Annotated in this window: 53 protein-coding genes and 1 pseudogene (1 of these 54 running past the window's edge); 20 read left to right on the top strand and 34 right to left on the bottom strand. The window is 41.9% G+C overall.

All coding sequences use genetic code 11. The features are described from left to right. Positions 1 to 196, bottom strand: part of the annotated coding region (locus A37S_RS0117185) for an aldo/keto reductase (protein WP_425414411.1) (this coding region is incomplete at its 3' end). Its footprint begins 619 nt before the window's first position; 196 of its 815 annotated nt are in view. Between the two features lie 375 nt (positions 197 to 571). On the opposite strand from A37S_RS0117185, the gene A37S_RS0117180 reads away from it, so the two are divergent. The 5 genes and pseudogenes from A37S_RS0117180 to A37S_RS0117155 all read left to right on the top strand — a co-directional run bounded on the left by A37S_RS0117180 (position 572) and on the right by A37S_RS0117155 (position 7,792). After that, positions 572 to 2,986 (top strand): ABC transporter permease, encoded by a 2,415-nt coding sequence (locus tag A37S_RS0117180; RefSeq protein ID WP_028298062.1) that lies wholly within the window; start codon positions 572 to 574, stop codon positions 2,984 to 2,986. A gap of 149 nt (positions 2,987 to 3,135) precedes the next feature. After that, the gene (locus tag A37S_RS27540) at positions 3,136 to 3,393 is read left to right on the top strand and encodes a hypothetical protein (RefSeq protein ID WP_028298061.1); all 258 of its coding nucleotides are present in this window, start codon (positions 3,136 to 3,138) and stop codon (positions 3,391 to 3,393) included. Next, a pseudogene (locus tag A37S_RS28225) lies at positions 3,314 to 5,107 on the top strand (adenylate/guanylate cyclase domain-containing protein). Before A37S_RS27540 ends, A37S_RS28225 begins: the two are co-directional and overlap by 80 nt. A gap of 362 nt (positions 5,108 to 5,469) precedes the next feature. Beyond that, positions 5,470 to 7,197 (top strand): adenylate/guanylate cyclase domain-containing protein, encoded by a 1,728-nt coding sequence (locus tag A37S_RS26370; protein WP_051293258.1) that lies wholly within the window; start codon positions 5,470 to 5,472, stop codon positions 7,195 to 7,197. Positions 7,198 to 7,207: 10 nt separating this feature from the next. Next, positions 7,208 to 7,792 (top strand): HD domain-containing protein, encoded by a 585-nt coding sequence (locus A37S_RS0117155; protein WP_028298058.1) that lies wholly within the window; start codon positions 7,208 to 7,210, stop codon positions 7,790 to 7,792. Positions 7,793 to 7,984: 192 nt separating this feature from the next. On the opposite strand, the gene A37S_RS0117150 is transcribed toward A37S_RS0117155, so the two are convergent. Both A37S_RS0117150 and A37S_RS28330 read right to left on the bottom strand, forming a co-directional pair. Next, on the bottom strand, positions 7,985 to 8,836 hold the full coding sequence (locus A37S_RS0117150) for a class I SAM-dependent methyltransferase (protein WP_028298057.1): 852 nt from the start codon (positions 8,834 to 8,836) through the stop codon (positions 7,985 to 7,987). A gap of 425 nt (positions 8,837 to 9,261) precedes the next feature. After that, positions 9,262 to 9,579, bottom strand: a complete 318-nt coding sequence (locus tag A37S_RS28330) for a CPBP family intramembrane glutamic endopeptidase (protein ID WP_211229815.1) — start codon at positions 9,577 to 9,579, stop codon at positions 9,262 to 9,264. A gap of 208 nt (positions 9,580 to 9,787) precedes the next feature. Here A37S_RS28330 and A37S_RS0117135 point away from each other — a divergent pair, with 208 nt between their 5' ends. Together A37S_RS0117135 and A37S_RS0117130 are read left to right on the top strand one after the other, a co-directional pair. After that, positions 9,788 to 10,093: a type II toxin-antitoxin system RelE/ParE family toxin gene (locus A37S_RS0117135; RefSeq protein WP_028298056.1), complete on the top strand. Its 306-nt coding sequence runs from the start codon at positions 9,788 to 9,790 to the stop codon at positions 10,091 to 10,093. Positions 10,094 to 10,151: 58 nt separating this feature from the next. Further along, complete coding sequence (locus tag A37S_RS0117130) at positions 10,152 to 10,442, top strand: HigA family addiction module antitoxin (RefSeq protein WP_051293257.1); 291 nt, start codon at positions 10,152 to 10,154, stop codon at positions 10,440 to 10,442. 62 nt (positions 10,443 to 10,504) lie between these two features. Here the strand turns inward: A37S_RS0117130 and A37S_RS0117125 are convergent, their stop codons facing one another. The 24 genes from A37S_RS0117125 to A37S_RS0117015 form a co-directional block, all read right to left on the bottom strand. Then, entirely contained in the window at positions 10,505 to 11,413 is a 909-nt protein-coding gene (locus A37S_RS0117125) for an arginase family protein (protein ID WP_028298054.1), read from the bottom strand. 159 nt (positions 11,414 to 11,572) lie between these two features. After that, the gene (locus A37S_RS0117120) at positions 11,573 to 11,932 is read right to left on the bottom strand and encodes a DUF2200 domain-containing protein (protein ID WP_028298053.1); all 360 of its coding nucleotides are present in this window, start codon (positions 11,930 to 11,932) and stop codon (positions 11,573 to 11,575) included. A 103-nt stretch (positions 11,933 to 12,035) separates the two neighbouring features. Beyond that, on the bottom strand, positions 12,036 to 12,944 hold the full coding sequence (locus A37S_RS0117115) for a helix-turn-helix domain-containing protein (RefSeq protein WP_028298052.1): 909 nt from the start codon (positions 12,942 to 12,944) through the stop codon (positions 12,036 to 12,038). A gap of 30 nt (positions 12,945 to 12,974) precedes the next feature. Then, positions 12,975 to 13,775, bottom strand: coding sequence for an SDR family NAD(P)-dependent oxidoreductase (locus A37S_RS25090; protein WP_051293256.1), 801 nt, complete (start codon positions 13,773 to 13,775; stop codon positions 12,975 to 12,977). Positions 13,776 to 13,974: 199 nt separating this feature from the next. Continuing rightward, the gene (locus A37S_RS0117105; protein WP_028298051.1) at positions 13,975 to 14,712 is read right to left on the bottom strand and encodes an SDR family oxidoreductase; all 738 of its coding nucleotides are present in this window, start codon (positions 14,710 to 14,712) and stop codon (positions 13,975 to 13,977) included. 78 nt (positions 14,713 to 14,790) lie between these two features. Then, positions 14,791 to 15,357, bottom strand: coding sequence for a Crp/Fnr family transcriptional regulator (locus A37S_RS0117100; protein WP_028298050.1), 567 nt, complete (start codon positions 15,355 to 15,357; stop codon positions 14,791 to 14,793). Positions 15,358 to 15,410: 53 nt separating this feature from the next. Beyond that, complete coding sequence (locus tag A37S_RS0117095) at positions 15,411 to 16,325, bottom strand: helix-turn-helix domain-containing protein (RefSeq protein ID WP_028298049.1); 915 nt, start codon at positions 16,323 to 16,325, stop codon at positions 15,411 to 15,413. A 10-nt stretch (positions 16,326 to 16,335) separates the two neighbouring features. Continuing rightward, positions 16,336 to 16,599, bottom strand: a complete 264-nt coding sequence (locus A37S_RS0117090) for an Atu4866 domain-containing protein (RefSeq protein ID WP_028298048.1) — start codon at positions 16,597 to 16,599, stop codon at positions 16,336 to 16,338. A gap of 50 nt (positions 16,600 to 16,649) precedes the next feature. Further along, a complete protein-coding gene (locus A37S_RS0117085) occupies positions 16,650 to 17,489 on the bottom strand; it encodes an SDR family NAD(P)-dependent oxidoreductase (RefSeq protein ID WP_028298047.1) in 840 nt (279 codons plus the stop codon). Positions 17,490 to 17,874: 385 nt separating this feature from the next. Next, positions 17,875 to 18,702, bottom strand: coding sequence for a M23 family metallopeptidase (locus A37S_RS26365; protein WP_169719521.1), 828 nt, complete (start codon positions 18,700 to 18,702; stop codon positions 17,875 to 17,877). Positions 18,703 to 19,019: 317 nt separating this feature from the next. Then, positions 19,020 to 19,280, bottom strand: a complete 261-nt coding sequence (locus A37S_RS27805) for an alpha/beta hydrolase family protein (RefSeq protein WP_211229814.1) — start codon at positions 19,278 to 19,280, stop codon at positions 19,020 to 19,022. Between the two features lie 16 nt (positions 19,281 to 19,296). Continuing rightward, positions 19,297 to 19,818 (bottom strand): alpha/beta hydrolase, encoded by a 522-nt coding sequence (locus tag A37S_RS25080; RefSeq protein ID WP_211229813.1) that lies wholly within the window; start codon positions 19,816 to 19,818, stop codon positions 19,297 to 19,299. 91 nt (positions 19,819 to 19,909) lie between these two features. Beyond that, the gene (locus A37S_RS25075) at positions 19,910 to 20,683 is read right to left on the bottom strand and encodes a helix-turn-helix domain-containing protein (RefSeq protein WP_157278767.1); all 774 of its coding nucleotides are present in this window, start codon (positions 20,681 to 20,683) and stop codon (positions 19,910 to 19,912) included. Positions 20,684 to 20,935: 252 nt separating this feature from the next. Beyond that, positions 20,936 to 21,130, bottom strand: a complete 195-nt coding sequence (locus A37S_RS27180) for a hypothetical protein (RefSeq protein ID WP_157278765.1) — start codon at positions 21,128 to 21,130, stop codon at positions 20,936 to 20,938. A gap of 120 nt (positions 21,131 to 21,250) precedes the next feature. Beyond that, the gene (locus A37S_RS0117055; RefSeq protein WP_028298046.1) at positions 21,251 to 22,006 is read right to left on the bottom strand and encodes an SDR family oxidoreductase; all 756 of its coding nucleotides are present in this window, start codon (positions 22,004 to 22,006) and stop codon (positions 21,251 to 21,253) included. Between the two features lie 87 nt (positions 22,007 to 22,093). After that, the gene (locus tag A37S_RS0117050) at positions 22,094 to 22,471 is read right to left on the bottom strand and encodes a helix-turn-helix domain-containing protein (protein WP_028298045.1); all 378 of its coding nucleotides are present in this window, start codon (positions 22,469 to 22,471) and stop codon (positions 22,094 to 22,096) included. A 152-nt stretch (positions 22,472 to 22,623) separates the two neighbouring features. Then, entirely contained in the window at positions 22,624 to 23,391 is a 768-nt protein-coding gene (locus tag A37S_RS0117045; protein ID WP_028298044.1) for a LytR/AlgR family response regulator transcription factor, read from the bottom strand. Next, positions 23,388 to 24,419: a sensor histidine kinase gene (locus A37S_RS0117040; protein ID WP_028298043.1), complete on the bottom strand. Its 1,032-nt coding sequence runs from the start codon at positions 24,417 to 24,419 to the stop codon at positions 23,388 to 23,390. Before A37S_RS0117040 ends, A37S_RS0117045 begins: the two co-directional genes overlap by 4 nt. Before the next feature lie 75 nt (positions 24,420 to 24,494). Next, on the bottom strand, positions 24,495 to 25,241 hold the full coding sequence (locus tag A37S_RS0117035) for a hypothetical protein (protein ID WP_028298042.1): 747 nt from the start codon (positions 25,239 to 25,241) through the stop codon (positions 24,495 to 24,497). A gap of 210 nt (positions 25,242 to 25,451) precedes the next feature. Beyond that, positions 25,452 to 27,170, bottom strand: coding sequence for a tetratricopeptide repeat protein (locus A37S_RS0117030; RefSeq protein WP_028298041.1), 1,719 nt, complete (start codon positions 27,168 to 27,170; stop codon positions 25,452 to 25,454). Between the two features lie 315 nt (positions 27,171 to 27,485). After that, positions 27,486 to 27,806: a carboxymuconolactone decarboxylase family protein gene (locus A37S_RS27800; protein ID WP_211229812.1), complete on the bottom strand. Its 321-nt coding sequence runs from the start codon at positions 27,804 to 27,806 to the stop codon at positions 27,486 to 27,488. 41 nt (positions 27,807 to 27,847) lie between these two features. After that, the gene (locus A37S_RS27795; RefSeq protein ID WP_211229811.1) at positions 27,848 to 28,363 is read right to left on the bottom strand and encodes a carboxymuconolactone decarboxylase family protein; all 516 of its coding nucleotides are present in this window, start codon (positions 28,361 to 28,363) and stop codon (positions 27,848 to 27,850) included. 39 nt (positions 28,364 to 28,402) lie between these two features. Beyond that, positions 28,403 to 29,194, bottom strand: coding sequence for an AraC family transcriptional regulator (locus A37S_RS0117020; RefSeq protein WP_028298040.1), 792 nt, complete (start codon positions 29,192 to 29,194; stop codon positions 28,403 to 28,405). A gap of 50 nt (positions 29,195 to 29,244) precedes the next feature. Beyond that, complete coding sequence (locus tag A37S_RS0117015; protein ID WP_028298039.1) at positions 29,245 to 29,571, bottom strand: MerR family transcriptional regulator; 327 nt, start codon at positions 29,569 to 29,571, stop codon at positions 29,245 to 29,247. A gap of 74 nt (positions 29,572 to 29,645) precedes the next feature. Between A37S_RS0117015 and A37S_RS0117010 the strand changes: the two genes are divergently transcribed. After that, complete coding sequence (locus A37S_RS0117010) at positions 29,646 to 30,329, top strand: cysteine hydrolase family protein (protein ID WP_028298038.1); 684 nt, start codon at positions 29,646 to 29,648, stop codon at positions 30,327 to 30,329. A 69-nt stretch (positions 30,330 to 30,398) separates the two neighbouring features. Here the strand turns inward: A37S_RS0117010 and A37S_RS0117005 are convergent, their stop codons facing one another. The 4 genes from A37S_RS0117005 to A37S_RS0116990 form a co-directional block, all read right to left on the bottom strand. Further along, positions 30,399 to 30,764: a VOC family protein gene (locus A37S_RS0117005; protein WP_028298037.1), complete on the bottom strand. Its 366-nt coding sequence runs from the start codon at positions 30,762 to 30,764 to the stop codon at positions 30,399 to 30,401. Positions 30,765 to 30,891: 127 nt separating this feature from the next. Further along, positions 30,892 to 31,134, bottom strand: coding sequence for a hypothetical protein (locus tag A37S_RS0117000; protein WP_028298036.1), 243 nt, complete (start codon positions 31,132 to 31,134; stop codon positions 30,892 to 30,894). Positions 31,135 to 31,383: 249 nt separating this feature from the next. Beyond that, positions 31,384 to 32,859 (bottom strand): S41 family peptidase, encoded by a 1,476-nt coding sequence (locus tag A37S_RS0116995; protein ID WP_028298035.1) that lies wholly within the window; start codon positions 32,857 to 32,859, stop codon positions 31,384 to 31,386. Between the two features lie 48 nt (positions 32,860 to 32,907). Beyond that, positions 32,908 to 33,684: an AraC family transcriptional regulator gene (locus tag A37S_RS0116990; protein ID WP_036602934.1), complete on the bottom strand. Its 777-nt coding sequence runs from the start codon at positions 33,682 to 33,684 to the stop codon at positions 32,908 to 32,910. Between the two features lie 50 nt (positions 33,685 to 33,734). On the opposite strand from A37S_RS0116990, the gene A37S_RS25065 reads away from it, so the two are divergent. Both A37S_RS25065 and A37S_RS0116980 read left to right on the top strand, forming a co-directional pair. Then, positions 33,735 to 34,217, top strand: a complete 483-nt coding sequence (locus tag A37S_RS25065; protein WP_211229810.1) for an FtsX-like permease family protein — start codon at positions 33,735 to 33,737, stop codon at positions 34,215 to 34,217. 363 nt (positions 34,218 to 34,580) lie between these two features. Beyond that, positions 34,581 to 36,956 carry an ABC transporter permease gene (locus A37S_RS0116980; RefSeq protein ID WP_028298032.1) on the top strand — a complete coding sequence of 792 codons (2,376 nt, stop codon included), beginning with the start codon at positions 34,581 to 34,583 and terminating at the stop codon, positions 36,954 to 36,956. Positions 36,957 to 37,081: 125 nt separating this feature from the next. Here the strand turns inward: A37S_RS0116980 and A37S_RS0116975 are convergent, their stop codons facing one another. Further along, positions 37,082 to 37,696: an outer membrane beta-barrel protein gene (locus A37S_RS0116975; protein ID WP_028298031.1), complete on the bottom strand. Its 615-nt coding sequence runs from the start codon at positions 37,694 to 37,696 to the stop codon at positions 37,082 to 37,084. Between the two features lie 241 nt (positions 37,697 to 37,937). Between A37S_RS0116975 and A37S_RS0116970 the strand changes: the two genes are divergently transcribed. From A37S_RS0116970 to A37S_RS0116940, 7 genes are all read left to right on the top strand, one after another. After that, on the top strand, positions 37,938 to 38,840 hold the full coding sequence (locus A37S_RS0116970) for a hypothetical protein (protein WP_028298030.1): 903 nt from the start codon (positions 37,938 to 37,940) through the stop codon (positions 38,838 to 38,840). 304 nt (positions 38,841 to 39,144) lie between these two features. After that, positions 39,145 to 41,517 carry an ABC transporter permease gene (locus A37S_RS0116965; protein WP_028298029.1) on the top strand — a complete coding sequence of 791 codons (2,373 nt, stop codon included), beginning with the start codon at positions 39,145 to 39,147 and terminating at the stop codon, positions 41,515 to 41,517. Positions 41,518 to 41,583: 66 nt separating this feature from the next. Then, positions 41,584 to 42,204 (top strand): hypothetical protein, encoded by a 621-nt coding sequence (locus tag A37S_RS0116960; RefSeq protein WP_028298028.1) that lies wholly within the window; start codon positions 41,584 to 41,586, stop codon positions 42,202 to 42,204. Between the two features lie 312 nt (positions 42,205 to 42,516). Then, entirely contained in the window at positions 42,517 to 44,949 is a 2,433-nt protein-coding gene (locus A37S_RS0116955; protein ID WP_028298027.1) for an ABC transporter permease, read from the top strand. Positions 44,950 to 45,168: 219 nt separating this feature from the next. Next, complete coding sequence (locus tag A37S_RS0116950) at positions 45,169 to 47,622, top strand: ABC transporter permease (protein ID WP_028298026.1); 2,454 nt, start codon at positions 45,169 to 45,171, stop codon at positions 47,620 to 47,622. 238 nt (positions 47,623 to 47,860) lie between these two features. Beyond that, positions 47,861 to 50,221 (top strand): ABC transporter permease, encoded by a 2,361-nt coding sequence (locus A37S_RS0116945; protein WP_028298025.1) that lies wholly within the window; start codon positions 47,861 to 47,863, stop codon positions 50,219 to 50,221. A 202-nt stretch (positions 50,222 to 50,423) separates the two neighbouring features. Then, entirely contained in the window at positions 50,424 to 52,916 is a 2,493-nt protein-coding gene (locus tag A37S_RS0116940) for an ABC transporter permease (protein ID WP_028298024.1), read from the top strand. An 88-nt stretch (positions 52,917 to 53,004) separates the two neighbouring features. On the opposite strand, the gene A37S_RS0116935 is transcribed toward A37S_RS0116940, so the two are convergent. Both A37S_RS0116935 and A37S_RS0116930 read right to left on the bottom strand, forming a co-directional pair. Then, positions 53,005 to 54,075: an acyltransferase family protein gene (locus A37S_RS0116935; RefSeq protein WP_028298023.1), complete on the bottom strand. Its 1,071-nt coding sequence runs from the start codon at positions 54,073 to 54,075 to the stop codon at positions 53,005 to 53,007. Positions 54,076 to 54,166: 91 nt separating this feature from the next. Further along, positions 54,167 to 54,748, bottom strand: a complete 582-nt coding sequence (locus A37S_RS0116930; protein WP_028298022.1) for an ankyrin repeat domain-containing protein — start codon at positions 54,746 to 54,748, stop codon at positions 54,167 to 54,169. Between the two features lie 199 nt (positions 54,749 to 54,947). Between A37S_RS0116930 and A37S_RS0116925 the strand changes: the two genes are divergently transcribed. From A37S_RS0116925 to A37S_RS25060, 3 genes are all read left to right on the top strand, one after another. After that, positions 54,948 to 57,011 (top strand): helix-turn-helix domain-containing protein, encoded by a 2,064-nt coding sequence (locus tag A37S_RS0116925; RefSeq protein ID WP_028298021.1) that lies wholly within the window; start codon positions 54,948 to 54,950, stop codon positions 57,009 to 57,011. 98 nt (positions 57,012 to 57,109) lie between these two features. Continuing rightward, positions 57,110 to 57,358: a hypothetical protein gene (locus tag A37S_RS0116920; protein WP_028298020.1), complete on the top strand. Its 249-nt coding sequence runs from the start codon at positions 57,110 to 57,112 to the stop codon at positions 57,356 to 57,358. A gap of 125 nt (positions 57,359 to 57,483) precedes the next feature. Next, on the top strand, positions 57,484 to 57,671 hold a 188-nt coding region (locus A37S_RS25060; protein ID WP_028297637.1), incomplete at its 3' end, for a DUF4372 domain-containing protein.

Genomic DNA, 57,671 nt, shown 5'->3' with positions numbered 1-57,671 from the left:
TTCCCCTCACCTTGGTAGCAATGACCAGGTTGTTCCGGTTTAGTCCCAAGTCCCAAATGGCCGTTCCGGTCATCTCTTCGCTCAGGCCCTCGCTATATACATTGGCCGTATCTATGAAATTGATGCCCGCGTCAATGGCCGTTTTCACTAAGGTATCTACATCGTCCTGTGGCAGGGTGCCAATGGCCGTCCACATCCCTTTGCCGCCGAAAGTCATGGTTCCCAAGCATAGTTCGGAAACTTTTAGCCCCGTATTTCCCAAAAAATTGTATTTCATCTTATCCGTAATAGTTTAGTTGGTATATGTCGTTTTTATTTAAACAACTTCTTTAGGAAAATGTTGCGCCACCATTACCCTGTTTCGACACCGAAATGTCAACATAACAGAAAACACCTTCTTCCTACTGTACGGAATCGAACCATTACTGTCCGATTCCGTACACCTACTACATCCAGAAGCTTCGATTGCGCACCATAATGACCGCTTTCCTTGCTGGCAGGTTTGTTGTGAACAATTTTTATAGAGACTGACATTTAATGTCTCAAATCTGATGTCTCAATACGCAATACGATGCTAAAGAACTATATCAAAATCGCCTGGCGGAATTTATACAAGCATAAGTTCCATACAATGCTTAACGTAGTTGGACTGGCCTGTGGGCTGGGTTTCACCTTGATTATCGGGGCATATATATGGCAGGAGTCCACCTACAATGACCAATTGAAGGACCTGGAGCATCAATATATCATCCAAAGTGAGTGGAAAAGCTCCGAAATGGGACTTCCCATCACTACCCTTGCTCCTTTGCCCAAGGCCTTGAAAGACGAATATCCCGATCTGGTACGCAACTATTACCGTTTTGACGGACTTACCTGCATTCTGTCGCATGGCGATAAAATATACAGCGAGGAGACCGCCCTTGGCGATAGCACCTTGCTTGCCATGTACGATATGCCCTTGCTGTATGGTGACGCACGTACCGCCTTGAAAGAGCCTTTTTCGGCAGTCATCACAGACGAGATAGCCATGAAATATTTCGGTAAGGTGGATGTACTGGGCGAGCAGATCGACATAAAAAACTTTGCCGGGGAAAAACGCCCTTTCACCATTATGGCCATAATGGATAGGACAACAAGTAACTCTGTCATTCACCTGAATGAAAGCTTGAACAATAAGTTGTTTCTCTCTACGGGAGCCGCCGATTTCTTTGGACGGGACCTCGGGCGTTGGGATAATCCCTTCATCATCGGTTTTGTGCAGCTGCAACCCGGTATTACCAGGGAGATGCTGACAAAACCACTACAAGATTTGCTGAACAAGCATGCCGATGAAAGGATTGCCGAAGGCCTCACTCCCATCCTTTACCCCCTGAACAATTTTCATGTAGAAAAGGACAACGGTCTTATATCTGGGATGCTATGGACCCTCGGTCTTGCCGCCAGCTTTATCCTGTTCATGGCCATTATCAATTTTGTGAATATCAGCGTACAGGGAGCCACGTCCAGGTTGAAGGAAATAGGTGTCAGGAAAGTAATGGGCAGTAGCAGAAATCAGCTGGGACTGCAGTTCATGGGCGAGTCCATCTTAATGGTGGCCATGGCATTTGCGGTGGCCTTACTGCTTTATCCGCTCATTTCCCCACTTTTTACGGCCATACTGGGCAAGGAACTTCCCAAGATATCTACTTTTCCTTTGTCGGTCTGGATGTGTATGGGCGTCTCTTGCCTCCTTATCGGTATACTGGCGGGGCTTTACCCGGCCATTCGCCTATCGGGCCTGAAAACGGTTTACTCCGTAAAAGGAAAAATCGCTCCCAATTGGGGGAATACTTCTTTCCTGAAATCCCTGGTAGGCTTTCAGTTCATGATAGCGTTGGGCATTTTTATGGCATCGGGTATCATATCTCGCCAAGTTTCCTTGTTCTTTGGCAATAACCTAGGCTATGATAAAGAATCGCTCATTACGGTAAAGGTGCCGAGGGACTGGTCGGAGACAGGACTAAGCCGCATGAAAGCGGTACAGCAAAGCTTGATGGGTCTACCCCAAATAGAGCAAGTAAGCCTTTCCTATGATGTGCCTGGAGGACAAGGGTTGATGTCGTCCGGTACCCTGCAAATGGCAAAGGAGACGGGCGAACATAGTGCTGGCGTATCTGGTCAGTATATCCGTTCCGACCTGCAGTTCATCGAGACCTATAAGATACCCCTATTGGCTGGAAAATTCCTTGACGACAACATCGACCCCGAATTGGCCAAAGTCGTCATCAACGAACAAGCATCAAAATTGCTGGGTTTTAATGACCCAAGCGCTGCATTGAACCAGCGTGTATACCTAAAGCCAAACGATTTTCCGGCGACCATTGTAGGCGTGACGAAAGATTTCTATGCTATGTCCATGCACGACCCCTTAAGTCCCGTGATCTGGACCAATGTCAAAGCGGACAACCTCTTCCGCTTTTTCACCATCCGCCTCCAATCCGGCAACCTGGCGCAGCACCTCGCCGGCATAGCGCACGAATGGAAAAAATTGCTGCCCGAGGCCCCGTTCGAGTACAAATTCGTAGACGAGAACATAAACAGGCTATACCGTACCGAAATGCAACTGAAAAATGCGACCTATGCGGCCACCGCCCTGGCCCTTGTCATCGTATTATTGGGTATCGTCGGTTTGGTATCGCTCGACGTGCAAAAACGAAAAAAGGAAATCGGCATCCGCAAGGTATTGGGAGCCAACGTAGGCGGTATCATCGCCTTGTTCATCAAAGGGCTATCGCTCACCTTTATGGCAGCTGTTTTCATTGCTTGCCCTTTGGCCTACTTGCTCATGGACAAATGGCTGGATAATTACCATATGCGGATTGAGCTACAACCCATGTATTTTATAATACCCATATTATTGCTGGCTGCTATTGCCTCACTTTTCGTGGGATTACAAACATGGCGTGTTGCAAGAAGCAATCCCGTGGAATCTTTGCGCGATGAATAAATCGTTGCCCAAAGTCTTTTTGGGCAAAATCTTCGTTTTTTCATTGAAGAGAAAATCGTTTTTTTGTAATTACCCCTTCTTTAGTGCTAGAAGTATTTCTCGGTAGGTATTTTTTTGTAGATTTAGCCTGATTAATATCCACTGAATCTATGAAAATATTTTATCAAGCCTTTACTGTATTACTTTTTCTTCTTTCTGTTTTATCCGGCAACCTATTAATTGCCCAAGAGGTCAATGCCTCCAATGTAGACTCCTTGGCCAAATCGATTGAATCGCAACCCGATGAAAAACTAAAGGCTAAGATCATGTGGGAAGTAGGCAGGCACTATGGTAACTCACAAAAGTATGAAGAAGCGATATCCCTGTTTCATAAAGCAATTCCTCTACCAAAAGGTCAAAGATTTTAATCAGTTGACCCGTATCTATAGTGGACTGGCTCAGTGCAATTTTGGTGCCCAATCATTGGACTCTGTTCCGAAATACCTAGAGCTGGCCAACAGTACATCTTTAAAAGGTAACTCAGACAGTTTGATCTCAACAACCTTTATGCGAGGAATCGTCATTCACGAGCAGATGGGTAATCGAAAGGAATCGTTACAAATGGCGAGAGAATTCTTGGATGTAGCTCAGAAGAAAAAGAATCAGGTCATGATCGGTGATGCTAGACTTCATCTCGGACAGATTAATATGTATTCGGGCAATGCCAAGGAAGCCTTGAAGCAATTTAAGATAGTGGAAGGGATATACGAAAAAGCCAAAGATCCAGCAAAAGTCCTTAGCATCTGGGCGAATATGGGGAATTATTATATGTATGTGGATAAATTGGATACAGCGGATATTTATTTGAGAAAAGCATTGAGTAAAGCTAAAGAAATAGACGATAAATTAAATCAGATAAACGTATTATATCAGCTGGCTGCGATGGCAAATCAGTTGAAAGATACTACCCAGTTGTCTCAATGGGTTGAAGAAGGGAAAGCACTATCAGATGCTGCGAACCACAAAAGTGCCTCGCTATTTTTTACCACAATGAGTGATTGGGAAGAGTTCAACAGACTGACCAGAAAGGATGGTAAAGACGGCCATTACACCCTGCCGCCTGAAAATCGGGAAGAATTAATAAAACTACTCGAACGGATGGATGAAAATCTACAGACATTCAAGAAAGTGTCCACCAGTGTAGAAACATGGATACAAAACCATTATGCTTTAGCGTATGGTTATGCACTATTAGATAATTACAAAAAGGCATATGACCATCTAATGGCCTACAATTCCCTGAAAGAACGATATTCTAATGAAACAAAGACCAATGAATTCGTAGGCTTGGAAAGAAAAATCGCGGAAGAGGCGGCCACGGCAGAGGTGGAACAAGCACGTATGATGCGCAATGTTAGCTTGGCAAGCGGTGCGTTTATTTTGGTTTTGGCATGTGTGGCAGGATATGCCTATTATCAAAAGCGAAAAGATAATAGAATCATCCAATTGGAGCGGCAGAAGTCGGACGATCTTCTGTTGAATATATTGCCTCAGGAAGTAGCTGATGAACTCAAAAAAAATGGCAATTCGACGGCAAAGCATTTCGATGAGGTATCTGTTCTGTTTACCGATTTTGTCAATTTTACGGCGAAATCAGAACAATACGGTGTACAGCAGTTACTCGACGAACTGAACGTTTGCTTTACCGCCTTTGACCATATTATGGAAAATTATGGTTTGGAAAAGATCAAGACCATAGGTGATGCCTAACTTGCAGTGAGCGGCCTGCCTTTGGCCAATGGGGAACATGCCAAGAATGCCGTTCATGCGGCTTTGGACATATTGGATTTTATGGAGAAACGTAAAGAACAAAATCCTGATACCTTGGAAATAAGGATAGGGATACATTCGGGCTCTGTCATTGCTGGCATTGTTGGCGTCAAGAAATTTGCCTACGACATATGGGGAGATACGGTCAATACGGCCGCTCGCATGGAACAAAACAGTGAACGAGGACGGTTGAACGTGTCCGAGGCAACCTATTACTTGACTCAAAATGAATTCGAATTTGAGTTTAGAGGTAAAATAAAGACAAAGGGAAAGGGAGAACTGGATATGTATTTTGTCAATAGGGAAAAGTAATCTTTTTGTACATTAACACCATCAATCGCGATCATTAGATGAATTATCAACATTACCTTTTTCGGATCTGTTTAGTTATTTGTTCATTTTTCTATTTAGCTTCCCCCGCTTCGGGCCAAAACAACAGCATCACACCAGATACACTCCTTCTAAAAAGTTCAGATGATGTATGGTATCCACCAAAGGAATGGAAATATACCCCTCACGACAATCCTACATTCGCTAAATCCGATTTTGATGATACAAACTGGAGAACCGTTCGGCCACGAAAGAATAAAACAGTTGATCATAATGGTATAGCTTGGTTTAGACTGTATTTCAGAGCTGATTCCAGCAGTATAAATAAGTCTCTATCTCTTGTGATGAAACAAATGGGCGCTTCGGAAATATATCTTAACAGCCATCTTATTGATTCAATCGGCAAAATAGACACACTAGGAAATGCCGTGTTCAAATCCGCTAAAACTAACCCCACGATATTAGTATTGAATGATACTCTGGTAAATGTATTAGCAATACGTTATCAAGTGCCCATCAATGAAAACATTGAACATAAAGACACCGGATTCATCGAGGTTGTGAATGAATCTGAAGACGACAAAGGAGACCCCGGGTTCCGTTTCTTTATTCAAAATACCGATACTTATTTGTCAAATGGACTAGGGCCACGCGTGCAGGCCAATTATATAGTCGGCATTATAATGGGTGTGTTTTTTGCATTGGGATTTATTCACTTTCTCTTATTTTGCTTTTACCCCAAAGTGAGGTACAACTTCTTTTTTGCAATATACAATCTTTCAATCAGCCTGATAGCCTATATTGTATTACGGTCATTATATAAAGAAGATATCCCTTTAACATCAAACCTGGAATACTGGGTAATATTAGGTTTTTCAGCATTTTCATTTTCATTGACAGGATTTGTAAATACTCTTTTCGGGAGAAGCAAGATCCGGCATATCATATTGCTTTTTATTCCGTTAATAGCTGTTGTAATCATGTTTTTCAATATGGAAATAGCAGGTTGGATATCGGGTTTGCACTTACTATTCGTCATATTCGAAGCATTTTACTTGATCATTCGCGCTATGTTTCGGAAAGAAAAATCTGCTTTCATTATCGGTAGTGGTCTTCTAATGTTTTTTCTCTTGACTTTGATTATATGGATTGGTGAATTATTAGGTGTGCAAGAAGAACTGGAAAACCTGTTAGGGGAAGACAAATTTTACTTTTCACTTTTTCTCATCATCAGTTTTCCAATTTCCATATCCGCCTACCTCGCCTGGCAATATGCCGCCGTAAATGTCAGCCTTCAAAAGCAACTGACGGAAGTACAACGTTTATCCGAACTTAGTGTCAAGCAGGAACAGGAAAAGCAACAGATTCTACAGGATCAGAACAAGGTATTGGAAGAACAAGTAACGGAACGAACAGCAGAATTACAGCTTGAAAAGCAAAAGGCAGACGACCTCCTACTCAACATCCTGCCACAGGAAGTAGCCAATGAATTGAAAGCAATGGGAACGACAAAAGCCCAACATTACGATGAAGTAACGGTGATATTCACAGATTTCGTCAATTTTACCGAAAATTCTGAACGTTGGGGAGCTGAAACAATGCTACGTGAATTGAACACCTATTTTACGGCCTTTGATCATATCATGGAAAAACATGGTCTGGAGAAGATAAAGACTATTGGTGATGCCTATCTCGCCGTATGTGGTCTTCCCCATCAAAATCCTGATCATGCCCGAACAACTGTTTTGGCCGCACTGGATATTCTCCAGCATGTACACGAACGGAAACTTTCCGAAGGAGATGCTTTAGACATACGCATAGGTATTCATTCCGGGCCATTGATTGCAGGAATTGTTGGTGTAAAAAAATTCGCCTATGATATTTGGGGCGATACGGTCAATACAGCGGCTCGGATGGAACAGACCAGCCTGCCGGGAAGGATCAACATTTCAGAGGATACTTATCAATTGGTCAAAGATTATTTTATTTTTGAACCAAGGGGAAGGATCAGGGCCAAAGGAAAGGGCGATTTGAATATGTATTTTGTAAACGCTCCCCTTGTTAATGATTAAACCTGCGCATATGGAATATAACACAATCAAAAAGATAATACTAAAAAAGCTAAAGGAGGAGCTGCCAGAACACCTTTCGTACCATAGTGTGGCCCATGTGAAAGATGTGGTAGCCGCAACCGAAAAAATTGCCCAAGCAGAGAACATAACAGAATCCCAGTTGACCTTACTCAAAACAGCTGCACTATTTCATGACAGTGGATTTTTGTATGGATCAAAGAACCATGAGGAAAAATCATGTGAGGTGGCGCAAGAATACCTGCCTAGCTATGGATATACGCAAGACGACATCGACCGGATAAAAGGGATGATCATGGCGACAAAAATCCCCCAATCCCCGAAGAACCACTTGGAAGAAATATTGGCAGATGCCGATCTGGATTATTTGGGAAGGGACGATTTCTTTACAATTGGCAACAGGCTCTATAATGAACTTGCCATATTTGGTATCGTGACTTCAGATAGGGCCTGGAACCTGCTTCAAGAGAAGTTCCTTGAAAGCCATCACTACTTTACGCAGACGGCAATCGCGAATAGAAGCGAGAAGAAACAAAAAAACTTGGAACTCATAAAATCGAAATTGATCGCAATGTAGCCGTCCAAACTTGTCGCTATGTAAAGTGATAATGTTCTCATTGTTCTTTATTTTTTATTGTCTGTTCTATTGAATGGCATGGTTATATCCTGACAGCTAATGAGCCAGCGGTGTTGCGCAGTGCCAGAACTCGTATCGAAGATACGAAAGCATAGGCATTGCGCAAAACGGCTTGATGTACACGAAGTCCACTTAGCGACTAAACCCATCAGGCGGTGAAAGGCACTTTTTTGCTACTATCATCATATGTGGGCTAAAGGGTAAAAGGTAAGGATCGGTTTCCGTTACCTGTATAAGTTCCATTAATGTCTTTTTCCGTTTTTCGTTTAGGATATTGGAAAAGAAGTCTTTATCAAGCCAAGCTAAGCCTTCAATCGCATAGGTGTTAAGATGGATTAATCCTTGATTGATAAACTCGTCTTTTAGTTGAGCTGGTTTGTAATAATATGCTTCGGCCAAAAGCCATGGGAAATCATCTGGCGGGTTATGTATTCCTGTAGTTAATTCTTCCTTACACATTTCAAAAAATGTCTTTTTGTGAATAAGACCATTCAATAGTCCGACCAAAGTGGAGGCTGTGTAATTAATGGCAAATGCCAATATCGTTCCGTCTTTTTTCAAAACACGCTTGGCTTCTTGAATGGTTAAATCCCTATCTTCCTTTTTTTGAAGGTGGTAAAGCGGGCCGTGTAATATGATCAGGTCTGCATAATTAGCTGGAAAGTCCAGTTTCCGGGAATCGCCCTGGTGAATGGAAAACTTATTTTTTAATTTATTGGCTTTAATTTGGGCTATTTTTATGTGTTTTGAAACGGGTTCTACCAAATGAACCTGATGTCCCTTTTTAGCAAGCCATTCTGAATATTTCCCTGTTCCTCCACCGACGTCAATTATTTTGGAAGAAGGATTAGGGCTATATTTTTCAAGGAGTGATTTAACCCTTTCAAATTCAAATATTCCCATCCCTTTATCGAGTCTGGTTTCCTCGGATGCTTTATTGTAAAAGCGTTCTATATTTTGGTTTATTAGCTGTTTACTATTCATTTTTAATTCATTGTTTTATGATCACATTCGGGATGTTGAATACAGCACAACGTGATCAAGCAATTGATTTGAAAATCAACTGTTCTTGTTTAAGATTCAATAAAATAAATGGACGTAATCACCTGTGCATCGAAGTCGAAAAGCCTCCATACGCTTACAACCCGGATTTTCAAGCGAGTTGATCCTTTGGGAAGGACACAGATAATATGTTAGAAATAGTAAATCAGGTTGCAAAGATAGGGATTATGAATTATATCTCTTTGGATTTGTTTTTTTTAAATGGTAGGCCACGCCCAGTGGCTTTACGAGGGTGAATTTTACCGCGAAACTGCCATACGAAAACGTTTCCTCCGCTTGATGCAAAAGCGCGATTAGCGGAAGCTTATTGATTCAATTTAGCAAATAAAAAATACAATATATCATTCCTAGTTAAACGCTGAATGACAAATTATTGCTCCCAATACCGAACCTGATTTTTTTCTGCATAAGTAGAATAAAATGCCGACCAAAAACATACTTATAACCCAAATTATTGTTGGGACAGTTAGAAACTTCCATTCATTGTTGATAAAAACCAATCCAAAATGCGAAATATGGACTAGAGCAAAGGCAGAACTGTCAATAATTGAAGCTTTCAAATTACCAAATGATTTTGCAAAACTCGAATGAACAATTCCCCTGAAAAATAATTCCTCCCCGATTGGACTGAATATTGGTTCTAATTTTATTAGACATATTGCCATTTAGATTCTCCAAAATTTTGAGTAAGCCAATACTTAGGAGGGTCAAGTCTGTTTTTTTATCACGAAGGAACACTTAGGTTTATTTTCTTTATTACCAAAAAAGGTTATTACCAAAATTTGGTAATTTTTTTGGTTTTGTTACCTTTGCTCTCATAGATGATTGGATGTATAACGTAAACGGTAAAACCATGATAAAATAACCTATTAAATGGTTGTAATAATTGAAGACGAGTATTTGGAAGAGCTCGTAATTAAAGGAAAGGTCAGTGGAAAGCAGAAATTTCCACAGGCTGTAATGGATCGGTTCGTGATCCGTATCAATCAAATGAAGGCAGCTAAAAATACGAATGATCTACGCAATCTTCATTCGTTACATTTTGAAAAACTGTCAGGTGATCGGGCCGGACACTATTCTATAAGGGTCAATAAAGGATGGCGTATTATATTCCATATCACAAAGGAAAATGTGCTGGAGATCATTCATGTTGAAGGACTCAGTAATCATTACGGTTAAATTAACACATTAAATATACGGCCTGCGTGTTACAGGCCATAAATTAAAGTTTTATACTATGTCACATCAAGTTTTTAACAGCAAAGGGGTGGAACTGGAAGTAAGGGCATTTCATCCAGGCATATATTTATTGGAAGAAATTGAAGAGCGGGAACTTGCCAAGAAAGATGTAGCAAAGGCATTAGGTATCCTGCCAACCAACTTAAGCGAAATTTTCGCTGGTAAGAGAAATATTTCTCCGAAAGTAGCGGTCAGGTTGGAAAAATATTTAGGTGTCAGCGCGGATTACTGGATGAACTTGCAAACCTCTTGGGATATACAGGAGGCGCGGGAATTGGAACATGTTTAATTCATGTAAAAGCATTTTTTCCATTTAACTGACGCTCGTCGCCCTCTATTGCCACTGCGATATCATCGGCAGGCTTTCTTATCAAAAATATTTGTTATGGTTTCTACAAATGGTTTTGTATAAATCCCATTCGGATCTAAATCGGGATCTAATATTGTGATTTCAATTCCAAAGGCCTTCTTATTATTTATTAATAATTCTAAAATTTCAGTAATTTCAGGATAAGTTAATCCTCCCTTTTCTCTCGAATCAACAGCAGGCATAATATTATCATTTAAAACATCAACGTCTAAATGAATAAAAAAACCATCTAGATTTTTCTCGTCAATCATTTTCAAAAAATCATTAACCACACTTTTAATTCCAATTTCTCTTAGCTTGTTCAGGTCAATATAATGAATATCAGACTCTAGCATTGGTTTTAAATATAATTCATCAAAATCACGATTTCCAATACAATAAGTGTTTTCTTCTTTAATATAGGGCTTTAATTTATCAATATTAGTAAGTTTGTCGTTTCCATTGCCCGTCACAATGGCCAAATCCATTCCGGCAACACCGCCAGTTTGAGAAAGTTCAGGCCACATATAATCAGTATGTCCATCAAGAAAAAATAAGCCGAATTCACCTATTTTTTTTAGCGCTAAACAGTTACCTATCAAAATACTGCAATCACCTCCAAGAATTATTTGAAAAAAGTTTTCATTAAACTTATCTTTTAATAGTTCACATTGTTTCTTAGCATACTGTACGATCTTGTCGGCATTTCTTACTCCTGATTTTTCGTCTAACGTCATTGAATATTCAGGAGGATCTATTCTAAAAATATTTTTAGGACATATTTTGCTGTGAAAGCCGAACTTATTTAACCAGTCTGGGAGATACTTTACGCCAGGCTCTTCTGCATAATCAGTTTTTTTTAGACCTAAGTTAGAAGGGAATTCGATCATGTTAATTTCTTTTTCGTTCATTTCAAATCAGCTTGAAGATAAAGTTTTGTGGCTTTGCCCAGTGGCGGCATTATAGCTTCCGATAGCTGTCGGGATTGATTACGAAGTACGCATCCCTCCTATTCGTGTTGTGCGCGATTTGTTTCATTGGTTCACAACGAATGTTGAGTCCCCAGCAGCTTAGTTCCTTAAAATCTTTTCCATAGCCTTTCCTTTTGCCAGTTCGTCAATTAATTTATCTAAGTAACGAATATTTCGCATTAAAGGGTATTCAATTTCCTCCACACGATAACCGCAAATTACACCGGTGATTTTCGAAACATTTGGATTTAATTGAGGTGCTTTGGAGAAGAAAGTTTCAAAATCGGTTTTATTGTCAATGTGTTGTTGCAGTGTTTGTTCATTATATCCTGTCAGCCAGAATATAATTTCATCCACTTCTGCTTTTGTACGGCCTTTTTTCTCCGCTTTTTGGATATAATGCGGGTAGACACTGGCAAAAGACATTTTGTAAACTCTCGCATTATTTTTATTGTTCATTTTTATTTTTTTTCTTGCTAAACTCTTTTATTTTCAATTGTCGGTCGGTACACCAGGATACAAATTTAGCGAAACCCTTAATTAATTAGTGATAGTATTTTCATCAATTAAATGATTGTCTAAACTCCAAAGGTGACATTTCGGTTTTGCTCTTGAACAATTTGCTGAATGACTGCGGGTATTCAAAGCCTAATTGGTAGGCTATTTCACTTACCGAAAGTGCTGTTGTGGTCAGAATGTCTTTGGCTTGCTCTATCAGCTTGTCGTGTATCAGTTGCTGTGCTGTTTGTCCGGTGAGTTGCTTCAGGCAATCGCTTAAATACTTGGGCGACAAATTGAGTTGCAGCGCCATCTCATTTACGGTCGGGAAGCCATTTTCTTCCTTTGCAAAATAGTCGTTCAATATACGTTCAAACGTATTCAAAAGCTCGCTGTTTTTTGGTTTCCGGGTAATGAATTGCCGGTTGTAATAACGGTTGCAATGGGTTAAAAGCAGATCCATGTTTGCAATGATGACGTCCTGACTGAAATTGTCTATCGGCAAGTTTGATTCTTTTTCGATTTGTGCCAAAATGGTTTCGACAGATTTTTGCTCTTCATCTGAAAGTATCAGGGCTTCGTTTACTTCGTAATCAAAAAATCCAAGGGTTTTTATTTTTTGGCTTAAGGAATAGGTTCTCAAAAAATCAGGATGGATATTCAATACCCAGCCCGCTTTCGCAAATGCAAAATCTTCATCTATAATACACACTTGCCTGGGAGCAAAACAGGAAATAATGCCTTCGTCAAAATCAAAAGGTGTCTGCCCATATTGCATTTTGCAAGGGCATTCTTTCTTTAATGTGATCTGATAGAAGTCCGAGATTAATTTTACACGCCGGTCGTTTTCCACTTTTGGTAAATCTTCAAAGCGTAGAACGCTGAATAAAGGATGTTTTGGCTTAGAAATACCCACAGCCTGATGAAACTCGGAGATGGTCTTGAAATGCATGGTCAATGTATCAGCGCTCATTTTTCCCATTTTAATGATCAAACTTACAAATTATTTACCCAATCTTTTCCTGTATGATTTGGCAAAGGTCCAGGCTAAAAAAGCATTGGGCAACAGGGCGGATAATTTTGCAGCCATCCGGTTCATTCTTCCCGATACGATGTAATGTTTCCTTTTATCCAATGCGTTCAACATTTCGTCTGCCACCTGTTCGGGTGTTTGGGTAGAACTGCTGTATTCTGAATTCAATCCTTTGCCTATTTCATTTTCTATTCCAGCAGCATGGTTGAAATTGGTTTTGGTCAATCCCGGGCAAAGCAACATGACGTGTACATTATAAGGTTTACATTCCTGGGCCAACGCCTGGGTAAAGTGCCGGACGAAAACCTTACTGGCGGAATAGGTGGTCATATAGGGAAACGGAAAAAAAGACGCCATGGAAGCTACGTTTATGATTGTTCCGCTCCTGCGCGCTTTCATTTCTTGCAGGAATAAATGGGTGAGTGCAACCAAGGACGAAATATTGAGCTGCAATAGATCTAATTCCGATTGCAAAGATAATGCAGCAAATTCACCACCGGAACCGATCCCGGCATTATTGATGAGCATGTCGATTTCCAATCCACGTTGTTGTGTTTCTGCAAAAACCTGCTCCGCTGTTTCGGGTTTTGCCAAATCGGCTGCAATGAACTGTGCATGGATGCCAAATTTTTCAGCGAGTTGTTTGCATTGAATCGCTAACTTGCCGGCATTACGGGCTACAAGCAAAAGGTTGTGCTTTCTTTCCGCCAATTTAATGGCAAGGGCCTCTCCTATTCCGCCCGAAGCTCCTGTTATTAAGACTGCTTTCATTTCCTGCTGTTTGAATATTACAAGGCAAAGTTCTGAAAGTCTGCCGTATTAAAAGTGTTCAAATGTCGGATGGTTGTGTTCAAAAACGAAGTCCGCTGTCTCTAATGGTTGACTTTGAAAGTGCTGGACTGAGTGGTCTAGACAGCCTAACTGTCAACGATTTGCGGTTCGTTACTCTCCCTGCTATATCCAGTTCTTGTTACCAAGCAATTTCGCCTGTTTCAGGATTTGTTTCTTCGCTGATGAATTTACCCGTTACCCCATCTTTGTCCAATAAGGCGTATTTTACAATGCGTTTTCCTGCTTCTTCCACTTCGCCACCATTATAACCTGTAAAATCAGTTTTCGTGTAACCCGGACAAACGGCATTTACTTTGAACGGCGTGTCCCGAAGTTCATAAGCCAAATGAACGGTAAGCATATTCAAAGCTGCTTTTGACGAACCATAAACCGCATATTTTGCAAAGTCGTAACCGAACCAATTCGGGTCGCTTTGCAGTGTAAGCGAACCAACACTTGTACTCACATTCACAATTCTTGGTTCGGTTGATTGGTATAATAAATCAATGAAAGCTTGAGTAACTCTTGCCACACCAAACACATTGGTATTAAATGCTGCAAAAAACTGTTCGCTGCTTGCCCCTAATGCGGTATAAGGTTCTCCGCCATTTATTCCCGCATTGTTAATCAACACGTCCAAAATGCCTGTTTTCTTACCGATTTCAATTCGGGCATTTTTTACCGAATTGTCATCTGTTACGTCAATTTGAATGGCTTCAACGTTTGTCAGGTTTTCGGCTTTCAGTTTCTTAACGGTTTGTAAGCCATTTTGTAAATCACGACTTCCGATGTAAACGTAAAATCCTTTTTGTACCAATTGCTTTGCTGTTTCAAAGCCGATACCTTTGTTTGCTCCTGTGATAAATGCTGACTTCATTTTTCTTGGTTTTAAATTTATGATGCAAAATTGCACCGTAAAAAAATGAAGTCATTTACCATTTGGTAAAAAGTGATTTTAGCGGATGTTCTTTCTGATTCTGCTCAATGATTGTTGGGTAACGCCTAAATACGAAGCAATATGAGAAAGTGCAACGCGATTAGCGAGTGTCGGGTAGTTTTCTAAAAATTCCAAATAGCGTGCAGTTGCGTCCTGCGAAATGACAGGGCTTTTTCTGGATTTTTGGTAAAGGCACTTTTGCACCATTTTGTTCTTGATATTGTCCCAACCTACGATTGTATAGGAAAGTTCGTCCCAATCTTGTTTTGAAAATACGATGAGTTTGCAATCGGTGCCGGCTTGTAAGTATTCGGCAGAAGTTGTATTGGCTTCAAAATTGGGGTAATCAACCACTAAATTATTTTCGGGAATAAAGCAACGGGTTATTTCCTCGCCTTTATTGTTGTAATAACAGCCACGGACAACACCGTCTACAACGAAACCGACCTGTCGGGGAATTTTACCTGCTTCGGAAAAATACGCATCTTTTCGAATCTGTATTTCAGTTACTTTGCTCGTAATAAGGTCAATTTGTTGTTGATTCAAATTGCCAAACTGCAAAATATATTCTATCAGTTCTTTCATTTTCGCAAAGTTAGTGAATGGTTTTGGCTATGATTTACCATTTGGTAAAAATGTCAGTTAAACGAAGTCCTGAACTCCAAAGGCGTTTGATTAGTTTTTTGCTTGAACAGTTTGCTGAATGATTGCGGGTGTTCAAAACCTAAATCGTAGGCAATTTCGCTTACGGACAGGTTTGTAGTGCTTAATCGTTCTTTGGCAAAATCAATCAGTTTGTTTTGAATGTGCTGTTGCGTGTTTTGTTGGGTATTCAATCGCAAAAGTGTTCCTAAATAATTGGGCGAAATAGTTAGTTGCTCCGCAATGTCTGTTACTGTCGGAATACCATTTTCCAATAACCTGCCACTTTCAAAATAGTTTAAAAGTACTTTTTCAAAACGTTCCAACAATTCGTAGTTTGATTTTTTTCGGGTTAAAAACTGACGTTCATAAAACCGTTCGGAATAAATCAGCAACATTTCAAGTTGGGCAATAATAAGTTCCTGACTGAATTTGTCAATGTTGGATTGGTATTCCCTTTCTATGTTTTGAAGAATGTCCACGATAACCTTTTCCTCTTTGTCTGAAAGAAAAAGGGCTTCATTAACGGCATACTGAAAAAAGTCGTAAGACTTTATCTTCTTCGCCAATGATGTGTTCCAAAGAAAATCGGGGTGAATGAGCAAAAGCCAACCTGTCGGCTCAACTACAATATTTTGATTGATTTCTAATTTCAAAAATTGAAGTGGCGAAACAAACACTAATACGCCCGAATTAAAATCATACTCTTGTTGTCCGTAGTTGAATTTGGCATTGATATTTCGCTTTAACCCAATAGAATAGTAATGCTGTATCCATTTCAATTCATTTTCATTAACAGGATAAGAAACCTTACTGTAGTCTATCAGGCTAATCAATGAGTGTTCAGGATTGGGCAGATTGCAGAAAGCGTGAAATTCTGCTATTGAATGAAAGTGAAATGTTTTTTCCATAACTACTAAATTAGTTTTTTTCTTTATACAAAATCATACCACCGTGATACAAAATGCCGTCTTTAAATTCCCCGTCTGCGGTAAAACCTGTGTCGTCTTTGTAATCAATATGATTTCCCGTTACCTTGTAACTACCCCGATAAGCACTTTTGCGATTTCCCCGTGCTTCATCATATCGGTTGTTGGGTAAAAGTTCGTGGCGAATATAGCCGTCCTTTGTTACCCACATTCCGATATACGCTTTGGTTTCTTCTGTTGTTTTATTTTCTTGCATTGTTGTATTTTTATTGTTTGCACAACCTATCATCAAAAACGTAATTAGGATTAGAATGCGGTGGATAAAGTGTACTCTTTCCATTGTTCAGCGTCTTCGGTGATGGTGTTAATTTTGCTTTGCAGAAGGTCAAAAGCATCTTTGCCCAAAAGCAAATGAACGGGCGGATTTTCTTCTTTGCTTATGGAAATCAAAACATCAGCAGCTTTGTCGGGGTCGTTTGGCTGATTGCCGTTAATGTTTTCAAGGTGTGCTTGTTCGGATTGTCGGGCTGCTTTGTAATCTTGAATTGGCTGTTTAGGCAAACTCAATGAGCCTTTGTTAAGAAAATCGGTACGGAAATACCCGGGATAAACAACTGAAACTTTTATGCCAAATTCTTTTGCTTCTTCTGCCAACGCTTCCGTAAATCCCGCCATTGCAAACTTGGTAGAACAATAAACGCCCCAGCCTGCGAAACTCCCGAATAATCCACCTACCGATGAAATATTGAAAATATTACCCGATCTTTGACTTCTCAGATAAGGCATCGCATTTCGGATAACATTCAACGCACCAAAAACATTGACATCAAAATTGGCTCTCGCTTCTTCGTCTGTCAGTTCTTCCAACGTGCCTAATTGTCCGTAACCCGCATTGTTTACAACTACATCAATTTTGCCAAAGTGTGCAATGCTTTTTTCAATGGCAGTTTTTACATCGCTGTTATCGGTTAGACTTACTTCAAGCGGTAAAAACATACCTGAAACCTGTCCGACTTCTTCAATCAAAGACTGCATGTCTCGTGTAGTTGCCACTACACGATAGCCGTTTTGCAATAATTTTTTCACCAAGGTAAGCCCCAAACCCTTTGACGCTCCTGTAACGAACCATACTTTTTTTGCTTCCATTTTTTTAAATTTTTTACGATTAAAATGATAGTGCAAAGATGATTGGGAACAAAATTTCTTAGGTAGCCAAATCAATGAATGATGTAGTTAAATCGTTAATTTGGTTTTTCGGTTGGCTGTAAGTCTGGACGATTTGTCTGTCGGGTATTTTTCTAAAAGTCAGCGAACGACTGCCATACACCCAGTGGAGAGTCTTTCGTTGGCTTTTTCAAGTGGTAGGACTGGGCTGTCGTTTAGCCTTGCTACCAACGGTTCGGGGCTTGGCGTAGTGCGGGACTTTTAGCACTACACTTCAATCGAAGTAACGACCTCAAATATAGCACAAAAGTTTCAATCGAAGTTGTTACCTCGCCATTTTGCAAAATCCTTATCGTGGGCAGTTTTTCTATTTCACTCGGTCTTTTTTCTTTAAATCCTCTCCTTTAACTCCACTTTCAAATTCAATTTTCGTAGATATTAATCCGTTTTCTTCTGTTGGTATTTTTGCATTAAAATGTAAGTGGGGTGTAGTTGTAAATCCTGTCATACCACAAATACCAATTACTTGTCCTTTCTCAACAAAATCCCCCAATGTAACAAGAGAGCCTTTATGGTCTAAATGTACATATTGAGTGTAAATTCCACTGTGTGGATGATAAATTGTTATATAATTACTTTTGTCATTTTCTAACCATTTTTTGCTTGTTCCATAATCTTTGTAATCTTCAATTACACCAACAATGTAACCACTGTCAACACTTGTTATAGTATCTCCAATTTTTAAATCAAAGTCTATTGCATATTGGCTATACAGCGTATTGTGAGTGAATTTTCCGTTATAGGCTTGAATGATTTTGTATTCTTTGCCTTTTGGAAAAGGATAAGCAACTTCGTTTTTCTCTATCTTTTTGTTTAAATCTCCATATCTAACAATATATTTTGTTCTATTGGTTTGATTAAAATCTGGATATTCAAACCTAATTATAGTGTCTTGTAATTCTGTTAAAGTGATATTACCAAACAAATATTCGATATTTGGGTTTAGAGAGTCTTTTCCTAATTTAATATTTACGGGACACTTAAGAGGATTTTTTAAATGGAAAGATATCGTGTCATTTTTGAATTCTCTATTGAAGTTGTATAAAAATTCATAGTAATGTTCTTGTGGTAATTTTTTCAAACTTGCACACGAAGCAAAAAATAAGATTGAAATAAAGATGATGTTTTTTCTCACGGTTGTTCTAAAATTGCCCACAACTCCCAAATATACGAAACTACCTTATTCTTAAAATCCCATAATAAATTAAAAATCAAAATCTTACCTTTTTACATTGGCAGATATTCAAAATGCGAAATATTTTGGATATACAAAATACGAAGCCTGGATTTAATCCTTCTCTTTTTAAAATTACTTTAGGAGCACACTGGGGTAAGAGAGCAACTTGCTTAGGTTTGGCTATGATCGGTTCTTAGTCTAAGTGTGGATTTTTTTAGCCTACAAAATGCCGGAAGATTGCTCCTCCGACATACCGTGTTTTCTTCTCCACTTATTTAGGAAAGATATTCCTTAAAGAAAGGAATGATCTTTTCCAAAGCCATCCCCGTTGCTTTGGGCTGGTCATATAAATCGTAATGACTTGCCCCGGGAACGACAAACAGGTCTTCGTTTTTGGAGGCCGCTCTGCCGAAAAGCTCGTAGGCGTCCCTTAAGGAGCCGAAGGCACCTGGCCTTTCCCCAGCGACGATTTGCAAAGGCTGTGTTAGCAAATGCTCTGTCAGGTGGAAAGCATCAAAACCTACCGCCGCCGCCAATCCTGAAAAAAGTAATTTATTCGGAGAATTGGGATGCTGCGGTACGCTGTTTGGCAATCGCTTCCAAAGTATGGACAGCCGCATTGGGCGAGAAATCACCCTCACGCATCAGTCGCCCGTAGTTTGCAGCAACCACCGTTGCTACGGCTTTAAATCTTCTTTCGGTCATGGCCGCACTTACGCCATATCCCACACCCCCACAGACGCCCAACACCCCAATTTTCTCTTCATCAACATAAGGCAATGTGGTCAGATAATCGGCTGCACAACGAAAACCCTCTACACGGGTTGCCGGGTCCTCAAGGAACCTCGGTTCGCCGCCACTTGCTCCCTGATGGGAAGCGTCAAATGCCAAAGTGATGAATCCTGCTTCCGACAATGCCTTGCCATATACATTGCCCGCCGTCTGATCTTTGCAGCTACTGATAGGATGTGCGCATGCAATGGCAGGGTATTTCTTGCTTTCGTCAAAGTCTTTTGGAAACTGCCGGATTCCCGCGACTTCCCAATTTCTATTTTTGAATGTTACTGATTTCATTGTCATAAAATTTTAAGCATTATTACTAATGCAAAGTTCATGACAAATGCAGTTCTGTTTCTTAAACTTTTTACCTGAATGCTTTAAAAAATTACTGATTCCGGAAAACCGTGGGAGAAATTCCTGTTTCCTTTTTAAAGAAAGTCGTAAAATAAGAGGGGTATTCAAAGCCTAGGCTATAAGCTACCTCGCTCACAGATAGCGTCGTGTTTCTGAGTTTATTTTTGGCAATTTGGATCATATATTGATGAATATGTTCCTGCGGAGAATGCCCTGTAAAGTGCTTGACCAAGTCTCCAAAATAATTGGCAGACAAATGAGCCAATTCCGCAAAATAGGAAACATTGGGAATCTGGATTTCTGCCGTTTCGTTATCATAAAAGTGCTCCAGGTTTTCATAAAAACCTGCCACCGTCTTATTGTACAGCTCTTTGCGGGATTCAAATTGCCGTTTATAAAACTGCTGGATATAGGAAAGGATTAAGGAAGCATAGGACACAACGATATCCTTGGAAAAAGGGTCACTTCGATGGTATTCCTTAAATGCTTTCTGAAATAAATCAGTAATGATTTTTTCTTCTTCTTTTGTGATAAAAAGTGCTTCGTGGTTCGTATAATGGGTAAAACTGTATTCCCGGGCAATTTTCTTCAGAAGATTTCGCTCAATCAAGATATGGTAGCCTGATACCGGGTTTTCAATACCCCATTGAACAATATCGTCTGGTTGGTCAAGATAGACGAACGATTCAGCCTGGTCAAACTCCGTCTGCCCGAAAAATTTGTTTTTATCGTAATGCAGTTTAATGGCCAATAGGTAAAAGTCAATTTTAATGGGCTCTGATTGCTTCCTGATATGGGGATGCATGTCATGTCAAATGTATTTGATTGCTCTTAAAACCAGTGATGTTGGCATATTCTGTGAACTGCTTTATGTCATATTTTTTTTCCAAAATGAGATTTCCCTTAGTTTAATAAACAAATTTAGGAATCAGAAAGCATACACGCCTTTCACTTTTTACTGATTTTTTAGAAATTTTCACGGGCGTACGAGTAATATTTCCGCTGACGTCAATCTGTGCACAGTCAAACGACACATAGAGGAACGCCACACTTAACCTTATTTTGGAGCTTGGCCAATATCCACTTCATTGAACTTTTCCTCAGCGTTTTGATGGAATGCTACTGGAACCCAGGTAGTTGCCAACCATTCCAACAACACCGTTGGAACAATGCTTAACAGCAGCATTTCGAAAATATGCCTTCTTGTCCACGGAATGAAATGTAATAATTTGTAATGGCTTGCCGTGTTCATTCTAATTGCTGTTTAAAGTCAAGATGGCATTGATTATCTTTATTGTCATCACGTTAATGTTTAAAACAAAAGGCAAACAACCAAGTCATTTGCCTTTCAAAATATAAATAAGTTCATCAATTACCTAGTGGTGTACCCCCCATTCGCAAAAATGGTTTGCCCGGTAATCCACCAACCATCGGTCACCAAAAATTCTACTAGCGGAGCGATGTCCTTAATGTCTGTCAAGCCTCCAAGGGCCGAAGCTGATTTGTGGTAGGCTACAGCATCGTCACTTTCCTGACCGTAGAAAAAAGGCGTATCCATTGGCCCTGGAGCAACGGCCGTTACAGAAATGCCTCTTGAGCCAAATTCCTTGGAAGCCGCTCTGGTAAAATGTTCTACTGGAGCTTTTGCCCCTGCATAAGTAGCATAATAGCCCGTATATGCAGCAAGCAATGAGGTCACAATCGTATTGATTTTACCGTTATCGTTCAGCTTTTTGCCTGCTTCCTGAATGAAGAAATAAGCTACCTTGGAGTTAATATCGTTCATGGTATCATATTCCTCTTCTGTAGTTTCGGCAAAAGGCTTTTTCAATACCTTTCCTACCGTATTGATAGCGATGTCAATGCCGCCAAATCGTTCGATAGCTGCGTCAAAAAGTTTAGTGATATTTTTCACATCTGTCAAATCTGCCTGGAACAAGAATGCCTCTCCTCCCCTATCCGTGATATCAGCTAATGTCTTTTCCGCATCCGCTTTCGTGCTGTCACTGTTGTAATGGATAGCTACTTTCGCACCTTTGGCTGCAAAATCACGGCTTAATAAACCGCCTAAGTTTTTTGCACCGCCCGCAATTAACACTACTTTCCCACTTAAATCGTTTCTTGCCATCTTATTGATTTTTAAAAATGTTCTACAATTGATATGGCAAAGATGGCGATGCAGAAAACATAAATCGTGGTGAACTTTTCGGAATTTCTATTTCTTGCTCCCTTTTCTGAACTGCCCGGGAGTCTGTCCAGCAAATTTCTTGAAAAACTTTGAAAAGTTAGAGGGGTCGTAGGTCAGTATCCTTGCAATTTCCGAAACGGATTTATCTGTTTGGGAAAGCATTTGTTTGGCTTGGTCAATGATTTTAAGGTCATAAAAATGACAAGGATGATTTCCGGTTTCCTTTTGTACAGTATCGGTCAAATGCTTATGGGATAGGAACAATTCACTTGCTATTTGGTTTATTTCCATGAAGTCGATTACCTTTCCCGATACTACATCAGCAACGTGTTTGTCCAAAAATTTAAAATAAGTTTGGACAATTTCCTTGCTTCTTTTTAAGATATCCTGATCTGTTTCGCTCATTCGTTTGAATTTCAAAAATAAAACAAAGATCTCGTTCCAGGACAAATTTTTATGGTGAACTTTTCGGCTTTTCTTTTTTGGGATTGGACTTTAAGTACACAAGTTGAATAGAAGCACCCACTATAAAGTCAACTATCTATTGTGTATTGCTCCTATCGCTCTATCCAACTCCGAAAGGCTGATGTACTGCTTTGGCTGGTTTTCAAATAGTCTGGGTAGCCCTTCATCTTTATAGCCAACGTGTTTTTGGTATAGCGTTCTACTTTTTCGATGTGCGGTTTGCTGATTAGTTCACTTCGGTTGATACGAAAAAAATCCAAAGGATCGAGCTGCTCTTCTATCTCTTTTAAAGTGGATTCGTTCAATACATGTTTTTTGCCTGTTGTGTCAATAGCAAAAACAAGGCCCTCATTGGCTTCAAAAAAAGCAATGTTGTCCGTTTCTAAGAAATAGATTCCCTGATGAGTGTGTACGGTAAAACGTTTCTTGTAGGACTTTTCTGCAAAGTTCTGTTCAATGAGTTTCTTCAGATTGGTCAGCAGTTTGGCTTCATCAGGTGCCGAATTTCTAAATAAAAGAAATTTATCCCAGGCTTTTTGAAAGCGCTCTTTGGAAAAAGGCTTCAGCAGATAGGCGATGCCATTGCTTTCAAAAGCATCCATCCAAAATTGGTCATAAGCGGTGATGAAAATTATGGGACACGAAACCGAAACCTCGTTGTAAATCTCAAAAGCGCTACCGTCAAGCAATTCAATGTCTGAAAATATCAAATCCACATGGGTGTTTTTAAGAAACTCGACGGCCATGTCTACGGTGTCGATTTCTGCTGCGATTTCGGTTTTTGTATCCAGTTCTTCAAGAAATCTTTTTAACTTTTTCCTTGCAGGTATTTCGTCTTCTATGAGGAGTATTTTTATCATTTCCATGATGTATGAATGAGGGGAATAGTTATCGAAAAAGCATTTTCTGATTGCTGAATTTCGATGGGGTTTTGGGACAGTAATCTATATTGTTCTTTTAGATTATTTAAGGCTCGTCCCGATGTTGCTTTGCTATTCCGCTTTAGATTTACATTGTTATAAACACAGATATTTCCATCAATATTTACATGAATACAAACAGGGTTCTCAACAGTTCCCAGATTGTGCTGAACGGCATTTTCAATGAGTAATTGTAAGGTTAGCGGCACTATGAAACCATTTGCATTTTTGTTTTCAATATTCAGTTGGTAGGCATTTCCGTATTTATGCTGTATGAGTTTGAAATATTGATTTGCGAAATCAAGTTCCTCGCTGATACTCACCAATTCTTTGTCTGACACTTGTAGCACATAGCGGTAAATATCGGCAAACTCATTCAGAAAGTCGGACGCTTTGTATTTGTCTTCTTCGATCAATTGGTCCAAAACATTCAGGTTATTGAATAAAAAATGCGGGTTGAGCTGTGTTTTAAGCTGGGTGATTCTGCTTTCTGAAAGAGCCTGATGGTACGTTGCTAACTGTTCCTGGTGTTTTTTGTTCTTATTGTAGTAATAATAGACCAGAAAAAAACTACCGTAAATAAATCCGTTCAATAAGTCGGAAAATGTAGAAAGGACAAAGGTTTCCCTGTTAAAATTTCGCTCGACATTGCCAAAGGCCCAAGCAATCGCCAATCCGCTTATCTGCATGATCAGGATATAAACCATGAGCGATAAAGCGAATATTTTCAACATTTTTTTCGCGCTGAAAACGGTTGATTTCTGCCAATGCTTGATAAAAAAAACGATAACCAAAAACAGGACACCTACCGAAACAAGTGTTGCAATAGCGGCTTCGGGAGTGAATATGTATGGATTTACCACCCCTCTTACCGAAATTCTGATATAAATAGATTGTGCATAGGCAAACAGCAAAATGAACAGCAGGAAATATCGGTTTTGGCGTATTTTATGAACTAAATTTTTCATTGGAAATCTGGTGGGACAATTTACAAAAATAGCCCTATAATTTTATGGGGCTATTTTTGAGTAGTATCTATTCGTTTAGTTTTTCTTTTCAGGAAACGATGCAATGGTGTTTCCTTTTTCGTCATAGAAGTCGAGTTGGGCATTATTTTCTTTGTCTATAAAAAACATGGCTCTTGGCATTCCTTTATCATCAAATAGAAACAGGCCATTGCTTTTACTTTTGGTCTGTCCTAATACCATTCTGTCAATATTTCCGATCAAGCCCTGTTCTTGATATTCGTAATATTTCTTCTGCATTGCTTTACGATCTGTCTTTCCCAATTCGGCCAATTCTTTGTTGATTTCACTTATTCGTGATTGATCTAGATTCGCTGGTTGGTCGATAAATGCTATACTGCTACGTACAAAACGCTCGTCTCCGACCTTATCATCCTGCATGAGTATCTGCATCACTTGGTCGCCATCATATTGGTCGTAGGTCAAGGAAACTCCAGCTGTATGGCCCTTGTCTGTTTTTCTTCCATCATAGATAAATCCGCCACATTCTATACCTTCTTCGTTAAAGAACAGCATTCCAGAACGTTTCTTTCTGCCTTCATTCGTGGGTCTGCCGTTGATTTCATCACTCCCATTTGGGAATCGATCCACATTGGTGATCACCATTTTTACGGTGCCATCTTTTTCGACGATGTTGATTCGCTCTACGTCAATCTCACTGAATTTTTGATTGCCTGTTCCTTTGAATGCCGAAGTGCTTATAAAAACCATTCCGATTACAGTGGCAAATGCAAATGCTCTTAAAAAAACTAATTCTCTGTTCATCTTTCTTTTATTTTAATTGTTTGATGAAGCAAAAGTATTGCGTTGTCATTCCCGCTTCAATGACAAAACGATGAACGTAGGAAAAAATCGGATGAGCTAAGGAAATGGTGGATTGGGTTCGGGTTTAGCAGCTACTTTGTGGTCCTACCGAAACGTTTGCCCCACCATAATGCCGAGCTGATTATTGCGGGATATTTGATTTGAATCTATTTACTTAATAGGACTTGAGGATAATATCATGTTGACATCGGCATATCGCCATGATTTATCAAAATCAGCTTTTACTTGTTGTGCTTCCATGTTTTTTTTCTGGGATATTAACGAGTTATATAACCCGCTCAGTGCCCAACCGTTTTTTTTCCATATCTGTAAGTCCTTGCGATAAACATTCTCCGCTTCCTTGTATTTTCCGGCTTTTAGCAGCACCGCTCCTAAATGATGTCTGACAGAAAAAAACCAGTCTGGAGGTTCATTATAGTTTAGATTATCTTCCATTTTAACGGCTTCTTTGAGCAAAGAAATGGAGACCTCGAATTGGTTTTGTTTTGCAGCTATTTCGGCTGATAATATGTTCATTGCAATTTGGACAAGATCTGCCGTAGTATTGATATCCCAAACAGTAAGGTCTTTCAGGCTAGTATCGGCAGCCAATGTTGTTAGGATGCTTAATTCTTTTTGTGCATTGGGTATTTCTTGTTTTCCTAAATATGCCATACCTTTTGCATAATGCCAGACTGCCTGTGGATAGACCAATTCCATTTCCGGCGGGGAAAGAGAAAGAATAGTATCCCACATCGCAAGTTTTACAGCAACATAATGGGGAATGGTATAGTAATGTTGTAATGTTCCCCACCCAGGTTGGTACATGACATCTTTTGCCGTATGTTGTTGCAATTTTTTCGCTGCTGTCCAGGCTAACTTGGAATTACCTTCTAAGGTAGCAGTTGCTGCCAGAAAATGATAATTATGGGGATAATAAGCCAGTGGATAAACGCCTTGTGCATGACAAGCGGTAGTATATATGCTGTCCACTTCCACAGCCCGAAGATTAGAAAGTGTGCCAAGATGATAATCGCCGGTATTGATATAAATATGAGAGGGCATATGCACCAAATGTCCAGCCCCCAGGACTAATGTGTCCAGCAATTTTGCACTCGCCAATGCATTCTCGGGTGTGGCAGAGGCTTCCAATGCATGGATATAAAAATGATGTGCGCCAGGATGCTTCGGATTTATTGTCATTAGATGCTCCAGTACTGCAAGCAGCTCCAATGTCCAGTCTTTGGGCTTTTTTGTTTGCTTGTCATATAGATCCCAGGGATGTATGTTCATCAATGCTTCGGCATAAAGTGCTCCAATGTCGGGATCAGAAGGGTATTGGTCGTACACTTTTTTCATCTCTGCTGCATAAGCAATATCCAAAGGTGTTCTATCTGAGGGCGGATGCTCTGAATACCTTGAAGCTAATGTGTTGATCAAGCTAATCTCTTTTGGTGTGGCATTTTTGGATAATAATTGTGCTTTCAAGGCTGCATTATAAGCCCGTTCAAAATTGTCTTCTTCCATTCCACCATTATAGTTGGGACCCAATACATAGGCATAGCCCCAGTAAGCCATAGCACATGCAGAATCCAAGCGGGTAGCTTCATAAAAAGATCTTGCCGCTTCTGCGTGATTGAAGCCATAGGACAGCATCATCCCCTGGTTAAAATACCCTTGTGCTTCTTTATTGGCCGTTGAAATTTTGAAATTAACGCCTTCCAATCCTTTAAACTTTGGGGCTTTCTTACCCGATGCATACCAATCGTTGTCGGTTGTTTTTGGGCTGTAGCAACCAATAACCTGGGTAAATTTTTCTTTTCTCTCGTTCTTGTTTTTACATCCAAATAAGAGTAAAACTGAGAATAGAGCCAAATAGATTCTATTCATAAACTATGGCTTTAATTACTTTTGGGTATAGATAGGTTTTTCATAATCGGATCACACAGGCAACATCACCCTTGCGTTCTCACACCTGCCTGCCGGCAGGCAGGGAACCATACGTGAAAGTCTCCCTCTTCCTACGGCTCTTCATATTAATCATCGCTAAGGGCTAATTAGCCCCCCGATGCACACCGGTTCACGGCTTTGCGAAGGCGGGAATCTCCTTTACTCATTTTTCTTGCGAAGCATCCCGACGCCATCAGGACACAAATTTAGTAAAACTTTATTAATGAGCAATTTAATAATATTGGCAGTTCGTTGCTATTTTTCCGCACGTTCTGCCAAAACCTCTTTTAGCGCGTTTGTTCCATTTATGGCTGATGGAAAACCTGAATAGACAGTCATCAAAAGCATTATTTCTTTTATTTCGGTTTCGGCCAGTCCGATGTTCAGTCCTGCGTTGATATGAAATTTTAGTTGTGCTTGTGCGGTTCCTAATGCTGTCAATGCCGAAATGGTTGCTATTTGTCGGTACTTCTCACTCAAATTATCTCTTGAAAAAATATCGGCATAACCATATTCAAGCGTGAATTTTACTAATTCGGGCGAAAAATCATTGTAAGCTGATTTTAATCTTTCCACTTGAAGGCTGTCCAATTTAGATAATTCTTGTTCGCCTAATTTTAATCGGTTGGTTTGATTGTTTTTGGTCGCTGTTTTTCCGATTTCGTCTTTAATTCCGTTTTTTTTTTCCTTTCTGCCAAAACTTCTTTTAAAGCATTCATTGCGTTTATGCAACTCGGGAAACCTGAATAAACGGACATTTGCAAAATCACCTCTTTTACTTCGTTGATTGAACTTTCTGTATTTAACGCACCATTTATATGGACTTTTAACTGTGGTTGTGCGTTTCCAATTGCTGTTAAAGCCGCAACAACGGCAATTTCTTTCGATTTTAGGTCAAGACCATCTCTTGAATAGATGTCTCCGAAAGCATATTCGATGATGTAGGTTCCCAAATCGGGCGAAATATCTTTCAGACTTTCGATTACCTTTTCTCCTGCCTCTCCGTCAATTTCTTGGAGTTTTTTCCACCCCGTTTTAAACCTTTCTGATTGCATATTTTCCGATGACTTTATTTGTCCGTTCACTTTTACTGTCATTAAAAGCAAAAACGAAATGTTTATAATTACTTTCATTTTTTTCGGACAAAATTAGTCGTGAAACGATCTGTATTGTTAGGACTTCTTTCGGCTTTTCAGGCACTTTTCCAGAAAGTTTGCAGGCGAAATATTGGTTTTCTTTTTGAAAATTCTTGAAAAATAAGAGCTGTCTTCAAAGCCAAGTTTAAAAGCTATTTCGCTTGTGTTTAACGATGAATAAAGCAAAAGCCTTTTGGCTTCCGTTATTTTCAGATCCAATTGGAGTTGTTTGGCAGTCAATCCGGTTTCGTCTTTACACAATTGGTTTAGCGTTTCGGTCGAAAGGTTGAGTTTTTCTGCGTATTGCTCTATTGTGAAGTTTTTATCGTAGTTTTCCGTTATCAGTTTTTTGTACTGAATAATCGTATGACCTAGTTTGTTGGGCCGTATTTCAGGCCTTGATAAAAGCGAGATAAGGTAGGGAATAGCGGTCAGTTGGTTATTCTCCGATGTCATCCGCTTAAATATTTCATTGACAAATGGAATGTCATCCGTTTTTAAATCAACGAAAGGCATGGAAAAGTCGATATTAAGCTGCTTGGCAAGATGTTCTTCAATCAGTAAAAAATATCCACGACTGTCAACAGAATAATTCCAATTGTGAATTTGTTTGGTATTAATGGTAAAAATTCGATTTGACAGGATTTCGTATTCGTCAAAGTCAATGACGTTTATTCCGTTTCCTTGTGTGAACCAAACCAATGAATAGAAACCGTGTCTGTGTGGCCATTCAATATCAGGGTCAGGCGTATCTTCAAAAACTCCGACATAATACTCTTTCGGTTTAACCAGACTAGGAATGATGTCGTTAATTTGATAGATTTTCATTTAAACACGGTGTTCGTTGCAATGACCACTAATGGTTTGGCTATAGAATGTTAGTGGCTGCTCTTCTTTTTCAATTTAGTTAGAGTTTCTTCAATCAGCTCCATACGTTTTTTCACTTTTTCAGCCGAAGCGTCCAACGTATACCCTTCATCCAAAAGTTCTTTGACAAGCAACATTTTTTTGATGTTCTCGTAATTGTATCGTCTATTTTTACCTTCTTCTTCTGTTAGGCTTACAATGATGCCTTTTTCTTCCCAATATCGAATTTGTCGTGTAGGAATACCTGTAATTTGAGCAACTTCTCCAATTCCGACAACTAACTTTTCTAAAAAGTCGAAGTCAAAAGAAAGATCTTTGTCTGTTTTCGATTTACCCATTTTGTAAATTATCTACAATCTATGTTGCAAATATAAAATAAATGGTTTTATTTTGAAATTGTAAATTATTTACAATGTTTGAAACTAAAAAACAATTTAAAATGAAACTGTTACTTTTTTCACTTCTAATAATTATGACAATGGAGACAACAATCAATGCCCAACAGCAAGGCAAATCGGCTTTAATTCTAATAGAAACTCAAAATGAATGGATGCACCCAGACGGGAAATTGTACAAATCTCATTTAAAGGACCAAGAAATGTTGCATAAATCAATTGAAAACATTGAAAAAGCATTGGATTATGTCCGAAAAAACAATATTGAGGTTATCCACGTTGGGTTGCGTTTTGAAAAAGGTTATCCCGAATTAGCCAACGGAAAAAGTGGTTTAAGAAAAGGTATCCCAAATGCAGGAACTTTTCCAATTAACGAATTTGGTTCTCAGTTTTATGAAACCGTAAAACCAATTCAGGGAGAATTTGTGGTTACAGGACGAGTTGGAGCAAGCGGATTTACAGGTTCAAATTTGGATGTTTATCTGCGAAACAACAAGATTGACAATCTGTATTTGGTTGGTTATGCTACGCACGTTTGCGTGGAAAGCACCTTGCGTGATGCTCACGATAAAGGTTATAATACTCGTGTGATTTCGGATGCGACTTCTGCGTTTAACCGTACACAGCAAGAGTATGTTTTAAGCGAAATTGTCCACCATTTCGGAGAACATCTAACAACAGAGGAATTTACAACTCCATAAAAAATCAGCTGCTATTTTGCCAAACCTAGGTTAGCGGTTCGTTGGTTTTTTTGCTCGATATAAATTTGTTTATCTCTCTTGTACATTGAATACTGTTCCTGCTGGATCTTGTATCCAATGCATATTTTTCGGAAGTTCTTCAATCTCGTCACAAGTTTCCACAGAGTTTGCTTCTAAATAGCTTGTCGCTTCAGCTATATTAGGAACTGTAAGCTGTAACCAAGTTTCAGAGTGAGTGTAGTTGTCAACGCAGTCCAACCAAATTACATTATGACCAAACTTCACTTCGTGAGTTCTGGAAACGGTTGGATTGTCAATTGGTATCTCTTCAACTTCCAATTTCAAAATGTCTCTATAAAAGGCAACCGTTTTGTCATACTTGCTTTTTGGGATTTTAATTGCAATGTTAATCCCGGCTTCAAATTTCACGTCCATTGTCGTTATGATTTTTCTGTGTTAATTATTCAAGTTTTTTACCATTACTTATTTCTGTCATTGGTCTGTTTTGCATCTATGACAACTAACGTTTGGGGATTTGCGATGGTCCAGCTTTAGCGAACTATTAGCTGAACTGCCTGATGTCGAGCCTTTGTTTGTCAGCCACACTATTGCAAAACCGCCTGGCATAAGCAAGCATTTGATTTTTGTCGCCTGATATTCTTTCTTTCGTTACAAGAATGAGATCGAGGTCAGAAAATTCGTCAATTTGGTCTGTCAACCAAGAACCGCCAACAGCCAAACCGACAACATCGTCGTCCACCGCCAAAATGTTTTTTGCATTGTCGGTATGTATCATCTTGTTCATACATTGGTCATTGTGGTTGCTACCGGCAGGAAATGTAATGGAAGGCCCAGAGGGATTTCATTACATCGGGCCGCGAAGTGGCGAACAAATTAGACAAAAAGTTCAATTTGCCCGGAACATAGCCTATGTATTTTCACAACGGCTAATTTATGAAAAAACCGAATGTGAAACACATTCGGCAGCAAAAACATACAGACTTTCGGCGTGGAGTTCAACCCACCATTTTGCCAATGCCACGTTATAACGGCGTTATTTTTTATTGATTAGTTTTAGTGTAAATTCCAGTTCGCTGTCAGTGCCATTGACATATTCTTCAACAGTTGTCGTTACTTCATAATCAGGAATTACGCCTCTTCCAAATGGGATTTTGTCGCTTGTGAAAGTTGTATAAAATCTCAACAATGGTATTCTAATTTCCATTTGTGTGTTGGGCAAAAGTAAATAGACATAAGAGCCACTTGTTTGACCGTAAAACCCTCCCCCGGTTTCTTCTCCGATAATTGTTGCATCAGAGTATGCTTTCGCAATTGATACAAACTCAGCCCCTCCTGAATAAGTTTTGCCCGAACATAAAATGTAAAGATTTCCTTTAAATGGTTCTTTTTGTGGCTTTTCAGTAGGCAAGACGCTTTTCTTTCTCAAAATTCTGCCATCTTTTGTCTGTTCGTGTTCTTCTTTTAGCATATTTTCCAATTTCTCTCTGTCATCTTTATAATCGGTGAAATCTAAAAATGAAAAAGTAAATCCATTGGCTTCTACATATTGATATTTTTTATAAGGTTTTTTTGTGAGATACGAAAAAAGATAGTCTTCTGCTCCTTCAGTACCACCGCCAACATTTCTAACGTCAATAATTAAATTTTTAATTTTGCTTGATTTGATTTGGGTAAAAATGCTGTCAACAACTGATTTAAAATCTAAGTTTTGCTTCTCAAACCTTCCATAACCAAAATCGTTAAATGTCAGGATTGCTGATTTTGATTGTGGAACTATTTCCAAATCGAATAATTTGCCTTCGTGTTTGCTTTTTATTCTTTGTACGGTTTTGGCAAGGCTTACGAGCGAATCTCTGCTGATCAAATCTATTGAAATCGCTGTACTTTCGTCGTTATCTGGATTTTGAGTTGTCAAACTTATGTTCTCCGACCTGTAATCAATAAAATCCATATATAATCCGCTAAAACCGAAGTGATCTAAATCTCTGTATTTCCCCGTCACGGAAAAGCCATCGGAATATCTTGATGTATGCTCAAAAATTGTCTGGATAATTGAATCTATAGGAATTTCATTTATGTGTGTTATAATTTGGCCTTTTGTCTTATTCTTCCCAATGTTGTTTAACACATATAGCTTTTTATCAACTGTTTTAATAGCAAATGGTAAGTACTTAGCTTTTTGGTTTACAAATTGACCTATATCTTTGGAGGAGTAAACTTGGGAGTGCCCTTCTTTATCGGCAGAAACAATTTTGGAAATGACCCTGTAAAAATCATAACTATTCATCCCGTCTTTGATCTCTGCCCGATTTTCGGAAAAAATTTTTTCAAACGCTGCCCGACTGGTGTACCAATATAAACCAGGATGTGCTTCTTTCAGCGAATTTACCAACAAATCATAATCTTGATAGAGTTCGGCAGATCTATACGTTTTTAATATCGAATCATTTTGGGCGAAACAAAAACTATCAACTAAAATAAAACAAAGGATGGCTATTATTTTTCTCATGCTGCAAAGCTACAGAGAGCAGAAGAAAATGAATTGTATAATATTGCATTACGCGTTTTTGTACGTTCCGGGAGTTACACCGGTATATCTTTTGAATTCCCGATTAAAATGCGCAACATCATAAAAACCGGAAGAAAAAGCAATTTCAGATAAATCTTCATTTTCGGAAAGCATTTGCTTAGCTTTATTGATCCGTTGGAGAATAATGTATGCATTCGGTGTTAAACCCGTTTCCTGTTTAAAAAGCCGAAGAAACTTGAATTTATCCAACCCAAATTTGTTTGCGGTCTTTTCCAGCGAGAATTTTTCCAGCGAATCTTCTTGCAAAAAATCCTGGAAGAGTTTTGTGTCTTTGTGTTTAAAGTATATCTCTGTTGCGTATTCTTTCACTAGTATTGAAAGTGCTTGGATTAATTCTTTTTCAAAATTTATTGATTTGTTTCCCATGTTTTGAGCAAGAAAATAAAGCAGAGAAAAGAGTTTTTGGTTATCGATAACCTTATCTTTAAAAAAGACATCAACACCATTGTTTATTTGCGTTAAAACCGTGGGAGCGATGTAAAATGTGATGAATGAATTGCCTATGTTTTTGTCGCAAGGTGTCGCGTGAATTTCATCGGGATTCGTTATACACAATGTTCCTCTTGGTGCCTGCAAGAATTTTGAATCTAGTTTGGCATTAAAAGTTTGGTTTAAAACCAATGCGATATTAAAGGTATCGTGTGTATGATTTGGGAAATCCTGTGTGTGATTTTTAGCGAATAGAATTTCTGTTCCATCCAAGATATCCAGCCTTTTATATTCACTTACATCTTTCTTATTCATTTTGTCACCAAATCTCCACCAAATTTTTTCCGAAGCATCCCGCCATGGACATGCTGGCATCGGAATGGAAATCCCAATTTCCCGAGTCAAACTTAGACGCATTTTTCCTCGATCAGTATTTCGAACAACAGTACACAAGCAATAAGCATTTTGCACGCATAATGGGCCTTTTCAGTGCGATAGCTCTACTCATTGCATTACTTGGCCTCGCTGCCTTGGCCAATTTCAGTGCACAGAAAAAGTTGAGGGACATTGCCATACGCAAGATATATGGTGCCGAACGCAGACATATCATCTATCTTTTTGCCAAGGAATTTTTGCGAACGGCAAGCATAGCATCCGCCATAGCCATTCCCATTGCCGCCATAGCCATGCAACAATGGCTCAACGGATTTGCGTTTCGTACTTCCATCGGTATATGGATATACCTATTGGCCATTGGATGCCTTGTTGGTATCTCTTTGGCTACCATCATACTGCAATCGTGGAAAGTAATCGTCCAAAATCCGATCGAGAATCTCAAAAATCCATAATTACATTTAGTCATAACCTAATTGTAGTACACCGAGGTCAATCTAGAAGAGACAATGCACAACTGCTCCAGATGCCAACGTAAGGAATGGGTAGATGCTTGGAATAGCCCTAGAATCAATTAAAACAGGGAGATTGTTCCGCAAAGATATTGTCCGCATACGAACAAAAACTGTTCGCTTATGGACACCCAATGATAGGAGCAAAACAATAAATCATTGATATTCAAACAATAAAAACATTGGCCTCATTTATGGCACACCAGTATCGTGTGTTTGTTATAATTTAGACCTTGGTAAGACCCCAAAGCTTACCAGGGTTTATTTCATTTAAAGTTTAAAGATATATCGCCAATAAGACATGTTATGATCCATACCTTCAAGATAACCATCAGAGCAGCCCGGAAGTCAGTGGGCTATACCACGCTTAACATATTTGGTCTTGCCATTGGCTTTGCGGGCTTTATCCTGGCTTATGCCTACATCAACCGCGAGAACAGCTACGATACCTGGAACGATAATTATGAAAATATCTATCTGATAGGCAACGAACAGGAAGGCAGCTTTGCTGACCTTACCCCGGCGGGCCTATCTCCAAAGATACAGGCACAATTGCCGGAAATAGCCTTATCCGGTAGGGTAGCACAAGCTCCTTATGAATTTCCCTTTATCTCGGACAACGATGTTTTCTTTATAAAGCGCTGGCTAGCCGCCGATAAGAGCATAGCCCAGATTTTTCAAATCGAGGCAGCAGGTTATTCCATAGTGGAATCAAATACTCCACAAGTGGGAATCTTCTCCAAGGAAGTGGGGAAGAAATTGTTTCCCGGTGAAACAGGCCCTTTTGCCGAACCCAAGACGGTGGCCTTGATCAATGAAAAATCCGGTTTCTTCGAACAGATACACGCCATTGGCGATAACTCTCGATTGAGCAATATCCAATACGATTATATGGCATTCAAGGAAGACGTAGCAGAAACGGCGGGTAATGGTAGTGTACCTAGCTACCAAACCTACATCCAAGTGAAACCCGGAACGGACATTCGTGCATTGACAACCAAAATAAACCAAATCTATCAAAACGAGGTACTCGGCGATGCATCGCAGAAGCAGGCCGCGTCTACCGTACTGTACCTCGATCCGTTGAAAAACCTGCACCTACACCCCAAGCATGGTAGCGCTACCGCCTATCATATGGTCATTGCACTTGGTACGCTATCCATTATCATACTGGTATTGGCCTGTGTGAATTTTGCCAACATGATGGTGGTACAGGCCCAACAAAGGGCCAAGGAAATAGGCGTCAAAAAGCTATTCGGCGTATCGCGAGCCAGGCTAACCAGGCAATTCATGATGGAAGTCTTCTTGCAGTGCCTATTGGCAGCCGCAATAGCCACCTTGCTGGTCTACCTTTCATGGAACACCATGAGAATCTATTTCCAATATGATTTTGATAGTTTCCAATTCAACCAAACCGTCGCTTTTCAGCTTGGTATGGCCGTATTGGGCACTACCCTGGTCGCAGGTTTGTATCCGGCCGTCACCCTGTCTGGCTTTCGGCCCGTAGCCGTTTTGAGTGGTCGCTTTCAGACAAGTCACAAAACAGCCACTTTACGCCATGCCTTGCTCACTTTTCAATTTGTCATCGCTTTTCTGTTCATCAGCTCCATGCTGGTCATCAGCCGGCAGCTAGATTATATGAAGAACAGTGACAAGGGCTTTTCGGTAGACCAAGTACTGTACGTGAAAAACATGGCATGGTATAATGATACCAAGGATTTTGAAGCAGTTCGTACCTCGCTCAAATCGCTTCCCGGAGTACGGTATGCTACCGTGGCATCCAATGTACCCGGCGGTAATGCACCCAAAAGCTATGCATTTCAATACCAGGCAAAAGAAATAACACTGGATCATATTGCCGTCGATCTGGAATATTTTGAAACCTTGGATATTCATGTATTGGCTGGGAAATCATTTTCGAACGTCTCACCTGGAGATACCAGCCAGATCGTCCTCAATAGCAGCGCCGCGAAAGCGCTAGGCATCACCGATCCCATAGGGCAACTTATCAAGCAAGGCGAATGTACCTACCGTATTACTGCTTTAGTGGAAGACAGCAAGATGGAGGGGTTTGAGCAACTAGTACGCCCTATGGCCTATACGCTAGACGTGATAGGCGTCCCGCCCATGGGCCAATATAAGGTGGAAATGATGATCAAACTGGCTAGCGACAAAGTACAAAGTACGTTAAAGGCGCTGCAGGAGAACTGGACGACCATAAACCCCAAGGATGGACAGCATTTAAACTATGAATTTCTCGATCAAAAGTTCGCCCATTCCTATGCCGATCAGGAAAAACTGAAAAACGCCTTTACCGCTTTTTCCTATCTCATCCTGTTGGTAGCCTTGATAGGCTTGTTTGCCATGTCGGCCTATGCCATCCATATTCGTCAAAAGGAAATCGGTATCCGCAAGGTCCTTGGAGCAGATGTCAAGCAGATCTTTCTGCTGCTCAACAGGCCCTTTGTCCGTTTAGTAGCAATTTCTATAGCCATTGCCACGCCCATCGCTTGGTGGGCATCTAGCAAATGGCTGCATACCTTCGCCTATCGCATAGAACTCTCGTGGTGGATATTCTTCGTAGGTGCTGGCATCGCTCTTTCCTTGGCCCTGCTCACCGTATGTTATCAGGCGCTAAAAGCCGCGACGGCCAATCCTGTCGAGTCTTTACGCGATGAGTAAATCGCGCAATAGCGAGATCCGATGGATATTGGGATGGAATCTTTGAGGGATGGATAGCACTGTACTGTCAACCTCTATTATGGAAAACAGGCCAAACGGTTCCCCATCAGGAGAGGGGATTAATTTTAGTCTCTGGACAGTTTATAACTGATTCCAATTGAAGCACTCGCTTCCGTCAATTTATTTGGGTATTGTTCACTATGAAAACCTATCACCCTGTGTTGGATCAACTGCGGATTTAAAAAGAAGCCTATACCGTTTTTTAAATAATATTGAGCCCCTATCCCAACGCCCGCACCAATACCCGACTGGCTGTTGACACCGCCACTATTCTTAGCTTCTATATCTAGCATTACACCTCCATTGAGATATAAAAATCTCAAAAAGGAGAATTTGCCATAGACAGGCACACTCAGTAATTGAAGCTCATGGGCGGTAGCTGTTTGCGGTATGCCCGTAGGTGCCGGCCTTAAGTCGTATCGATACTTCAAATATTGAATCCCCGATTCAATTCCCAGCCTTTCATTTAACTGATAAGTATAATGCAGACCGAACTTGCTTTGTGAGCGCCCTTCCTTACTCCCAGTACCCAACAAGGCTTTCTGATGAAAATAAGCATCCAAGGCAGAAATGGACGCCCCCAAATAATGAGCACCTCTTGCCCGTTCCTGTGAATGAACCATCGCAAAAGGAAAAAGGAAGTAAATGAGAAGCAGGCTGGTATAAGTTTTTGCTATCATATGGGTAAATCACGGTAAACAAACAAACATAGTGAATTCCATAAAAAATAGCTAGGTAGCATATATTTAAACGGTAGGTACAAGACAAATCGCTTTTAGTCATCGTTTCACTATGCCCACCATATCACCTTCGCCAAGCGCAAGGTGAAAAGACAAACCAACTGAAGCTTAGCAGATTTTTGTCGCGTACCCCATAAACACTTATATTTATAGTCATCATTCATTTTTAACTCTTTTAAACATGATAGAAGGAAGAGAAGAACTGATCCGCTTGGTGCAAGCAAGGTATCATACCTTAAAATTGAGTATGGAACAAGCCGAAAAAATCTTTGAACATGAAAAAGTCAAAGATATCTATTCCGAGAGCAAGCATTTTTTCAGTCTTTGGGAAGAGTTTGACTTCAACAGGCATGCGTTGAAGAATATCCTTCGGAAAACTCAATTTGAGGAATTTGAAAAATCGGCCAAGGCAACGATAGCGTTCAATGAAAATCTGATGCGAGAAAACGATCAAAGCTACTTGAAGGATATTGCCTATCAGCTCGATCTCATTGCTTTCTATAAAGATCATTTTGTGCCAGGCTTATTTGCCAGTGGAACGTTCATCCAACGTGCCTATCACTTTTATCATCTTAAAAATAGGGTAGAATACCTAAAAGCAGAATATAAGCGCTTCTTGGACACAAAAAAACTAGAAATCATTATCAACCACTTTCGTTTCCACAGAACTTTCAAGCCTAATTTCTTAAAGAAAAATATCCTAGAGCACCATCTCCTTTATATATTTCCAGATCATCTTTATTTCAAACAGGAAATGGACGAAGATACAAGGGCCATTGCCGAATACATAGCCGACCACTTTGCCCCCTATTTTGATGATGAGAAAGAACATATCGAGGACAATGTCCGTAAACTAGCAGAGTTCCAAAAAGAAAATGCACGAAAGCACTATCCAGAAAACGATTTTCGGCATATTATAACCAAATATGATAATATAAATGATATAGAACCCGATGAGCTGGCAAAGATTAACGCTTCTATTTGGATCAAAGAGGCTTCGCCCTCCGATTCACGAGATGCGGTCATGAATTTTATACTGTTGGATCGACATGGCTATGGTGCCCAAGTACTTGACTTTTATTAAATTGATGTAGTTACGTTACAGCCAGACTGACCAATTCCGTACTAATACTGTCCGTTATCGGACAATTCTACAAACAAAAAACCAATCAAAATACTGATAATAAGATCATTAAAACAAAAGGAACGATTTTGGCATAGCTTTTTTTAAGTTTTAAGAGGTAAAAGATCCCAGTAGTATTGGCCACCGGATAATTTAAAGCTTAATACCTACTGCTTAAAACGCAAGGAGATTTTCTGACGTTTGATATCTCATGTCTCAAATCTGATGTCCCAATACGCAATACGCATATCTCAATACTAAAACGATGCTAAAGAACTACATCAAAATCGCTTGGCGAAATCTCATCAGGGCAAAAGGATACGCCTTTATCAATCTAGCAGGACTATCCGTTGGCATGGCGGGTGCTATCCTCATCTTGCTGTGGATACAGCACGAGGTAAGCTATGATCGCTTCCACGAAAAGGGCGATCAATTATATGAAGCCTACCATCAAAGGGAAAATGGCGGTAAAATAGGAAGTTGGAATAGCACGTCAGTGCCTATGGGGCCAGCCCTGAAGGCCGAGTATCCAGAGGTGGAAGCCACCAGCCGCTATGCCAATGGTGGCAAGCTCTTATTCAATACAGGTGGGGCGTCCATCGACCAGCAAGTGGTGTTTGTAGACCGCGAGTTCTTCGATCTGTTTTCGTTCCCCTTTATAGCAGGAAATCCACAAAGTGCCTTCGCGCAACCCAATTCCATTGTATTGACCGAATCTACGGCAAAAAAACTGTTCGGCGATAAGGAGGCTATGGGACAGACCATCCAACTGGAAAATGAAGAACGCTACAGCGTCATCGTGACGGGCATCCTGAAAGACCTTCCTGCCAATACGCGCTTCAGGCTGGATGCCACCATCAACTGGCATATGTATGAAACCCTGGGCTATGCCGACACCTCGCCCCATGCCTGGACAAACAGCTACCTCAACACCTTCGTGTTGTTAAAACCAGACACGGACGTGGAAGCTTTCAACGCCAAGATCAGGGACATCAGCCGTCGTAAGGACGATCTGTCGCAACTTGATGTGTTTGTGTACCCATCGGCCAAATGGCACCTCTATGAGCGCGTTGAAAACGGACAGCCTGTTGGCGGGCGCATAGACCGCGTGTACCTATTCGGGGCTATCGCCGTCTTCGTCCTGCTCATCGCCTGCATCAATTTCATGAACCTGAGTACCGCCCGGAGCGAACGGCGCGCCAAGGAAGTGGGCGTACGCAAGGTAGCAGGTGCAAGACGGGGCATGCTCATCGGGCAGTTCATCAGCGAGTCCATACTACTGGCCGTGCTGGCAGGCATCATTGCTCTCCTGCTTGTGGCACTTACCCTGCCGCTCTACGAGACGCTCATAGCAGAGCAGCTGTATATCCCCTATGACAAACCTGTGATATGGCTCGCTGCAACAGGGTTCATCCTAGCTACGGGACTGCTAGCAGGCAGCTATCCGGCATTTTTCCTTTCGGCATTCCAGCCCGCCAAAGTATTGAAAGGCACCCATGTGCGGGTGCGTTCGGCATTCAACCTACGCAAGATGCTGGTAGTCCTGCAATTTACCTTTGCCATCGCACTTATCATCTGCACGCTTATTGTCCGACAGCAGATACAACATGCCGAAAACCGGGATACCGGCTACAGCAGGGATCAGCTCATGACCGTGTACCTCAACGACATCTCCCGCCCAAAAAGCGACCTCATCCGGCAGGAAATCATCGATGCCGGGGCAGCTACTTCCATTACCAAAACGGGAGCACCCATGACCCGCACGTGGAGCAATTCCGGCAGCATCAGCTGGGAAGGAAAAGCACCGGGAGACCAATCGCCCATCCACCGCTTTGCCGCAGATAAAGACTGGACCAAGACCTCGGGTGTACAATTGGTGGCAGGGCGCGACATCGATGTGGGCAAGTATCCCACGGATTCCACGGCCATGCTGCTCAACGAAGCGGCAGTGAAAACCATGGGCTTCGATGATCCCATAGGCAAGATCGTGGAGGACAACTATATCCAATATACCGTAGTGGGCGTAGTCAAGAATTTCCTGATCAATTCGCCCTACAAAGCAGTGGAGCCTATGATCATCGCCGGCCCAAAAGCCTATACGGGCGTAATGACTATCAAGCTCAACGGCGAGCGCAAGACCTCTGAAAACCTGACCACTATTGGAAGCATCTTCCACAAGTACAATCCCGAGCATCCTTTGGACTATGAATTTGCCGACGAGCAATATGCCGCCAAGTTCAGGAGTGAACAGCGCACAGCGGCGCTCACCGGCCTGTTTTCCGGCCTGGCCATTTTCATTTCCTGCCTGGGTCTATTTGGCCTGGCCGCCCACACCGCCGAGCAGCGCAGCAAAGAGATCGGCGTGCGCAAGGTATTGGGAGCCAGTGTAGGAAGTATCGTTCGCCTCCTGTCCAAAGACTTTGTGCGGCTTGTGGCCATCTCCTTTGTCATCGCATCGCCCATTGCTTACTATGCGATGGAACACTGGCTACAGGACTTTGCCTATCGGATATCGGTGGAATGGGGCGTATTTGCGATGACGGCTTTGCTGGCAGTCACCATCGCCGTACTGACCGTTAGCTTTCAGGCCATCCGCGCTGCCATGGCAAACCCAGTCGATTCCCTGCGAGATGAATAGCGGGTATTTATCCTATTGACAATGACAAAACATTTCTCTTTTTTGATTATTTGAATACGAACATCCATGGAAGAAAACCTAGACAAGCCGGGTGCGTTATTCTCGGCCAAGAAGAAAAAACTGCTACAGACCAATCGGATATTGAGCTTATCTGCACTGTTTGTCAGTGTTTCCACGCTATTTATCTTGGTCTACCAGACCCATCTTTCCAACAAGATGTATTACCTAGAGGAAAAGGCACAGAAGATGGCTGTACTCCCCTACCTGCAGCTGGGAACAAGCTATGATCAAGGAACCAGGCATCAAATCAACCTGGAGAACAACGGCATCGGCCCCGCATTGATCAAATCGCTCTACGTACATTACCAAGATTCCGTTTATGCCATGGACTTAGCCAATTTTATACTCGAGGAAATCAACCCCAATCTAGCTGAAGAACGGCTAGACATTTATTATACCAACCTTTCCAGCAAGCAGTTGATTCCAGCCAATTCAAAAATCACGCTGGTGGGCAACGCCAATCGCGAAAACAAAACAGCAGAGCAACTGTACGAATTATTCAACCGTAAAGGCCTCATTGGGATAGCCATCACCTATACATCCATCTATGAGGATCAGACATGGACTTGTTTTTATGGCCCGCACTTCCCTGTTCCATCGGTGTCCGATACAGAACAAGCGGATTGATCACTTGCCATTGGCACTTAGGATAAAGTCAGCTAGCACCTTGCATACCCTTATTCATTTTCGCACAATCACTGTCCGTTATCGGACAATTCTATAGACAAAAAATCAATCAAAATACTGATAATAAGATCATTAAAACAAAAGGAACGATTTTGGCATGACCTTTTTTGAGTTGTACGTTGTAAGTTATAAATCTTCTGGTGGCATGGCCACTGTGATGTTTATCACTTAAAATTTATCACCTATAACTCAAGGAGATTTTCTGACGTTTGATGTCTCAAATCTCATATCTAATGTCTCATATCTAAAACTATGATAAGAAATTACATCAAAATCGCTTGGCGAAACCTTGTTAAGAACAAGACGTTCTCCATCGTCAACATTGCTGGCCTGGCAATTGGTTTGGCTTGCTTCATCCTGATTGCCTTATATGTAGTGGATGAGCTAAGCTATGACAAGTACAATGAAAAGGCAGATCGCATCTATCGCGTCAACTCCGATTTGCGTATTGGCGGCGTTGACCTCACGCTGGCTACCAGCAGCGACCCCATGGGTGCGGTCTTAAAAAACGATTACCCGCAAGTGGAAACATTCACCCGATTTTATGCCTCTTCGGGATCAAAGCTTATCAAGAAAGGCAACCAATTCATCAATGAAAGCCGTGTGGCACACGTTGATTCTACCTTGTTCGATGTATTCACGTTGCCGGCTATTGCCGGTAATACCCACACCGCGCTAAACGAACCCAATACGGTCGTCATTACGGCATCTGCGGCAAACCGGTATTTCGGCACCACAAATGCCGTAGGTAAATCCCTTGAAACAAACGACAACAATGGCACGCTATACAAAGTGACGGCGGTGATAGCAGACATTCCACGCAATTCGCATTTCAATTTCGACTTCTTTTTCTCCATGAAAAACGTACGTTATCCATGGGAAAGTTTTTTGAGTCACAATTTCCAAACATACATCCTGCTGAAGCCGGGGACGGATTATAAAGCATTCGAAAAGAATTTTAAACAGGTAATCGATAAATATATCCTACCCCAGGCGAAACAGTATATGAATGTGGCTTCCATGGAAGAATTTGCCCGGGCTGGCAACAGGCTGGACTACTCGTTAATACCCCTGACGGACATCCACCTGCATTCAGACAGGCATCCAGAATTGGGCGTCAATAGCAGCATACAGTATGTATACATCTTTGTAGCTGTGGCGCTATTTATCCTACTACTTGCCTGCGTAAATTTCATGAACCTGTCTACCGCGCGATCAGCCTCACGTGCCAAGGAAGTGGGCATCCGAAAAGTGCTGGGAACAGGAAGACGCTTGTTAGTCGGCCAGTTTCTCGTTGAATCGATCATCATGGTGTTTCTCGGCTTATTGCTGTCGATAGGTCTGGTTGGATTATCCCTTGGGAGCTTCAATACGATTTCTGGCAAGGAACTCGGCATTTCAGATTTAGCCAAACCGGCATACCTGATCGTTCTATTATTGTTGACCATTGTCGTAGGAACATTGGCTGGCCTTTATCCGGCGCTTTTCTTGTCGGCGTTTCGGCCTATTAAAGTACTGAAAGGCAAGATAAACGGCGGATTTCAGAAAAGCAATTTCAGGAGTTCACTGGTCGTGTTCCAGTTTGTCACCACCATTATACTCCTAACCGGCACCGTCATTGTATTCCAACAGCTGAATTATATCCGGAACAAAAAAATCGGGTTCAACAAGGACCAGGTATTGGTCATCAATGGTACGGGAGCGCTAGGCAACGGTGGGGATGCGTTCAAGAACGAAGTGGCGAAGATGAATGGTGTTAAGGCCGCCTCCTTCGCGGGTTACCTTCCCGTGGGCAATTCTTCCAGAAGCGACAATTCTTTTTCAACGGATGCAGTAATGAATGAGAACAATATGTTCAGCATGCAGGTGTGGAATATCGATTACGATTATGTCCCCACATTGGATATGAAGGTATTGAAAGGGAGGAATTTCTCTCCTGATTATGGAACAGATTCAACAGGTCTCATCATCAATGAGGCTGCCGCGAGGTTAATGGGATATGACGACCCGGTAGGAAAAAAGCTCTATATGCCGGATGATCTTGCCGCACCGCCCATAGCCTATACCATTGTCGGGATGGTGGAAAATTTCCATTTTGAATCTTTGCGCCAGCATATCGGGCCACTTTGCATGCGCTTGGGCTATAATAAATGGACCACGGCTTTTAAAGTCGACGCAAGTGATGTACAGACCTTGCTTAGCCGTATTGAAACCCAATGGAAATCCATGGCACCAGGCATGCCCTTCAGCTATCAGTTTCTCGACGAGTCGTTTGAATCGATGTACAAGGCCGAGCAACGGGTTAGCAAAATTGCCCTATCGTTTTCAATCCTTACCATCATTATTGCCTCCTTGGGACTCTTTGGCCTCACAACCTACATGGTGGAGCAGCGCACCAAAGAGGTGGGCATCCGCAAGGTATTGGGAGCATCGATATCCAGTATCGTGCGAATGCTTTCGTCCGATTTCGTCAAACTGGTGCTGATTGCCATTGTCATCGCCTCTCCCATCGCGTGGTGGGCGATGAACAAATGGTTGGAGGACTTTGCGTACCGAATCGAAATACAATGGTGGATGTTTGCTTTGGCGGGACTGGCAGCAGTTGCAATTGCATTAGCGACCGTGAGCTGGCAGGCTATCAAAGCGGCATTGGCCAATCCGGTGGATAGTTTAAGGGATGAGTAAATTAAGAACTTTACCAAAGTTGTGCGCAAGGCCAAAGCATAGGCAAACTTTGGTAAAGTTTCTCGGAAATTATTTCGTTAAGATTATTTAGAACTAAAAACAGAGAACTTGCCTGACGGCAGTCAGGGACTAAAGACAAAAGCTGATCTAATAAAAGTTGTACGCTATAAGTTTTAAGTAGTCTCAAATCTCATAACTAATGTCTCATATCTAAATATTATGATAAAGTATTCTTTTAAAATCGTTTGGCGTACTTTCCTTAAGGAATGGAAATATAGCGCCATAAAAATAGGTGGATTTGCCTTAAGCATTGGCGCATGTCTCCTCATACTCTTGTATGTTTTGCATGAACGGGGATATGACAAATCCTACCCCGATTCCGACCGCATTTATCGCTTGGTCGGTCAATCGCAGAATAACCAAGGAGAAAACACAAAAGGGACTTCTTTTCCCGCTCCTATGTCAAAGGTGCTAGAGGATTACTTTCCAGATATAGAAGTTCAGGGTCGTCTTTTGCCCAGCCCACTATTCGGTGCAGGTAGCAACCAGATTAGTACGGAAGACAAGCCAGAGCTGTTTTACGAAGAGGGGTTTACTTTTGCCGACCAAGCAATTCTTGACATGATGCCGCAGCCAACGGCCTACGGAAATTTGAAAGACGCTTTGAAAAATCCGATGAGTGTTGTCATCACGAAAAGAAAAGCCGAAAAACTTTATCCCGGTATCGACCCCGTCGGCAAACGCCTTTTTATCAACGGAGACCAATCGGTGGCGATTACCATCACCGCAGTTATGGAGAATATTCCTTCCAACTCCCACCTACATGGCCTGGACTTTTTTGTATCATTGAACAACATGCATTTTTATGAAGGAGAACAAGAGAACTGGAATGCCAGCAACTATGTCATTTACCTAAAAATCAAACCTAGTGCCGATATCAGTTCGTTACAGAATCGGATGGGTGATTTGGTCATCAACGACTACATGATCCCAGCGGCAAAAACTGCTGGAAGACCAATTACCGAACGGATGAAATCTGCCAAATTGATATTGCAACCGATACAGGATATTCACCTCAATTCGTATGACATACTTGATTATCAAATCTTTACAGACAATAAAGGAGATCAGCGGGTAGTTTGGTTATTTACCGCAACAGCCATTTTTATTTTAGCCATCGCTGCCATCAATTTTGTCAATCTGGCAACCGCACGTTCTGCCGCAAAAGCACGGGAAGTAGGTATGCGCAAAATAGTAGGATCCAAACAATCCGCTATTGTCCTCCATTTTTTATTGGAGTCCATATTTTATTGTTCACTGGCAGTACTACTGGGCATCCTTGCCGCTGTGCTTTTTTTGCCAATATTCAATCAGTTGAGCGATAAAACCATAGCATTTCCTTGGCGGGAATGGTGGTTCATTCCATTTCTGGGAACCACCTCTTTGGTTATCGGTGTACTGGCGGGCGTGTACCCTGCCTTCTACCTCTCATCCTTCAAACCTGCTACCGTCCTGAAAGGAAAGACCAGTACCGGCGCACGTCAACCGATTTTACGCCGAGGGTTGGTAGTCTTCCAATTTACCATTTCTGTCATCTTGATCGTCTGTACTTTAGTTATCCATTATCAGATGCAATTTATCCTCCATAGGCAACCCGGATTTGACAAATCACAAATAATGGTTTTGGAGGGTACAAACATGCTGGGCAGCCAAGTCCAGGCTTTTAAGTCGGAGTTGAAAAGATCTGCGCTTGTTCAAAACGTTACGATAGGCGATTATCTACCTGTACATATGGCGGCGGCAAAGCGCAATGGCAATCCAATATGGAACGAGGGTACAAAGCAGACCACCGATCCGGTGCAATCGCAATTTTGGCAAGTGGATGAAGACTACATCGGAACCATGGGAATCGACCTCACTGCGGGGCGTAATTTTGCTTCTTCCATGGCGACAGACTCCCAATCGGTCATCATCAATGAAAAGCTTGCCAACATGCTTAATTTAGAGCAACCTGTTGGTGCACGCATTGTGAATGATTGGCAAGCATTTACCGTCATCGGGGTAGTTTCGGATTTTGAATTTGAATCCATACGCGAAGGTGAAATAGGTGGTATGGCACTTGCTTTGGGGCATAGTCCGCACATGATCTCGGTCAAACTCAAAGAGGGCGATATCGCTCAAAGTGTGGAAGAAGTGAAACGTATATGGAGCAAATTTGCACCCAATCAAGACATGCGGTTTTCGTTTATGGACAGTCAATTCGAGTCCATTTATAAAGACGTTGTCCAAACAGGATATATTTTTACTGGATTTGCGGGACTGGCCATCTTCATCGCTTGTCTGGGCTTGTTTGGCTTGGCAGCTTATATGGCTGAGCTTCGTACCAAGGAAATCGGCATCCGCAAAGTATTGGGCGCATCCATTCCTGCCATCGTCAATCTTTTGGCCAAAGGATTCATCATGCAAGTATTCCTAGCGGTCATCATCGCCTCTCCCATCGCTTGGTGGGCGATGAGCAAGTGGCTCCAAGATTTCGCGTATCGGATTGATATCGAATGGTGGATGTTTGCCTTGGCTGGATTGGCGGCCGTGGCAATCGCCTTGGCAACGGTAAGCTGGCAGGCAATCAAAGCGGCATTGGCCAATCCGGTGGATAGTTTAAGGGATGAGTAGCTAAGCTTAAGAACTTTACCAAAGTTTGCCGGCGCTATGGCCTTTGCGCGCAACTTTGGTAAAGTTTTTCGGATTTATTTCGTTAAGATTATTAAGAACTAAAAGCAAAAAATTTGCCTGACGGCAGTCGGGGACCAGAGACTAAAGCAGGAAAAGTTACACGTGATAAGTTTTAAGTAGTCTCAAATCTCATATCTAATGTCTCATATCTCAATACGCATATCTCAATACTAAAAATATGATAAAGAACTATTTCAAAACCGCTTGGCGAAGCCTATGGAAAAACAAGGGATATTCGGCCATCAACATTATTGGTCTGGCTATCGGCATGGCCGCCGTATTGATCGTTTCCCTATGGGTGCAGAATCAACTGCAATACGATAACTTTTATACGCATAAGGATGATATCTATAAACTTTGGAATCGATATTCAGACGAAGGAAAAGTAAGTGTTCATGACATCACCTCTGGACCTGCCGCCATTGCGTTAAAAGAGGAATACCCCGAAGTGGAACACGCTGCACGCATGTACTGGTCTACCGACCGCCTTTTGGCCTATGGAGACAAAAGCCTCAAGTCCATCGGGAACGCGGTAGATCCGTCTTTTTTACAGGTTTTTGGTTTTCCCTTGCTTAGTGGCGATGCAACAAAACCTCTGGATGGTCAAAAAAGTATCGTTCTTACCCAACAGCTGGCCAAGCGCTTATTTGGCGATGAAGATCCATTGGAAAAAATAGTGACTTTGGACAACGAAGAACCTTATAAAGTTACGGCTGTGCTTCAAGATCTCCCCAGCCAGACCGATTTTGATTTCAGCTATCTGATACCCTTGGATCATACCAATACGTACATTAGCAGTTGGAATACAAACACGTACTACACCTATGTACGGTTACGCAGCGGAACGGATGTGGAAGCTTTTAACAAAAAAATAGCGCCTATCGTTAGCAAACACGCGCCTGATATGAAGTCTAATTCCATATTTCTTTATCCGATGTCAAAGATGCACCTCTATTCACGCTTTGAGAATGGTATTCCCATAGGTGGAAAAATTGAGGAGGTCCGTCTGGTTGTTGGAATAGGCTTACTGATCTTGTGTATTGCCTGTATCAATTTCGTCAACCTGAGCACGGCCAGGAGCCAAAAAAGAGCGAAAGAAGTCGGTGTGCGCAAGGTTATCGGTGCCGGAAAAAGCAGTCTCATCGGCCAATTTCTGACGGAATCCGTTATGATCGCGGTTATTGCCGGAATACTTGCGATATTATTGAGCTTTACGGCGTTGCCGCTGTTCAACCGGGTATTGGACAAGCCCCTTTCACTAGAAGTTGCCAATCCTTTGATTTGGTTGGGCTTGCTAAGCTTCATCGGCTGCACAGGATTGCTTGCCGGGACTTATCCTGCATTTGTCCTATCGGCTTTCCAACCGATAAAAACCTTAAAAGGTCTAGTAAAAAAAAGCCAGTACACGCTAAACTTTCGTGAAGTATTGGTGGTTTTGCAATTCGGTATTGCTACGGTTCTCATCGTGGCCACATTGATCGTACGCCTTCAAATCCGTCATGCCAGCGAACGTAACGTAGGCTATACGACATCGCAGCTGCTCGAAATTCCGCTAGAAGGAGGCGCTGATAAAAACTATGAAGCCATCAAAGCCGAACTGTTGAACAGTGGTGCCGCAAAAGGAGTGACACGCACGGGATGGACGATCACGACGAATGCGTCCTCGTCAAGCGGAGGTTTTTCGTGGGATGGGGCCACACCCGAACAAATAAAAAACATGTCCTTTGAACTCGCCCGTGCGGAAAGTGATTTTGTAAAAACCGTAGGCTTAACGCTCATCGATGGGCGTGATTTCGATTATGCCCGCCTTCCGGCAGACAGCAGCTCCGTGATACTGAACGAAGCGGCCATCAAAACCATGGGGCTTGAAAATCCCGTAGGGAAATACCTAAAATGGGGCGATGACACCTACACCATAGTAGGTGTTTTCAAAGATTTCATCAGCGGTTCTCCCTATCGAGATATTACACCGATGCTGGTATATCCTTCCAAAAATTGGATGTTCAATATGATCGTTCGTACAGACGAACATCGCTCCATGCAGCAGAACCTGCAAACCATCGAAAATATTTTAAAGAAATTCAATCCCGCATATCCGTTCAACTACCATTTTGTAGATCAGCGGTATGCCGAGAAGTTTAAAGATCAGCAGCAGACGGCATCACTATCGTTTATATTTTCCTTGTTGGCCATTTTTATCTCCTGTTTGGGTCTATTGGGACTTGCATCGTATATCGCAGAAACGCGTATCAAAGAAATCGGCATCCGCAAGGTATTGGGAGCATCTGTTTCAGGTATAGCGACACTGCTCACCAAGGATTTCGTCAAGTTGGTATTGATAGCCATTATCATCGCCTCCCCTATCGCTTGGTGGGCCATGAGCAAGTGGCTGGAAGATTTCGCCTATCGGATCGATATCGAATGGTGGATGTTTGCCTTGGCTGGATTTGCTGCCATAGTGATTGCGTTGCTCACCGTTAGTGGACAGGCGATACGAGCGGCAATAGCCAATCCGGTGGATAGCTTGAGGGATGAGTAGCTAAGCTTAAGAACTTTACCAAGGTTTGCCGGCGCTATGGCCTTTGCGCGCAACTTTGGTAAAGTTTTTCGGATTTATTTCGTTAAGATTATTAAGAACTAAAAGCAAACAACTTGCCTGACGGCAATAAGAGACCAGAGACTAAAGCAGAGAAGTTACACGTGATAAGTTTTAAGTAATCTCAAATCTCATATCTAAAAATATGATAAAGAATTATATCAAAATCGCCTGGCGGAACCTCTGGAAAGACAAAACGTACACGGCAGTCAATATCCTGGGGCTCTCCATTGGCCTTACCGTTTTCCTCTTGATACTGCTCTATGTCAACCGCGAGCACAATTACGACCAATGGGATCCCGAGCTTAGGCGTGTGTACCGCTTAGGGGTAAGTGAACGTAACGAGGACGGGCTGGAAAAATCGCCATCTGTACAATATCCTTTGGGTACCTACCTGCAGGAGGAATGCCCGGAAGTAGAACTGATGTCGCGAGTAAGTATTCCTTACGAGGAAAATATCATCGCCATCAGCGAACAGGAGTTTTTCGAAAAACAGGTCATCAGTGCCGACAGCAATTTTTTTGCCGTCTTTCCTTACCCTTTTATCCACGGGGATGCACGGACAGCCCTCAACCGCCCCAATACGGCGGTGATCACCAAAGCCATGAGCGAGAAGTTGTTCGGAAAGGGAAATCCACTAGGCAAGACCCTCACTGTGAATACACAGACAATATACACCATCACGGGGGTAATCGAAAAACCCGGCCCATCGCACCTCGATTTCAGTGTCTGCCTTTCCTACCATTCTCTGCATTTTGCGTCCAACTGGTTTATGCGTAACCACGACACCTATGTACGGCTGAATGCACATGCTTCAGTTGCCAATCTGCGGGAAAAGGCAAGCAGCATATATGCCAAGCATTACGCCGCTTCACGCACGGATGGCAGTGCCGGGTCGAAAGTAGAAATAGAAGGTGATCCGGTACGTTGGCTGGCCGAAAATCGAGGCATCGCAGATCTAGGTGTATTCTTTGAACCTGTGCAGGCCATTCACCTGCAGCCTGAAGGGTTCGAGGAATGGTCGTCACAGGTCCCCGTATACGATTTCGACAAAGGAAACCGAATGCCCGTAATGGTTTTCTCCCTAATTGGTTTTTTGGTGCTGTTATTGGCCTGTATAAACTATACCAATATGGCCATAGCACGTGCCGGAAGACGCGCCAAGGAATCTGGCATGCGCAAGGTGATGGGTGCTTCGCGCAGACAGCTCATCATACAATTTCTGATGGAAGCCTTTATCCTGTGCCTACTTGCACTATTATTGTCCTTGTACCTCACCGTGGCACTCAAAGACTTGCTCAATACTACCTTCCTGCTCGACCTGCAATTGTGGAACGATATCAACCAAGGGCAAAATCAGCTGCTCCTCTGGCAATTGGCGTCGATTGTACTGGCCGTAACGCTCGTTTCGGGGGGATACCCCGCATTCGTACTATCCGCATATCGCCCGGTGAAAGTGCTCAAAGGCAACATCTCCCGAACAGTAAAGGGCAAATGGCTGCGGAATAGTCTAGTGGTCGCCCAGTACAGCATTGCCTCCTGCTTCATCATCAGTGTGCTCGTCATTTTCCTGCAATTGCGTTTCATGCAGGATAACGATCCTGGCTTCGACGGTGCACAGGTACTACGCATACAGCGAACCAATACGCTGTTGTTCCCTGGGCAGCCAAACGACCGATCTACGGAAATCAAAAATCGATTGCTCCAAATACCGGGTGTACAACAGGTAAGCAGTGGCAATTTTTATCCGGGAATGGCCAGTGGTACGATCCAAACCGCAAGCTACGACGGTGGCAATACGTTACCTATCCAGTTTAGCCTCATCAATTTTGGCTTCTTTGACGTTTTGGGCATGGACATTGTCAAGGGAAGGGATTTTTCCGAACAATATGCACGCGATACAGTGGATGCCGCCATTATCAACGAGGCAGCTGCCAGAAAAATGGGCTGGGAAAACCCCTTGGACAAGACCGTGGATCTGATGGGCATGAAGTACCGCATCATCGGCCTGCTAAAAGACACCCACCTATCGGGCTATGATACCGAGATAACACCTCAAATCTATATGATGGGCGTAGATGAACCAAGAAATTTTATAGGACACAGCAACCTGTTCGTCAAAATAGACGGAAAGCAGGCTAAGGATGCCGCACAATCAGTAGCGGCTCTCTGGAAAACGATAGAGCCCGAGTTTCCGGTACGTTACTCCTGGGTGGATCAGGATTTTGCCAAATTGATGGAAAAATACGAACGCTTTGGCAAATTGACGGGCTACCTTACCTTGGCAGCCTTGGGTATTGCCCTCATGGGCATTCTGGCGTTGAGTGCGTTTACTGCGCAGCAGCGCACCAAGGAAATCGGCATTCGCAAGGTACTGGGGGCTTCCGCATCGGGTATTGTAACATTGCTTTCCAAGGATTTCGTAAAACTCGTGCTGATAGCCATCCTCATAGCTTCCCCTATCGCCTGGTGGGCTATGCACAAGTGGTTGGCCGACTTTGCCTACCATATCGACATCCAATGGTGGATGTTTGCCGCTGCGGGATTGGCAGCAGCGGTGATTGCCTTGGCTACGGTAAGCTGGCAGGCGATACGCGCGGCAATAGCCAATCCAGTGGATAGTTTAAGGGATGAGTAGCTAAGCTTAAGAACTTTACCAAAGTTCGCCAGCACTACGGCTTTTGCGCGCAACTTTGGTAAAGTTTTTCGGATTTATTTCGTTAAGATTATAAAGAACTAAAAGCCCCATCCCTCTTCAACCCAAACAATGGCCTGAGAAAATTTACCCTGCGGATAACAAACTCATACGACGCGAAACATCCGATACCGGTAAACACCAAAAGCAAGGCAAATTGAAGGGGAGCGGCCACGTCTAATGGGAATATCAACAGCGACCCAAGGTATAGAAATACCATATGGACAATGTAAACGGGATAGGCTGCCTGACTTAAATAGGTCAATGCTTTGCTAGGATGATTGAGATATTTATGGCCAAATGCAAAAACCGAAATAATCCAGCAATTGGACTCTATAGCAAGCAGGTAATTCGGTGCATAGGGTTGGAAATACACGAACCTAAGAATAAAAGCGATGATCGCAAGGCCTAGGAACAACCATCGCCATCTCGCGATCATCGCCCAAAAGGTACGGCCGGATAAGACGAAGCAAAAGCCGAAGAAAAATGCCAGCAGTCCCAGCCAGAACCCGTGCCAAGTCATAGCATATAGCTTAAAAGGTCTTGGGTCCAGAAGTAACGCTTCGGCGACAAACACGCCCATGACTGGCAGCAATCCCAAGGGATTGCCAAGGCATTTCCTCATCCAGCTCACGAGCCTACCCTGCCCATTCCGCTTCAAATAAAAGAAAACCGGCGACAGCAGGAGGACATAGACAAAGATATTGCCCAAAAACCATAAATGGCCCGGATTGGGGAAATAGGCCAGGTCAAACTGATAATAATATTGCCAGATATACACATGGACAGGCACGATAACAAAAACGCCAAATAAGAATGGCAGCAAAATCCTACTGGCCCGTTCAAGTAACAGTTGCTTCCAATTTCTATGCTGGATGGCGAAATAAACGCCCATGCCCGACACAAAAAACAACAGCGGTATACGCCATACATTAAGCATGGTCATGGGAATCCATAATGATTCCCATGACTTATTTGTGGTGATAAACCCTATCATGCCTCCCCAGGGTTGGAAACCAATGGCGGCATGGTAAAACAAGAGCAAACCTATGGTGATTACCCTTATCCAATCGATATCGTATCTTCTAGTTGATGTTGACATTTTTGTTCTTAATTCTAATGAGACCTCTCCACTCCCCGCAACCCACTGCTGACCCACGGTCGAGGTGACGACATTAATACCTAAACTCACCTTATTTCAGCATCTCCTCAATTTCCCGCCTTACCTTTTCAAGATAGGCATAGTCGAGCTTTAGTCCCATGGGTTCCAGCATCTTGCCCATCATATCGTAAGTGCTTTTCACCTCACTGAAAGGAGCAGCTACGGATTCATAGGCAGTAGCACCATACTTATTCTTTATGGTTTTATCGGCACCCTTATCCAACAACATTTGCACGATTTCCGGTCTACCGAAAAAAGCAGCCGTAATAAGTGCCGTGGATCCTTCCTTGTTCTGGAAATTCAAATCGGCTCCCGCATCTATCAATAGCTTGGCCATCTCGGGCCTATCGAACAAGGCAGCAGATATCAACGGACTCGACCCGCCGTAAGGGTCTTTTTCGTCTAGGTCGGTCCCGGCGGCAATATGTTGCCTCAGTGCCTCTTCATTGCCCGTTGCTACTGCGGCATGGATATCAACTGCCGGGGGTTTTACCTTGCTCTTATCGGATGACGAGCCACTTCCACCAGAACAGGCGCCCATTATCAATAATAATGTAAAGAAAAAGACACCCTTAGCGTCTACTTTCAGCAAATTGTCTTTTTGTGTTTTCATACTGTTTTTTTTTTTAAAATTACTATGCTTGTTTTCGATGTTGTAAAGGTCGGTCGCTTTCATTTCGCGGATTAAATAGTTTTGATGCCAAAAGCATCAAGTTTGAGGGAAGTCATATAAATTATGATGAATCGGTATAAATTATGACGCAAAAGCCAATGCAAAGGGTATATTTGTTTCACAAAAGAAAGTCAATGCCATGCCTGATTTGCAGCCCGACACAAAAGACTTTATAAGCCAAATCACTACCATTGTAGAGGATAACCTATCCAATGAACAGTTCGGCGTGTCGGAGCTGGCAGATGCGTCGCACATGAGCCGATCGAACCTGTTGCGCAAGGTGAAGCACCTGACCAACCTATCGGTGAGCCAGTTCATCAGACAGGTGCGCCTCAAGCATAGTATGGATATGTTGAGAACGTCTTCCTTGACGGTTTCCGAAATAGCCCACCAAGTGGGCTTTGGCAGCACATCGTATTTCATCAAATGTTTTCGCGAATATTATGGATATCCGCCGGGAGAAGCCAATAAAAGAAGCGAAACGGAAAGCGAAGTGAACGAGGTGGATTTCGCTCGGCCCAACCGCACACGACGCCCCATAATCCTCGCGTTCGTCGCCTTGCTTATATTGTTTGGTATTGGCTGGATGGGCTATTATCTGTGGCCGTCCCCCGAACCGATTACATTGGAAAAATCAATAGTCGTATTGCCCTTTAAAAACGACAGCAACGATTCTACCAACGTCTACCTCATCAATGGCCTGATGGAGTCAACGCTAAACAACCTACAAAAGATAAAGGATCTGAAAGTTATCAGTCGCACATCGGCCGAAAAGTATCGGAACACGGCCAAGTCCATCCCGGAAATGGCCAGGGAACTGAATGCAAATTATTTCGTTGAAGGAAGCGGACAAAAAATCGGTAACCAGATCTTATTGAACATTCAATTGATCGAAGCATCGAGCGACAAGCACCTATGGACGAGGCAGTACCGACGTGAGGTGAAAGACATCTTTCAATTGCAACAGGAAATTGCCAAGGACATTGCCAGCGAGATCCAGGTGATTGTCACCCTAGATGAGAGAAAGCAAATAGAGAAGAAACCCACGGAAAATCTGGTGGCCTATGACCTGTTCCTAAAGGGGCTGGATTTGTTACGTCAAGGCGGTAGCGAAAACCTGGAAAGTGCGATTGCCTATTTCAAAAAGGCCATTGAACAGGACAACAAATTTGCGCTCGCCCATGCTTGCGCTGCCATAGCTTGCTACTACCTGGATATTTTTCAAACGGAGAAGAAATACACAAGTGATATTGCCTCTTTTGCAGATAAGGCATTGTTCCATGATCCCGTATTGCCGGAAAGCCTGATAGCCAAAGCCCTGTTCTATGCGCACAAAGGCGAGTACGAAGCTGCAGTTCCTTATTTCGAAAAAGCATTGGAATACAATCCCAATTCCATTTTGGCCATCAATTTTCTCTCGGACCTATACAATGGTTATCTGCCCAATACCGCCAAATACCTGGAATATGCGCTCAAGGGGCTTCGGCTAGATGCCAAAGCGCATGATTCTGCCGCAATGAGCCTCAATTATCTGCACCTGAGCAATGCCCTTATCCAAACCGGATTTATAGAGGAATCCCTCGACCATATCAACAAATCATTGGATTACAATCCGGGAAATTCCTTCTCCATTTGGGTCAAAGCGGCCATTCTCTTTGCCAAGGACAAGCGTGTCGAACAGGGTAGGCAATTGCTGCTGAAAGAATTGGACAGGAATCCCGCACAGTTGCATTTCCTGCAAGAAGTGGCCAAAACGTACCATTACACTGGAGACAACAAAGAGGCCTATCGGTACTTCAAGCAATTCATCGACCTTCGGGAAGCGCAACAGGTGGATGTATTTAAAAACGTAGACCTCACGATAGCCATTGTCATGTCCCAAATGGGAATGAAGGAAGAAGCGAAAAAATTCGCTGCCAGTTTCAAGGCTTATGCGGATAGCGACCAGTCTATCTACAAAGAGGTACATTTGGCGCTATACCATTTGTATCTGGGAAACAATCAAAAATCAATTAATCACCTCAAACTGTTCTCGAAAGAAGACAATTTTCAATATTGGATCCTTTTATTGCCACAAGACCCCATAATGGATCCCATTAGGAGCAATCCCAAATTCAAGAAGGTCATGCATACCATCGAAACCAAGTTTTGGGATAAACATAAGGAAATTAGGATATCTTTGGAAGATAAAGGATTGCTGTAGCAATGGTCACACACACAAACTGTTGATTTTGACCTCCATTGATATATTAGCACTTTTTTATCTATCTTTGTGTCAATGGGATTTTAAATACCAATGGCATGACAACATTCACCGTAAATATTAATGACAAGCAGTCTGAAAAAGTAATCAAGGCCTTTTTTGATGCGTTAAATATCCCCTATCAGATTCAAACGGGAAATGTCGATGAAGCATGTCGTCCGTTGAACAAAAAAGAGCAAGAACTTTTCGATAGACTTAAGAACTCGCTGTCTGACATTAAAAAATATGAAAAAGGGGAACTTGAATTGAAAGATGCAAGAATTTTTTTGAATGAGTTTTCTAGTTAAGACCACCCCAGATTTTGAAAGATCAACAAAAAAAATCACTACTGACCGACAAAAAATAATTTAAGGAGCTGCCATATCTGGCAAGCTCCTTTTTTCATATTTTGGTTTTACGACAAACTAAAAATATGAGTGATAAAAATACAGAAAAGAAATTAGTCGGTCAGCCAATCTTCAAACAATTATTAGGTTTTATTCCAAGGAACAAATTTGAGATGCTTGTGAGCAAGCACCGGTCTGACCGCTATTACAAGACCTTTGATTCATGGACACAACTCATGACGATGCTGTTCGGAATATTCAGCCGATGTGATTC

The sequence above is a fragment of the Olivibacter sitiensis DSM 17696 genome, assembly GCF_000427965.1.
In the GTDB taxonomy this organism is placed as follows: Bacteria; Bacteroidota; Bacteroidia; order Sphingobacteriales; family Sphingobacteriaceae; genus Olivibacter; species Olivibacter sitiensis.
This window is presented reverse-complemented; position numbering and strand designations above follow the sequence as displayed.

Excerpts from the sequence above, each read along its gene's own strand:
- A37S_RS0117135 (WP_028298056.1), top strand. The coding sequence starts at position 9,788 with ATGGTTGTAATAATTGAAGACGAGTATTTGGAAGAGCTCGTAATTAAA.
- A37S_RS0116990 (WP_036602934.1), bottom strand. The coding sequence starts at position 33,684 with ATGAATAAGAAAGATGTAAGTGAATATAAAAGGCTGGATATCTTGGAT.
- A37S_RS0116980 (WP_028298032.1), top strand. The coding sequence starts at position 34,581 with ATGATCCATACCTTCAAGATAACCATCAGAGCAGCCCGGAAGTCAGTG.
- A37S_RS0117055 (WP_028298046.1), bottom strand. The coding sequence starts at position 22,006 with ATGGCAAGAAACGATTTAAGTGGGAAAGTAGTGTTAATTGCGGGCGGT.
- A37S_RS25065 (WP_211229810.1), top strand. The coding sequence starts at position 33,735 with ATGCTGGCATCGGAATGGAAATCCCAATTTCCCGAGTCAAACTTAGAC.
- A37S_RS0117115 (WP_028298052.1), bottom strand. The coding sequence starts at position 12,944 with ATGAGCGCTGATACATTGACCATGCATTTCAAGACCATCTCCGAGTTT.
- A37S_RS0117000 (WP_028298036.1), bottom strand. The coding sequence starts at position 31,134 with ATGAACAAGATGATACATACCGACAATGCAAAAAACATTTTGGCGGTG.
- A37S_RS0116940 (WP_028298024.1), top strand. The coding sequence starts at position 50,424 with ATGATAAAGAATTATATCAAAATCGCCTGGCGGAACCTCTGGAAAGAC.
- A37S_RS25080 (WP_211229813.1), bottom strand. The coding sequence starts at position 19,818 with ATGAAATCAGTAACATTCAAAAATAGAAATTGGGAAGTCGCGGGAATC.
- A37S_RS27540 (WP_028298061.1), top strand. The coding sequence starts at position 3,136 with ATGAAAATATTTTATCAAGCCTTTACTGTATTACTTTTTCTTCTTTCT.
- A37S_RS27795 (WP_211229811.1), bottom strand. The coding sequence starts at position 28,363 with ATGAAAGTAATTATAAACATTTCGTTTTTGCTTTTAATGACAGTAAAA.
- A37S_RS0116935 (WP_028298023.1), bottom strand. The coding sequence starts at position 54,075 with ATGTCAACATCAACTAGAAGATACGATATCGATTGGATAAGGGTAATC.
- A37S_RS0116920 (WP_028298020.1), top strand. The coding sequence starts at position 57,110 with ATGACAACATTCACCGTAAATATTAATGACAAGCAGTCTGAAAAAGTA.
- A37S_RS0117050 (WP_028298045.1), bottom strand. The coding sequence starts at position 22,471 with ATGAGCGAAACAGATCAGGATATCTTAAAAAGAAGCAAGGAAATTGTC.
- A37S_RS0116955 (WP_028298027.1), top strand. The coding sequence starts at position 42,517 with ATGATAAGAAATTACATCAAAATCGCTTGGCGAAACCTTGTTAAGAAC.
- A37S_RS0116970 (WP_028298030.1), top strand. The coding sequence starts at position 37,938 with ATGATAGAAGGAAGAGAAGAACTGATCCGCTTGGTGCAAGCAAGGTAT.
- A37S_RS0116975 (WP_028298031.1), bottom strand. The coding sequence starts at position 37,696 with ATGATAGCAAAAACTTATACCAGCCTGCTTCTCATTTACTTCCTTTTT.
- A37S_RS27180 (WP_157278765.1), bottom strand. The coding sequence starts at position 21,130 with ATGAACACGGCAAGCCATTACAAATTATTACATTTCATTCCGTGGACA.
- A37S_RS0117125 (WP_028298054.1), bottom strand. The coding sequence starts at position 11,413 with ATGAACGAAAAAGAAATTAACATGATCGAATTCCCTTCTAACTTAGGT.
- A37S_RS0117035 (WP_028298042.1), bottom strand. The coding sequence starts at position 25,241 with ATGAACAGAGAATTAGTTTTTTTAAGAGCATTTGCATTTGCCACTGTA.
- A37S_RS25075 (WP_157278767.1), bottom strand. The coding sequence starts at position 20,683 with ATGCATCCCCATATCAGGAAGCAATCAGAGCCCATTAAAATTGACTTT.
- A37S_RS0116995 (WP_028298035.1), bottom strand. The coding sequence starts at position 32,859 with ATGAGAAAAATAATAGCCATCCTTTGTTTTATTTTAGTTGATAGTTTT.
- A37S_RS26370 (WP_051293258.1), top strand. The coding sequence starts at position 5,470 with ATGAAACAAATGGGCGCTTCGGAAATATATCTTAACAGCCATCTTATT.
- A37S_RS0117005 (WP_028298037.1), bottom strand. The coding sequence starts at position 30,764 with ATGGACGTGAAATTTGAAGCCGGGATTAACATTGCAATTAAAATCCCA.
- A37S_RS0117130 (WP_051293257.1), top strand. The coding sequence starts at position 10,152 with ATGTCACATCAAGTTTTTAACAGCAAAGGGGTGGAACTGGAAGTAAGG.
- A37S_RS0117155 (WP_028298058.1), top strand. The coding sequence starts at position 7,208 with ATGGAATATAACACAATCAAAAAGATAATACTAAAAAAGCTAAAGGAG.
- A37S_RS0117120 (WP_028298053.1), bottom strand. The coding sequence starts at position 11,932 with ATGAACAATAAAAATAATGCGAGAGTTTACAAAATGTCTTTTGCCAGT.
- A37S_RS0117045 (WP_028298044.1), bottom strand. The coding sequence starts at position 23,391 with ATGATAAAAATACTCCTCATAGAAGACGAAATACCTGCAAGGAAAAAG.
- A37S_RS0116945 (WP_028298025.1), top strand. The coding sequence starts at position 47,861 with ATGATAAAGAACTATTTCAAAACCGCTTGGCGAAGCCTATGGAAAAAC.
- A37S_RS0117085 (WP_028298047.1), bottom strand. The coding sequence starts at position 17,489 with ATGGAAGCAAAAAAAGTATGGTTCGTTACAGGAGCGTCAAAGGGTTTG.
- A37S_RS0117090 (WP_028298048.1), bottom strand. The coding sequence starts at position 16,599 with ATGCAAGAAAATAAAACAACAGAAGAAACCAAAGCGTATATCGGAATG.
- A37S_RS0117100 (WP_028298050.1), bottom strand. The coding sequence starts at position 15,357 with ATGAAAGAACTGATAGAATATATTTTGCAGTTTGGCAATTTGAATCAA.
- A37S_RS0117180 (WP_028298062.1), top strand. The coding sequence starts at position 572 with ATGCTAAAGAACTATATCAAAATCGCCTGGCGGAATTTATACAAGCAT.
- A37S_RS0116950 (WP_028298026.1), top strand. The coding sequence starts at position 45,169 with ATGATAAAGTATTCTTTTAAAATCGTTTGGCGTACTTTCCTTAAGGAA.
- A37S_RS25090 (WP_051293256.1), bottom strand. The coding sequence starts at position 13,775 with ATGAAAGCAGTCTTAATAACAGGAGCTTCGGGCGGAATAGGAGAGGCC.
- A37S_RS0116925 (WP_028298021.1), top strand. The coding sequence starts at position 54,948 with ATGCCTGATTTGCAGCCCGACACAAAAGACTTTATAAGCCAAATCACT.
- A37S_RS28330 (WP_211229815.1), bottom strand. The coding sequence starts at position 9,579 with ATGGCAATATGTCTAATAAAATTAGAACCAATATTCAGTCCAATCGGG.
- A37S_RS0117095 (WP_028298049.1), bottom strand. The coding sequence starts at position 16,325 with ATGGAAAAAACATTTCACTTTCATTCAATAGCAGAATTTCACGCTTTC.
- A37S_RS0117150 (WP_028298057.1), bottom strand. The coding sequence starts at position 8,836 with ATGAATAGTAAACAGCTAATAAACCAAAATATAGAACGCTTTTACAAT.
- A37S_RS0117040 (WP_028298043.1), bottom strand. The coding sequence starts at position 24,419 with ATGAAAAATTTAGTTCATAAAATACGCCAAAACCGATATTTCCTGCTG.
- A37S_RS0117015 (WP_028298039.1), bottom strand. The coding sequence starts at position 29,571 with ATGGGTAAATCGAAAACAGACAAAGATCTTTCTTTTGACTTCGACTTT.
- A37S_RS0117010 (WP_028298038.1), top strand. The coding sequence starts at position 29,646 with ATGTTTGAAACTAAAAAACAATTTAAAATGAAACTGTTACTTTTTTCA.
- A37S_RS0117020 (WP_028298040.1), bottom strand. The coding sequence starts at position 29,194 with ATGAAAATCTATCAAATTAACGACATCATTCCTAGTCTGGTTAAACCG.
- A37S_RS0116960 (WP_028298028.1), top strand. The coding sequence starts at position 41,584 with ATGGAAGAAAACCTAGACAAGCCGGGTGCGTTATTCTCGGCCAAGAAG.
- A37S_RS0117030 (WP_028298041.1), bottom strand. The coding sequence starts at position 27,170 with ATGAATAGAATCTATTTGGCTCTATTCTCAGTTTTACTCTTATTTGGA.
- A37S_RS0116965 (WP_028298029.1), top strand. The coding sequence starts at position 39,145 with ATGCTAAAGAACTACATCAAAATCGCTTGGCGAAATCTCATCAGGGCA.
- A37S_RS0116930 (WP_028298022.1), bottom strand. The coding sequence starts at position 54,748 with ATGAAAACACAAAAAGACAATTTGCTGAAAGTAGACGCTAAGGGTGTC.
- A37S_RS0117105 (WP_028298051.1), bottom strand. The coding sequence starts at position 14,712 with ATGAAGTCAGCATTTATCACAGGAGCAAACAAAGGTATCGGCTTTGAA.